The sequence below is a fragment of the Marinimicrobium koreense genome, from assembly GCF_003762925.1.
GTDB lineage: Bacteria > Pseudomonadota > Gammaproteobacteria > Pseudomonadales > Cellvibrionaceae > Marinimicrobium > Marinimicrobium koreense.
On sequence record NZ_RJUK01000001.1, the window covers coordinates 2,819,912 to 2,877,582 of the forward strand.

44 protein-coding genes (2 of these 44 running past the window's edge) are annotated in these 57,671 nt (G+C 58.4%); 10 read left to right on the forward strand and 34 right to left on the reverse strand.

The features are described from left to right. The 3 genes from EDC38_RS12190 to EDC38_RS12200 all read right to left on the reverse strand — a co-directional run. On the reverse strand, positions 1-1,954 hold the 5' portion of the coding sequence (locus EDC38_RS12190) for a HEAT repeat domain-containing protein (RefSeq protein ID WP_170162916.1). 1,538 nt of this gene lie to the left of the window's left edge; only the first 1,954 of its 3,492 coding nucleotides appear in the window; the start codon lies at positions 1,952-1,954; its stop codon lies beyond the left edge, outside the window. A 167-nt stretch (positions 1,955-2,121) separates the two neighbouring features. Beyond that, positions 2,122-2,889, reverse strand: coding sequence for a TlyA family RNA methyltransferase (locus EDC38_RS12195; RefSeq protein ID WP_123638742.1), 768 nt, complete (start codon positions 2,887-2,889; stop codon positions 2,122-2,124). Between the two features lies 1 nt (position 2,890). Continuing rightward, the gene (locus tag EDC38_RS12200; RefSeq protein WP_123638743.1) at positions 2,891-3,940 is read right to left on the reverse strand and encodes a metal-dependent hydrolase; all 1,050 of its coding nucleotides are present in this window, start codon (positions 3,938-3,940) and stop codon (positions 2,891-2,893) included. 340 nt (positions 3,941-4,280) lie between these two features. Between EDC38_RS12200 and EDC38_RS12205 the strand changes: the two genes are divergently transcribed. Beyond that, positions 4,281-5,966, forward strand: coding sequence for a glycosyl hydrolase family 18 protein (locus EDC38_RS12205; protein ID WP_123638744.1), 1,686 nt, complete (start codon positions 4,281-4,283; stop codon positions 5,964-5,966). Positions 5,967-6,011: 45 nt separating this feature from the next. Here EDC38_RS12205 and EDC38_RS12210 read toward each other — a convergent pair whose 3' ends face one another. The 4 genes from EDC38_RS12210 to EDC38_RS12225 all read right to left on the reverse strand — a co-directional run bounded on the left by EDC38_RS12210 (position 6,012) and on the right by EDC38_RS12225 (position 11,282). After that, entirely contained in the window at positions 6,012-7,301 is a 1,290-nt protein-coding gene (locus EDC38_RS12210) for a hypothetical protein (protein ID WP_123638745.1), read from the reverse strand. 92 nt (positions 7,302-7,393) lie between these two features. Next, positions 7,394-8,401 (reverse strand): GNAT family N-acetyltransferase, encoded by a 1,008-nt coding sequence (locus EDC38_RS12215; protein WP_123638746.1) that lies wholly within the window; start codon positions 8,399-8,401, stop codon positions 7,394-7,396. 94 nt (positions 8,402-8,495) lie between these two features. Further along, positions 8,496-10,325 carry a glutamine--fructose-6-phosphate transaminase (isomerizing) gene (gene glmS, locus EDC38_RS12220; RefSeq protein WP_123638747.1) on the reverse strand — a complete coding sequence of 610 codons (1,830 nt, stop codon included), beginning with the start codon at positions 10,323-10,325 and terminating at the stop codon, positions 8,496-8,498. A gap of 192 nt (positions 10,326-10,517) precedes the next feature. Beyond that, positions 10,518-11,282, reverse strand: a complete 765-nt coding sequence (locus EDC38_RS12225; protein ID WP_123638748.1) for a DeoR/GlpR family DNA-binding transcription regulator — start codon at positions 11,280-11,282, stop codon at positions 10,518-10,520. A gap of 191 nt (positions 11,283-11,473) precedes the next feature. On the opposite strand from EDC38_RS12225, the gene EDC38_RS12230 reads away from it, so the two are divergent. Then, positions 11,474-12,985, forward strand: coding sequence for a tryptophan halogenase family protein (locus EDC38_RS12230; protein ID WP_123638749.1), 1,512 nt, complete (start codon positions 11,474-11,476; stop codon positions 12,983-12,985). Between the two features lie 25 nt (positions 12,986-13,010). On the opposite strand, the gene EDC38_RS12235 is transcribed toward EDC38_RS12230, so the two are convergent. The 20 genes from EDC38_RS12235 to mnmG all read right to left on the reverse strand — a co-directional run bounded on the left by EDC38_RS12235 (position 13,011) and on the right by mnmG (position 37,209). Then, the gene (locus EDC38_RS12235; protein WP_123638750.1) at positions 13,011-14,516 is read right to left on the reverse strand and encodes a tryptophan halogenase family protein; all 1,506 of its coding nucleotides are present in this window, start codon (positions 14,514-14,516) and stop codon (positions 13,011-13,013) included. A 93-nt stretch (positions 14,517-14,609) separates the two neighbouring features. Further along, positions 14,610-17,675 (reverse strand): TonB-dependent receptor, encoded by a 3,066-nt coding sequence (locus EDC38_RS12240; RefSeq protein ID WP_123638751.1) that lies wholly within the window; start codon positions 17,673-17,675, stop codon positions 14,610-14,612. A gap of 141 nt (positions 17,676-17,816) precedes the next feature. Continuing rightward, the gene (locus EDC38_RS12245) at positions 17,817-20,390 is read right to left on the reverse strand and encodes a family 20 glycosylhydrolase (RefSeq protein ID WP_123638752.1); all 2,574 of its coding nucleotides are present in this window, start codon (positions 20,388-20,390) and stop codon (positions 17,817-17,819) included. Between the two features lie 124 nt (positions 20,391-20,514). Further along, the gene (locus EDC38_RS12250) at positions 20,515-21,045 is read right to left on the reverse strand and encodes a cytochrome b (RefSeq protein ID WP_123638753.1); all 531 of its coding nucleotides are present in this window, start codon (positions 21,043-21,045) and stop codon (positions 20,515-20,517) included. Next, on the reverse strand, positions 21,045-22,067 hold the full coding sequence (locus EDC38_RS12255) for a catalase family peroxidase (RefSeq protein WP_123638754.1): 1,023 nt from the start codon (positions 22,065-22,067) through the stop codon (positions 21,045-21,047). Before EDC38_RS12255 ends, EDC38_RS12250 begins: the two co-directional genes overlap by 1 nt. Before the next feature lie 139 nt (positions 22,068-22,206). Then, complete coding sequence (locus tag EDC38_RS12260) at positions 22,207-23,664, reverse strand: phospholipase D family protein (protein ID WP_123638755.1); 1,458 nt, start codon at positions 23,662-23,664, stop codon at positions 22,207-22,209. Between the two features lie 32 nt (positions 23,665-23,696). Then, positions 23,697-25,067 (reverse strand): bifunctional UDP-N-acetylglucosamine diphosphorylase/glucosamine-1-phosphate N-acetyltransferase GlmU, encoded by a 1,371-nt coding sequence (glmU, locus tag EDC38_RS12265; RefSeq protein ID WP_123638756.1) that lies wholly within the window; start codon positions 25,065-25,067, stop codon positions 23,697-23,699. A 127-nt stretch (positions 25,068-25,194) separates the two neighbouring features. Next, positions 25,195-25,626: a F0F1 ATP synthase subunit epsilon gene (locus EDC38_RS12270; protein ID WP_024461765.1), complete on the reverse strand. Its 432-nt coding sequence runs from the start codon at positions 25,624-25,626 to the stop codon at positions 25,195-25,197. A gap of 54 nt (positions 25,627-25,680) precedes the next feature. Beyond that, on the reverse strand, positions 25,681-27,066 hold the full coding sequence (atpD, locus tag EDC38_RS12275) for a F0F1 ATP synthase subunit beta (RefSeq protein ID WP_024461766.1): 1,386 nt from the start codon (positions 27,064-27,066) through the stop codon (positions 25,681-25,683). A 103-nt stretch (positions 27,067-27,169) separates the two neighbouring features. Further along, a complete protein-coding gene (gene atpG / locus EDC38_RS12280; protein WP_123638757.1) occupies positions 27,170-28,036 on the reverse strand; it encodes a F0F1 ATP synthase subunit gamma in 867 nt (288 codons plus the stop codon). Positions 28,037-28,088: 52 nt separating this feature from the next. Continuing rightward, entirely contained in the window at positions 28,089-29,633 is a 1,545-nt protein-coding gene (gene atpA / locus EDC38_RS12285) for a F0F1 ATP synthase subunit alpha (protein WP_024461768.1), read from the reverse strand. Between the two features lie 16 nt (positions 29,634-29,649). Then, positions 29,650-30,186 (reverse strand): F0F1 ATP synthase subunit delta, encoded by a 537-nt coding sequence (locus tag EDC38_RS12290; protein ID WP_024461769.1) that lies wholly within the window; start codon positions 30,184-30,186, stop codon positions 29,650-29,652. A 12-nt stretch (positions 30,187-30,198) separates the two neighbouring features. Beyond that, positions 30,199-30,669, reverse strand: a complete 471-nt coding sequence (locus EDC38_RS12295; protein ID WP_123638758.1) for a F0F1 ATP synthase subunit B — start codon at positions 30,667-30,669, stop codon at positions 30,199-30,201. A 96-nt stretch (positions 30,670-30,765) separates the two neighbouring features. Continuing rightward, on the reverse strand, positions 30,766-31,002 hold the full coding sequence (gene atpE, locus EDC38_RS12300; RefSeq protein ID WP_024461771.1) for a F0F1 ATP synthase subunit C: 237 nt from the start codon (positions 31,000-31,002) through the stop codon (positions 30,766-30,768). 48 nt (positions 31,003-31,050) lie between these two features. Further along, positions 31,051-31,983 carry a F0F1 ATP synthase subunit A gene (gene atpB / locus EDC38_RS12305; RefSeq protein ID WP_024461772.1) on the reverse strand — a complete coding sequence of 311 codons (933 nt, stop codon included), beginning with the start codon at positions 31,981-31,983 and terminating at the stop codon, positions 31,051-31,053. Positions 31,984-32,011: 28 nt separating this feature from the next. Further along, on the reverse strand, positions 32,012-32,359 hold the full coding sequence (locus EDC38_RS12310) for an ATP synthase subunit I (RefSeq protein ID WP_170162917.1): 348 nt from the start codon (positions 32,357-32,359) through the stop codon (positions 32,012-32,014). Between the two features lie 239 nt (positions 32,360-32,598). Then, a complete protein-coding gene (locus EDC38_RS12315) occupies positions 32,599-33,501 on the reverse strand; it encodes a ParB/RepB/Spo0J family partition protein (RefSeq protein ID WP_123638760.1) in 903 nt (300 codons plus the stop codon). 45 nt (positions 33,502-33,546) lie between these two features. Beyond that, on the reverse strand, positions 33,547-34,347 hold the full coding sequence (locus tag EDC38_RS12320; protein WP_024461775.1) for a ParA family protein: 801 nt from the start codon (positions 34,345-34,347) through the stop codon (positions 33,547-33,549). Between the two features lie 331 nt (positions 34,348-34,678). Then, positions 34,679-35,317 (reverse strand): 16S rRNA (guanine(527)-N(7))-methyltransferase RsmG, encoded by a 639-nt coding sequence (gene rsmG, locus EDC38_RS12325; protein ID WP_123638761.1) that lies wholly within the window; start codon positions 35,315-35,317, stop codon positions 34,679-34,681. Then, positions 35,314-37,209: a tRNA uridine-5-carboxymethylaminomethyl(34) synthesis enzyme MnmG gene (gene mnmG, locus EDC38_RS12330; protein ID WP_123638762.1), complete on the reverse strand. Its 1,896-nt coding sequence runs from the start codon at positions 37,207-37,209 to the stop codon at positions 35,314-35,316. The genes rsmG and mnmG overlap by 4 nt, the downstream gene beginning before the upstream one ends. Positions 37,210-37,906: 697 nt before the next feature. On the opposite strand from mnmG, the gene EDC38_RS12335 reads away from it, so the two are divergent. Then, positions 37,907-38,467 carry a DUF924 family protein gene (locus tag EDC38_RS12335; protein ID WP_123638763.1) on the forward strand — a complete coding sequence of 187 codons (561 nt, stop codon included), beginning with the start codon at positions 37,907-37,909 and terminating at the stop codon, positions 38,465-38,467. Between the two features lie 5 nt (positions 38,468-38,472). Here EDC38_RS12335 and mnmE read toward each other — a convergent pair whose 3' ends face one another. The 5 genes from mnmE to rpmH are packed head-to-tail and all read right to left on the reverse strand — an operon-like array spanning position 38,473 to position 42,347. Beyond that, positions 38,473-39,837 (reverse strand): tRNA uridine-5-carboxymethylaminomethyl(34) synthesis GTPase MnmE, encoded by a 1,365-nt coding sequence (gene mnmE, locus EDC38_RS12340; protein ID WP_170162918.1) that lies wholly within the window; start codon positions 39,835-39,837, stop codon positions 38,473-38,475. 11 nt (positions 39,838-39,848) lie between these two features. Next, on the reverse strand, positions 39,849-41,528 hold the full coding sequence (gene yidC, locus EDC38_RS12345) for a membrane protein insertase YidC (protein WP_123638764.1): 1,680 nt from the start codon (positions 41,526-41,528) through the stop codon (positions 39,849-39,851). A gap of 2 nt (positions 41,529-41,530) precedes the next feature. Beyond that, positions 41,531-41,779, reverse strand: coding sequence for a membrane protein insertion efficiency factor YidD (gene yidD, locus EDC38_RS12350; RefSeq protein ID WP_081666103.1), 249 nt, complete (start codon positions 41,777-41,779; stop codon positions 41,531-41,533). A 4-nt stretch (positions 41,780-41,783) separates the two neighbouring features. After that, entirely contained in the window at positions 41,784-42,167 is a 384-nt protein-coding gene (rnpA, locus tag EDC38_RS12355; protein ID WP_123638765.1) for a ribonuclease P protein component, read from the reverse strand. Between the two features lie 45 nt (positions 42,168-42,212). After that, positions 42,213-42,347, reverse strand: coding sequence for a 50S ribosomal protein L34 (gene rpmH / locus EDC38_RS12360; RefSeq protein WP_024461782.1), 135 nt, complete (start codon positions 42,345-42,347; stop codon positions 42,213-42,215). A gap of 397 nt (positions 42,348-42,744) precedes the next feature. Between rpmH and dnaA the strand changes: the two genes are divergently transcribed. From dnaA to gyrB, 4 genes are all read left to right on the forward strand, one after another. Beyond that, positions 42,745-44,265 carry a chromosomal replication initiator protein DnaA gene (gene dnaA, locus EDC38_RS12365; RefSeq protein WP_123638766.1) on the forward strand — a complete coding sequence of 507 codons (1,521 nt, stop codon included), beginning with the start codon at positions 42,745-42,747 and terminating at the stop codon, positions 44,263-44,265. Between the two features lie 61 nt (positions 44,266-44,326). After that, positions 44,327-45,430, forward strand: coding sequence for a DNA polymerase III subunit beta (gene dnaN, locus EDC38_RS12370; protein WP_123638767.1), 1,104 nt, complete (start codon positions 44,327-44,329; stop codon positions 45,428-45,430). Between the two features lie 22 nt (positions 45,431-45,452). Further along, on the forward strand, positions 45,453-46,562 hold the full coding sequence (gene recF, locus EDC38_RS12375) for a DNA replication/repair protein RecF (protein WP_123638768.1): 1,110 nt from the start codon (positions 45,453-45,455) through the stop codon (positions 46,560-46,562). A gap of 15 nt (positions 46,563-46,577) precedes the next feature. Next, entirely contained in the window at positions 46,578-48,998 is a 2,421-nt protein-coding gene (gyrB, locus tag EDC38_RS12380) for a DNA topoisomerase (ATP-hydrolyzing) subunit B (protein WP_123638769.1), read from the forward strand. Between the two features lie 84 nt (positions 48,999-49,082). On the opposite strand, the gene EDC38_RS12385 is transcribed toward gyrB, so the two are convergent. After that, a complete protein-coding gene (locus EDC38_RS12385; protein WP_123638770.1) occupies positions 49,083-50,366 on the reverse strand; it encodes a glucuronyl esterase domain-containing protein in 1,284 nt (427 codons plus the stop codon). 231 nt (positions 50,367-50,597) lie between these two features. Between EDC38_RS12385 and EDC38_RS12390 the strand changes: the two genes are divergently transcribed. Beyond that, positions 50,598-52,535 carry a sialate O-acetylesterase gene (locus EDC38_RS12390; protein WP_211331088.1) on the forward strand — a complete coding sequence of 646 codons (1,938 nt, stop codon included), beginning with the start codon at positions 50,598-50,600 and terminating at the stop codon, positions 52,533-52,535. Positions 52,536-52,552: 17 nt separating this feature from the next. Here the strand turns inward: EDC38_RS12390 and EDC38_RS12395 are convergent, their stop codons facing one another. After that, entirely contained in the window at positions 52,553-53,023 is a 471-nt protein-coding gene (locus EDC38_RS12395) for an Lrp/AsnC family transcriptional regulator (protein WP_123638771.1), read from the reverse strand. A 295-nt stretch (positions 53,024-53,318) separates the two neighbouring features. Here EDC38_RS12395 and leuA point away from each other — a divergent pair, with 295 nt between their 5' ends. Continuing rightward, complete coding sequence (gene leuA, locus EDC38_RS12400) at positions 53,319-54,986, forward strand: 2-isopropylmalate synthase (protein WP_123638772.1); 1,668 nt, start codon at positions 53,319-53,321, stop codon at positions 54,984-54,986. A 281-nt stretch (positions 54,987-55,267) separates the two neighbouring features. Further along, positions 55,268-57,671, forward strand: the 5' portion of a protein-coding gene (locus tag EDC38_RS12405) for a TonB-dependent receptor (RefSeq protein ID WP_123638773.1). The gene runs 368 nt beyond the window's last position; the window shows 2,404 of its 2,772 coding nt (coding positions 1-2,404); it begins with the start codon at positions 55,268-55,270; the stop codon falls past the right edge of the window.

The following is a 57,671-nucleotide window of genomic DNA, read 5'->3' on the forward strand; positions in this document are numbered from 1 at the left end:
ACTGATCCTGCGGGTTACCGATGCGACCGAGCGCCTGGGCGGCGAAGAACTGCACCCGGGCACTGTCATCGGTCAGTAGGGGCAAAAGGTCCGGACGGGCGTCGGCAAAGGCCACATCGCCCAACACTTTGGCCACCTGGGCACGAACTTCGGGATCGGTATCGCTCAGCAACGGCAGCAGCACGGCGGCACGGCTCGAGTCCTGACGGGTAAGCTGGCCAATGCCCCACAGGGCGTGGATACGGGCCAATTGATGATCGCTGTTCTGCGCGACCTCCAGCAGGCTGGCCTGATCGTCACGGGCCGCGAGAGCCAATTGGGCGCGCTGACGCACACGCATATCAGGGTGACTCAGGTGCTCTACCAGCTCATTCGCACCCAGTTCGGCGAAGTTTGCTTCCAGAAGTGCCTGGGTATTGTCCCGCTGAGCCTGATCGACCCCTTCGGTAACATCCATTTTCCAGATGCGGCCCTTGCCGTTGATGCCCCAACCTTCGATCCAGTCGCTCATGAACAGGGAGCCATCCGGACCAAAGTCCAGGCCGGTGGCCTGTACGCCGCGGAAGATGTTCTGGTCTGAAGCCAGTTCGAACGATGCACCTTTGGGTTCCAGGGTAAACGCGTTGATACCGGAGCGGGCCGCCGAGCCGACAAACTCCACCACGAAGAAATGGTTGTTCCAGCGCTCGCTCAACGCCGTGCCCGGGTTGTACACCATGCCGGTGGGGCCGGCGTGATAGGGGGCGATGGGAGGCAGAATGTGGGCGGACTGGTCTTCAAAGCGGGGTTTGAAGTAGTCCTCGTCCATCCACACCTTGTAGGTATTGTTTTTCGGGTCCTTGTATTTCCCCAGTTGCCAGTTGGTGCGCCAGCCGGTGTCGGAGCCGTCAATCAGGTAGACCACCCGCTCGTATTCACCCTCATGGTCGCCATCGTTATCGACGGTGATCAGGTTGCCGTATTTATCGAACGTAAACTCGTGGGTATTGCGCACGCCATGGGCAAACACTTCAAAGTTGCTGCCATCGGGTTCACTGCGGACAATCACCCCCCGATTTGGATGGGCGTACTCGTTGCCGTCAACGTCGGTGATATTGGCGCCAATGTCGCCGATTCCGTAGTAAATCCGGCCATCCGGCCCCAGGGTCACGCCGGACATGCCGTGGCCACTGAACCCCACATGCACGGCAAAACCGTCGGAGATGGCCTGCTTGGTATCGGCTCTCAGGTCGCCATCGGTGTCTTTGACCCGCCAGGCGTTCGGGGCAACTCCCAGGAACAGTTCATCCAGTTCGTTGTGATAGTAGATGCCGCCCAGCACATCGGTCACTTCGCTGTGGAAGTCCTTCAGGAAGCGCCGGCTTTCGTTGGCCCGGCCATCACCACTGGTGTCCTGCAGCAGAATGACCTCTTCTTTGACCACCGCCAGGTCGCGCCAGTCCCGCGAGCCGTCGTTGTTGCGGTCGTCCAGCCAGGCATTCTGCTCACTGTTTTCCGGGGCCAGCTCTTGTTTCAGAAACGCCCGCCGATCCTCGACGCTGGTCCAGGTCATGGAAGAGTGTTCCCAGTCCGGGTAGCGGCGGATATCAAACTCGGAGTTGTTGCTGCGGTTGGTCACCGCGGCCCACACCCGGCCCTGATAGTCCACACTGATCGCCACCGGGTCGGCCAGCAGTTTCTCCGACGCCCAGAGATCCACGCTCAGGCCATCAATCGGCTCAAGGTTCACCTGGCGCATCACCCGGTCGCGGGCGGAATCGGCTTCGGTATCACTCAGGGCAATCACTGCCGCATCGGTATCGCTGAGCGGAGCCACCGCTTCAGACTGAGCGGGCGAATGACGTTGTTCCGGAGTCGGGGAGGAGGTGTTGTCATCCGGCGCGCAGGCCACCAGCAACACGGAGAGGGACGCCGCAACCAGCGGGCGACCGAAAACGGGGTCTCGTTGTTTCATTGCCTTCTCACACATCTTTATGGTTTTGGATGATTCATGCAGCTTGGGCGACCGGTTGGGAGAGCCTGCTCAGAAGCCGCGTTTACTTAGGGTGGTACAGACCACGAGGGAGTATAGGGGAGCGCTGAGAAGATTTATACGTCTTATCAGCTAAAAAATGTTTATGTTTAAAACTCCCCGGGCGTTTTTGTCGCCGATATAAAGAACTCCCGATTACCTTCACCGCCCTTGATCGGGCTCGCAAACCAGGTGTTGACCGTCAGCCCCAGGGTGTCGCACTGGGCGCGAATTCGCTGCTCCACCTCGGCATAGAGACGATCGTCGCGGACAATTCCGCCTTTACCGATGCCCGCCTTGCCCACTTCAAATTGCGGCTTGACCAGGCTGAGCAGCTGCCCGCCCGGTTTAAGCAGCGCCGGCAACCCGGGCAGAATCAGCGTCTGGGAAATGAAAGACACGTCCATCACAATCAGATCAAAGCCCTCTGGCGCCTCCGCCAACAGGGTGTCTCTGGGCAGGTCCCGGGCATTGATGCCTTCAAAATACACCACCTTGGGGTGCGCTCTCAGAGCGGGCACCAGCTGGTCCCGGCCGACATCCACTCCGACCACCCTGGCGGCGCCGGCCTGCAACAGACAATCGGTAAATCCGCCAGTGGACTGGCCCACATCCAGTGCCACCCAGCCCTCGGGGTTCAGGCCCGACTGCGCCAGCGCGCCACGCAACTTCAAGCCGCCGCGGGAGGCGAACTGATCTTCATCCCCCGGCTCGACGTCCAGAACCTGATCTTCCGACACTTTGGCGCTGGCCTTGTTCAGTACCTGCCACTCGTTACCCACCCGGCAGCGGACCCGCCCGGCCTCGATCATCCGCTGGGCCTGGCTGCGGGTATCCGCCAACCCCCGGCTCACCAGAGCTTTATCCAGTCGTTCCACATTATTGCCTTTCGCTGGGAGGTTCTTGGGTAAGTGAAGACTCACCATCACCTGACTTCACTCGGGGCGGCGACAGGGGTTGCCCCTGGGCTCGGCGAACGATCCAGCGCAGGCCGGCGCCGATATCCGGGCGCTCCATCTGCAGTTGCGGCGGAACCGGTTGCCATTGCCCATCCACCCGCTCGGCCACCACAAAGTTGAAGCTGTAAAAGGGCTCTTGCCCCATGCGCAGGTCGGTAATCCGCGCCACTCCGTCCCGCGCGCTGACTTTGAAAAATCCCTTACTGAACCAGGCGATTCGCTGCACCCCCCAATCGTTCTGTAGGGATTCATACAGCGCCCGATCGCGCTCGAAGCGATCGAACGCAATGGCACGGTCGCCATCGGCCAGGGCATAGAAGCCCTCGTAATAGTGATCCGGCGCCATGACCAACACCCGCCAGAGCAGTGTGTTGAATGCACTGGGGGTCACCAGGACCCGCTCGACCGGCCAGTCCCGGTCCGCCAACTCGCGCTCGACTCGGGTTTCTACCCAACTCTGGGCCGCCATACTCCAGAGCAGATAGCCCGTGGTCAGCGCCAGTCCCCAGTGGTTCGCCCGGTGCCGACCGCCCAGCGCCAATAGCAGCCCGACCAGCAGTGGCAGCGTGTACAGGGGGTCGATGATAAACAGGCTGGCCACCCCGAACGGGTAGTCGGTAAATGGCTGACCGATCTGGGTCCCGTACACCGTCATGGTGTCGAGCAGCACATGGGTAATCAGAATCAGCCACAGCGCGGCCCACCACCTTCGGAAGCCTCCGGAGGGCATCCAGCGGGTGATCAACCAGGCAAACAACGGGGAGAGCAGCGACAGATAGAACAGTGAGTGGCTGGCGCCGCGGTGATAGGTGACATTGCGGATCGGATCGCCGTAGTCCACAAACGAATCCAGGTCCGGCAGGGTGCCGAAAAACGCGCCCACCAGTGCCGAGCGCCAGACCGGCACCCGCCGGCCCATTACCGCGACACCGACGGCGGAGCCGAGGGTCATTTGTGTCAGTGAATCCATCTTGGTCTGCGTGCCTCTCAGTTCGGCTGCCGGCGACAAGCATCGCATTTTACGCAACTGGCGACGGATTTGTACGCCAGCGCGGCTCAAAGCGACACCCGTCCGCCCCAAAACCGCAGGAAAGCGAGATCGAGATCGCATTTACGGCGAAACGGCTTTGACGGATCCGCTTCGAACGCCTACATTTAGACAACGTTGTCCAAACACCTTGGAGACAACGCCTCGCGGACCGCCAGGGAGGCGCATCCCACCGGGCAATTCGATGTCTCTCTGCCCTCAACCGGTCCAACGATGGCCCGGCCGCACATCCCTTGAACCATAACAATCTGGGAGTCTCTTCATGAAAATCCGTCTACTTTTGATTACCCTGGCCCTGGGCCTGGCGGCCACGCCAGCCCTGGCCTACGACTGCTCCTCGGTGCCGGACTATGCACCGGATGCGACCTATGACACCGGCGACCGCGCCCGCAACCTGGGCAATGCCTACGAATGCGAGGTCGGAGGCTGGTGCTCCACCGGCGGGGCCTATGCCCCCGGCGAAGGCTGGGCCTGGGACGAGGCCTGGAACCTGCTGGGTCAATGCGATGGCGACAGCTCCAGTTCCAGCAGTTCCTCGAGCAGCTCGCTCAGTTCCAGCAGCTCATCCTCCAGCAGCACCGCGACCGGCGAAGGCTGCGAGGGACTGGACAGCTGGAATTCCAGCAACGTCTACACCCAGGGTGATCGGGTTGAATACAACGTTGTCGAGTATCGCGCACGCTGGTGGACTCAGGGGGATAACCCCGAACAATCCGGCGATTGGGGCGTGTGGGAAAATCTGGGCGCCTGCGAACCGACCTCTTCCAGCAGCTCATCGGAATCCAGCAGCAGTTCCAGTTCGGAATCGAGCAGCAGCTCCTCCAGCAGTAGCACACCCGGCAATGGCGACGAGCTGGTCGTGGGCTATTTCACTCAGTGGGGCATTTACGATCGCAACTATCACGTGAAGAACATCCACACCAGCGGCTCCGCCGAGAAGCTCACGCATATCGTGTACGCTTTCGGCAACGTCCAGAACGGTCAGTGCGTCGTGGGTGACTCCTATGCGGACTACGACCGGGCCTACGGCGCCGAGGAAAGTGTGGACGGGGTGGCCGACACCTGGGAGCAGGGCGCACTGCGCGGTAACTTCGGTCAGCTCAAGCGGCTGAAAGAGATGTATCCGCACATCAAGGTGCTCTGGTCGTTTGGCGGCTGGACCTGGTCCGGCGGTTTTGGCGAGGCGGCGCAAAATCCGCAACAGTTCGCCCAATCCTGCCACGACCTGGTGTTCGACCCCCGCTGGGACGGCGTGTTTGACGGTATCGACATCGATTGGGAGTACCCCAACGAGTGCGGTCTGACCTGTGACAACAGCGGCTTTGATGCCTACCGCGAGTTGATGCAGGCACTGCGCAACGAGTTTGGTGACAAACTGGTGACCGCCGCCATCGGCGCGGGCGAAGCCAAACTGAACGCGGCCGATTACGGTGGCGCTGCCCAGTATCTGGACTTCTATATGCTGATGACCTACGACTACTTCGGTGCCTGGGAGGCCCAGGGGCCCACCGCGCCACACTCACCGCTGAACAGCTACAGCGGTATCCCGCAAGCCGGCTTCTACAGCGACAACAGCGTGCAGATTCTGAAGGGCCTGGGTGTGCCGGACGAAAAAATCCTGCTCGGCATCGGCTTCTATGGCCGGGGCTGGACGGGCGTCAGCCAGGCGGCCCCGGGTGGCTCCGCCAGCGGTGCGGCCAATGGTACCTATGAGAGTGGTATCGAGGATTACAAGGTTCTGAAAAACACCTGCCCGGCCAACGGTACGGTTGCCGGTACCGCCTACGCCCACTGCGGCGATGACTGGTGGAGCTACGACACCCCCGCGACCATTCAGGACAAGATGAACTATCTGAAACAGCAGGGGCTCGGTGGTGCTTTCTTCTGGGAGCTCAGTGGCGATACCGACGACGGTGAACTGATCGAGGCGATCGACACCGGACTGTAATTGCGTCGCCTACTTGTGAGCGTAGACAGCAGCCCCGGCTGCTGTCTACTTCTCCCTGAGGTAGGCCTCTTCGATATCGACATAATCAACCGGCTGAATGACATAACCCCCGTTCTGAAAACGCTGTAACTGCAACCGGTCTTCCCCGACCGAATGCACCACCCCCTCCAGCGTGCGCCCGTTGGTGAGTCGAAGTTCCACCGTGGCATTGGCAGCGTTGCGCAGCGCCTCCATGGTGATCCGACCTTCGTCGTCTTGCGCTTGCCCGGTATCACCAGACTGCTCCGCTTCACTATCCGAATCAACGGTCCGCTCCCGGCGCGCTTCCCGCCAGGCTTGGGCTTCGGCCTCGTCCATGGCCGACAGGTCCAGGCGCTTCATTGGGCCCTGGTTGACCGATAGCTGCATGGGCAGGTAATAGAGCATCAGCTCCGTTGACATGCCACTGAAGTCGTCAGCGTGCAGGCTGCCGCTGGGTTTGATCTGCACCCGGAACTGATCCGGGTTGGACAAAAATTCCCGATAACCATCAACCAGGGTCGGCCCGGCAGTCAATCCAAATTGGTGCCAGACATCCTGCCAGGCACTCAGGTGCTGAGCGAGAAACGCCTCCCTATCCAGACCGGTCTGTTCAGTGCAGAACGCCGACACACGCTGGGCATAGCCTTTATCCTGATAATCAATCACTACGCTCAGCAATTGGGCATTGGCCATGGCCATCGCAACAGCCGGCGCATGACGTGACGGCGCGCCAAGGGAAAAGTCCATCTCGACTCGGGTGTTGTTCATCTCCCGCATCAGGGTGTCGACGGTCAGGTTCAAGAGCTCGCCATCACCCACCAGGCGATAATCCACCCGGGTATCCATCACGAATTCGGAGTAGCCCATCTTCACAATGTCCAGTGCGCTGAAGGCCGTCCGATCACCACAACCGGCGGCGGCGAAGGAATCCGTGACCCCCAGATTACCGGATTCGGTCACACTGGACAGGGGGATACGGATGCCATCAAACGACACACCCAGGCGGGTGGGTAATAACTGCTCGCGAGCATCCATGGCCAGGCGATGGACCCCCATCAGCCCACCGGTATGCAGCGAAGCCCGATCGATGCTGACGGCGCTGGGCATACCGGGTACCCGGAGCAGAATGTCCTCGACCCGAATATCACCCGACAGACCAATGACCACCTCGCGATAGTCCAGATTGCCGCCCATCTGCCCCAACATGCGAGCGGCACTTTCCACCCGCTGCTCCACCTGCCGCTCGTAATAATAGTGACCACCAAGCGCCGCGATCGCGACGAGCAGCAGTATGGCTATGAGTATTCGCTTCATAATATTCCCTGCGTATAACACTTAATCAGTAAACAGACCCTGTACTCTAATCGAGCCCGCGCCCTTGTGTTGAGACACCCGTCACTGCGCGATCATAAAAAGTACCGGTGCAGCAGTAACCCGGCGCACACCGCCCAGAGTCCCAGACTGAACACCGGCAAGACAACCATGACACGCACAGTAACGGACTGCTTGCCGGTTTTACGATCGAGGTACGAGGGGATGGATGGCAACATCCCGGCCAAGGCGTCATCAAAGCGGCGCAGGTTCTTCTTGTGATGATTCAGGAACGCGAGCCCTGACTTCAACTTCAGATAGAACATGATGTTCACCACAAACCCGAACACCACCAGGACACTGACAATCCAATTATTGGTGGTGGTTGGATCCCGCTCCAGCAGGAAACCAAAGGCCGTGAGCAGCGCCGTCATAAAGGTGACCAACATACCCAACTTGGTCCAGTTCAGGTTGTCCTCATGCATGTAGAGGTTGACCGTTCCCTGTTCTTTTTCGATCAGATGCTGCACCAGTTCGGAGCGGTCCACCTGCGCCATACGAGTCTGAGGTCGGGTGCCGGTTTTGGAATAGAACCAGATGGACCGGGTGCGGGTCACGCCATCGTAGTCGGCCGGGGGGTGCAGATCCCACAAATGGCCGAAGCCCAGTTTGCGATGGTATTCAATCGACTTGGTGTTCAGAGGCTCGTTCACAACCGCCGCCAGCGCCAGCTCGGTATCCATCTCGTCAAAGAGCTTCTGGTACAGCGTCGACGCCGCGCCGCGCACCTTGCCGCTACTGCAGATCTGCTTGATCAGGGTAAATGGCTGAACCACAGAATAACGCAGGCAGGAATTGATCACCTCTTCGGGCTTGATCGATTCACTTTTATAAGCGAGCAGAAATCCACCCAGCTTGCCGTCCTCCTCGGCCACCCAGAAGTACTCGGCGCTGTCCACATACGCCTTGTAAACATCGAGGGAAAAGTTGGAAATCAGAAAACCGGTATTTTCGGGGTCTTTCAGATTCTCGAGCAGAAACCGCTCAGCCAGCGCATGCAGTGCCGGCACATCATCGTAGGTGGCCCTTCGTATTGTGATCATCCTGCTGTCTTCCTCTGCGTTATTGTTGGCGATCCGATCCACCAAGTTGGTACTCGATGGCTCGGATCGCCTCAGAATCTACAAAGACGACAGGTTACTCGACCGTCACACTCTTCGCCAGGTTGCGCGGCTGATCCACGTCGGTGCCCTTGATGATGGCCACGTAGTAGCTGAGCAATTGCAGGGGCAGGGTGTAGAGAATGGGCGCCAGCCAGGGGTGGCAGTGGGGGACGTTGATGACCCGCATGGTCTCGTCCGAGGCGAAGTTGGCTTCCACATCGGCGAACACATAGAGGATGCCCCCGCGGGCGCGGACTTCTTCCACGTTGGATTTGAGCTTCTCCAACAGTTCATTGTTCGGCGCGACCACGATGATGGGCATCTGCGCATCGATCAGCGCCAGGGGGCCGTGCTTGAGTTCGCCCGCGGCGTAGGCCTCGGCGTGGATGTAGGAAATTTCTTTGAGCTTGAGCGCACCTTCCATCGCAATCGGGTACTGATCGCCCCGACCGAGAAACAGGGCGTGGTGTTTATCGGCAAACTCTTCGGCCAGATCTTCAATGCGCTCGGCGAGCGACAGTGACTCTTCGAGCTTGGCCGGCAGACCTTTCAGGGCCTGCACCATGTCGGCCTGCTGTTCGGTACTCAGGCCATTGTATTTGCCCAGTGCCAACACCAGCATCGCCAGGCCCACCAGTTGGGTAGTGAAGGCTTTGGTGGAGGCCACACCGATTTCCGCCCCGGCGCGGGTCATAAAGGCCAGGTCGGATTCGCGCACCAGGGAGGAGCCCGCCACGTTGCAGATGGTCAGACTGCCGAGATAACCCAGCTCCTTGGCCAGGCGCAGAGCGGCGAGGGTGTCGGCGGTTTCGCCGGACTGGCTGATGGTGACCACCAGGCTGTCGGGCTGGACCACGGATTTGCGGTAGCGGAATTCACTGGCGATTTCCACATTGCAGGACACATTCGCGAGCGATTCCAGCCAGTAGCGGGCGACCATGGCGGAATGGTAGCTGGTGCCACAGGCGACGATCTGGACGTGCTTCACTTTCTTCAGCAGCTCGGCGGCCCCGTTGCCGAAAGTTTCGTCCAGCACACTCTCTTTGCCCAGACGGCCTTCGAGGGTGTTGGTGACCGCGTGGGGCTGCTCGTAAATTTCCTTGAGCATGAAGTGACGGTATTGGCCCTTGTCCCCGGCGTCGTAGCTGACGGTGGACTCATGCTCTTCGCGTTCGACGGCATTGCCGTCTTTATCAAAGATGCGCACGCTGGTGCGGGTGATTTCCGCCACGTCGCCTTCTTCCAGAAAGATAAACCGGCGAGTGACCGGCAACAAGGCGAGCTGGTCCGAGGCAATAAAGTTTTCCCCAATGCCCAGGCCGATCACCAACGGGCTTCCGGAGCGGGCAACGACGAGACGCTCGGCGTCGTTGGCGTCCATCAGTACAGTGCCGTAGGCGCCGTCGAGCTGTTTCACCGCCTTCTGCACCGCGCTCAGCAGATCGCCGGTCTCCAGACGGGTTTTGTGGACCAGGTGGGCAATGACCTCGGTGTCGGTCTGGGACTCAAACTGGTAACCCGCCGCCTCCAGCTCCTTTTTCAGGGCGGTGTGGTTTTCGATGATGCCGTTGTGCACGACGGCCAGTTGGTCGTTGGAGACGTGTGGGTGGGCGTTGCGCTCGCTCGGCTCACCGTGGGTGGCCCAGCGGGTGTGGGCAATACCGGTGCCGCCCGGGGTGGGGCTGGCGGCGACGGCGTCGGCGAGTTCTTTGACTTTGCCCAGCCGGCGCAGGCGTTTGAGTTCACCGTTGTTGACCACAGCCACACCGGCGGAGTCATAGCCCCGATACTCGAGGCGCCGAAGGCCTTCGACCAGAATATCCACTACATCCCGCTGCGCTACGGCGCCTACGATGCCACACATAATCTTTCTCCTTTGAGAATGAAACGTTCTTAACTAAATATTGGGGTAGGAGTTGGGTAAGGCCCTCATGGACACGCCGTGAACCCATCCATGGGGGCTCGGTTACCTGCCGTCCAGGCAGGTAACGGTCCATGAGGGCCTTACCCAACTCCTGTCACGTATTTCAATTCTTAAGACTTTCCTTTGTGGGCTTCAGGAAGCCCGGATAACATCGACTCCCAAGGCCTCCAAACGTTGTTTTGCCTCATCAGGGAAATCCGAATCCGTCACCAGATAGGCAATCCGCTCCCAGGGCAATTCAAGGTTGTGGATCTTCCGGCCCAATTTGTCCGACTCCGCCATCACGATGACTTCGCGCGCCACCTCGGCCATTACCTGGCTCAGGCTGTACAGCTCATTAAACGTGGTGGTCCCGCGTTCCAGGTCCAGGCCATCGGCGCCGATAAACAGCTGATCAAAGTTGTAGGAGCGCAGCACCTGCTCGGCCAGCTGCCCCTGAAAGCCTTCGGATTGTGGGTCCCAGGTACCGCCGGTCATCAGCAGGGTGGGTTCGTTTTCCAGCTCACGCAGGGCGTTGGCGATGTTCAGGGAGTTGGTCATCACCACCAGCCCCTGCTTGTGGGACAGCTCCGGCAGCAGGGCGGCGGTGGTGGTGCCGCTGTCGATGATGATGCGATTGTGGTCCAGAATCAGGTCCGCTGCGGCCTTGGCCATGGATTGCTTTCGTTCCGAAACTTTTTCGGTGCCCGGGTCGACGATCATTTCCTGGGGCAGGGGCACGGCGCCGCCGTAGCGGCGCAGCAGCAGGCCGTTGTCCTCCAGGGCCGCCAGATCCTTGCGGACCGTCACCTCGGAGGTACCGAAATGCTGAGCCAAGTGCTCGACACTCACCTCACCCGCCTGGGTGAGCATGTCGATAATGGCGCGGCGGCGCTGCTGGGTGTTGCGTTTGTTCATCCTGGACGCTCTTGATAAAACTTTTGAAACGAAAGGTATTTTAGTACAACGAAAGTTATATGCAAGACATCTTTCGGAGCGGAATTCTCCCTCCTGACCGATATCGGGCCACACCACCCATAAAGACAACGTTGTTTCAGAGTTGGGGCGTCTGTGTCTATAATGCAGACTGACTTCAGACGGGGAGCACCATGGACAATTCAGCGGTCAATCAGGTCGTCATTCTCGGAGGAGGCACCGCGGGCTGGATGGCGGCCGCGAGCCTGGCACGTTACTTCGAGGGTCGACAGGCCCAGATCACTCTGGTGGAGTCGGCGGATATCGGTACCGTGGGCGTGGGGGAGGCGACTATCCCCAGTATCCGGGACTTCAATGCCTCGCTCGGCGTTGATGAGCGGGATTTCATCCGTGCCACCGATGCCACGTTCAAGCTGGGCATCGAGTTCTGTGATTGGCGGGCCCCCGGCTCGGCGTTCTTTCATCCTTTTGCCGACTTTGGTCAGCCTCTGAATGGCGTGGCATTTCATCATTACCTCAACCGATTGCAAGGCGAGGAGGCCGGCCAGTCACTCGAGGATTATTGCTTTGCGGTGCAACTTGCCCGCCGAGGCCGTTTCGCTCAGCCCCACGAGCAACCCCCCACCCCATTGGCCGATTACGGCTACGCCTATCATTTCGATGCGGGGCGCTATGCCAATTTTCTGCGCCAGTACGCTGAAGCCCGGGGCGTTATTCGCCGGGAAGGGAAAGTGACGCGGGTGGAGCAGAACCCGGACAACGGATTTATCACCGCATTGCACCTGGACGACGGGGCGCGCGCTGAAGGTCAGCTGTTTGTCGACTGCTCCGGGTTCCGGGGGGTGCTCATTGAGCAGACCCTGCAGGCCGGTCATGAAGACTGGCGGCAGTGGTTGCCCTGCGACAGTGCGATTGCGGTGCCCGGTGCGGCGATGCCGGAGCCGACCCCCTACACCCGCTGCACCGCGCTTGATGCGGGGTGGCAGTGGCGTATTCCCCTCCAGTCCCGCACTGGCAACGGGTATGTGTACAGCCAGGCGTTTGTCTCGGATGAGCAGGCCAAACAGACACTTTTGAAGCAAATGGCCGAATCACCTCTCAAGGACCCAAAGACATTCCGCTTTGTTGCGGGCCCCCGGAAATCCATCTGGGAAAAGAACTGTTTTGCACTGGGGTTGGCGTCCGGTTTTCTTGAACCTCTGGAAAGCACCAGTATCTCCCTGATTCAGACCGGTATTGCCAAACTGCTGCGCCTGTTCCCGGAATCGGGTTTCCATGAAGTCGACCGGGCCGAGGCCAACCGCCAGCACCACCACGAATTTGAACGTATCCGCGATTTTCTGGTACTGCACTACAAAACCACACAGCGATCCGATACCGCATTCTGGCGGCACTGCCAGACCATGCCGATACCGGATTCTCTGGCCCATAAGCTCAAGTTGTTCAGGCATCGCGGTGAGCTGGTCCAGATGGAGCCGGAGGCATTTGAACACGACAGCTGGCTGGCCATTTATTCCGGTATGGGCGTACAGCCGAATCACTACGATATTCGGGCCAATAAAATACCAGAGACCGCGCTGACCGACGAACTGGGCAGAATGCGTGCGATGATAGCGCAGGCGGCGGAGCAGGCGCCTTCACACAGCGCATTTATCCGTCAACACGAATTGGATCGTCAACCTTGAGGATCAGAGAAGATCCAGGCTTGGGTCAGCCGGTGCGGTTCAGCGATTGCAGATAATCGTTGTGGGTTTGCGCCTGGGCGACCGCGTCGGCCACTGACTGACGCATTGCTATCAGAGCGTCCTTCAGGTACTGAAAGTCGAGACGATCCACTCCCGGGTGATAACGCTCGGGCAACAACCCCAGTCCGGAATAAATCGCCAACCAGCTCGCGGGGCCAAAAATTTCAGCGCGATAGCGAAGCAGCTCACCTTGCGCCCGGAATGCCTCCACCTTCTCCCGCAGGGTGTCCGGTATTGGCATGGCGCGGCAACGCTCCCAGAAGGGTGAATCCGTTCGACCGTTCAGTTTGTAATGCAGGATGATGAAGTCCCTGACCCGTTCGTACTCCAGTGCGGTGTCTTCATTGAAACGGTCTATGTCGGCCTGTGTGTACCAGGGCTTTTGAAATGCCCGACGAATCTTGTGGATGGCGGTTTCCACCAAGGCAATACTGGTGCTTTCCAGAGGCTCCAGAAAACCCGCTGACAGACCGACCGCTATACAATTCCGGTTCCAGGCACGCCGACGTCGACCGGCCGTGAATCGAAAGGGTTTAGGGTCGTTCAAAAGCGGACCGTCTATATGATCAACCAGCGTTGAAGTGGCCTCGTCATCGCTAACCTGGTCGCTGCAGTATACATAGCCGTTTCCCTGTCGCGTTTGCAAAGGAATTCGCCACTGCCATCCGGCAGTCTGGGCGCGGCTGACCGTGTAGGGTGGTGCCTCACCGAACCGTTCACTTTGAACCGCCACGGCCCGATCACAGTGCAACCATTCACTCCAGTCGCAGTAACCGGTGTTCAGGGTCTGCTCGATCAACAGCGCACGGAAGCCGGAACAGTCGATAAACAGGTCCCCACCGACAAGGTTACCCGAATCCAGGTACAGGGCCTCGATATTGCCGGTTTCGGGATGCTGTTTGACCGACTCGATTCTGGCGTCCAGCCTCTCTACGCCATGACGCTCGGCGTAATCCCTCATCAGGCGTCCGAAGGCCGCCGCATCAAAATGCAGCGCCCAATCAAATACCGACAATTCGGATGGAGGTTGGAGAGAAGGAGGCGTAAAGCGGTGGTGGCGAGCCAACTGCAACCCCAGAGAGTAATCCGCCAACTCAGAGGTATCACCGCGCTGACGAAGCTTCAGCCAATAGTGGTGAAAATCGATGCCGTTGGCTTTTTGTCCGAACACACCAAAAGGGTGAATGAAGTCACTACCGGGTTCTCGCCACTGTTCAAACTGAATGCCGAGTTTGACGGTGGCTTGCGTCGCGCGCATCACCTCTTTATCGGTCATGCCAAGATCCGCATAAAACTGGCGCAAGGTTGGAATGGTTGCCTCCCCGACACCCACGGTTCCAATATCCGAGGATTCCACCAGGGTTATTCGGATGTCCGTTTTACGGAAGTGCCGGGCCAGACGGGCCGCCGTCATCCAGCCAGCCGTACCCCCACCGACAATAACCAGTTGCTTGAGTGTATGCCGGATCACCGAAACCTCCTCAACGGAAAAAACCGCCACGATCACTCGCGGCGGCGCAACGATCGGGCCTCCATGCCCTTACTGAGTCAGATGACGCCCAACTTAAAATGTGTAACGCGCACCCAGAGCCCAGCGAGCCTCGTAGATATTCTGGAAGGCTTTCTGGTCTTCGAATTCCAGGTAGGTCTGCTGGAATTCCTCGGTGATATTGGAACCATTCACGTACAACGCCAACTCATCGGTCACATCCCAGGTCACGTTCAGGTCGAGCTGACCGTAATCATCCTGGTACAGCGCCTGCTCGGCCAACGCCGGGCCGCCGACACTGATCAGGCGGGGCGAGCGGAAGTTGTAGGCCAGGCGGGCTGACAGATAGTTGTTTTCAAACCAGCCGACAATGTTGTAAGTGTCCTCGGAGTTATTGACGAACGGCAGTTCTTTGCCTTCTACACCAACCGCGTCTTGCGAACTCTCAGACAAAGTATAGTTGACATCAAAGCCGAAGTTTTCGAGTGCACCGCCGGTGAAATCACCAAAGGCCACTTTTGCGGCAAGCTCCAGACCATTGACCTTACCACCCGTGCCCTGAACCGGCGCGGTGAACTCCCAGGGACCGCGGCGAATGCCATCGGCATCGGGCTCATCAATCACCACGGTACCGCTCTGGACAAAACTGTCAATTTCAATCTGGAACAGGGTTGCGCTCAGCACCGAGGCATCACCGGCATACCATTCCGCTGACAGGTCGTAGTTTTTGGCCCGTGTCGGATCCAGCTCCGGGTTACCACTCAGAGAACCACCGGTCACTCGCATGCACTGGCAGTCGTCATTGAATACTCGTCCGACACTCTTCGCACCACCCCAGGTCAATAGATCCAGCGGTTGCATCGTCTCGCCATAACCCAAGCGGAACTTGAGGGTATCGGTGGCATCCCAGGCGACGTTCAGGCTGGGCAGGACGTCAGTGTAACTGCGGCGGGTGACGACATCGCCAATATCATAGCTAACCCCCGAGTGCGGCACACCGCCACCAACTTCGTTCTGAACCACGGTCAGATCGGTTTCAACGACTTTGACACCCAAGTTACCCGTGATGTCATCGCCCACAGCGAAGTTGGCCTGTGCGAAATAACTGAATTCATCCAGACCGACACTATAGGACTGACCTGGCTGAGGGAACCGAACCTGTTCACCGAAAACACTCTCCTGATACGCCAGAGTATCGTCGAGTGCTCGGGGATCCACGGCCCAGACACCGGGTACACCAGAAACCGGACCCAGGTCATCTACCCAGACAACGTCGTTGTACTGATCGATCGCGATCGGGGGAATCAGGGTGTAATTTTCGAAGACCTGATTGCCATCGTCGTCCAGTACCGGGTCGCCGTTCTCGTCAACCAGGAACTCACCCTGCTGTTTATCCGGGTCACATTCACTGGTACCGGCGAACTGGTCCACCGCCTTCCACTGGGCCTGACATCCGGTATCATCAAACTCCGCGAAGTAGGAGAACACTTCGTGTTCCACTTTTCGTTCGCTTTGACGCAGACCGAAATCAACACTGGTGATGAAAGGACTGTCGGAGAACTCATAGTTCCAGCGGGTGCTGAAGGTGTTCATTTCACCTTCATCATTGGTGTTGTTTTCCGAAGACATGGCGCCCACATGATAGGCTCGTGGATCCGCCATATAGTCGGCAACACTCATTTCCCCAAGGCCGCCACTGACGGTCTGGTCAAAGCCGGTGAATACCGGATGCTCGCCCGATGCATCGTAGCCAATCAGGAAGTCGGTATCCTCAATGCTGTTGGGGGAGTACTGAACAAAGCAGCCACCATCTTCACCGACCGCGGTGCCAGGCACGGCGTTGTCCCCAGTACAGTCACCCGCCGGTCGCAGGCCACCAGGTCCGGTGACCAGTGTGCCCTGATCGATGCTCATCAGGTCACCTTCCACATAACCGTGGCGCATCTTCGCCTCGGCAGTGGCTCGCGTAACCCGGACCTGACCGGTCAGTGCGCCTCCGTTATCAAAATTCAATTCAGCGCTGCTGTTGTTGGACTCTTCCTCGTTGTAGTTCACCTGACTGAACGACTGCAACCGGTAGGGTCTGGCTTCAAAAGCGTTTACCGTGCCCCACTCCTGGCCGTTGTAATCGAAGCGGTCGCGAACCAGACTGCCTTCCTGAGCAAACGCGTAGTTATTGAAGGTCTGCCAGCGGTTGTTGTGAGACATGCCGGCCCGGCGGTTCCAGCGATCCTGCTTGCTGTAAAAGTGATCAACCACCAGCTCAACCCCTTCGGACAGTTGAGCCTGGAAGGACAGGTTCAGTCCGTCGCGTTGGCGTTCTTCAACCTTGTTGAACGCAGCAAAACCCTGGGGTACCACATGGTAAATATCCTGATTCACCGGTGGTGCGCCCCAAGTGTAATTGTTGTTCGCCGCACCGATACCGCCGTTTTCAGAGGTATCAAAGTAACCGTTGTAGTCAGTCGCCAGGTTCTTCTCGGTGGTCACCGCGCTGACCAGAAAGCCAACGTTGTCATTGTTCCACCCAATCAGACCGCTGACCGTGGGATCGGTCTCCTCGCTGATGGAGCCGCGATCCACTTCGACCGACGCCGATGCGGTAAAGCCGTTATCAAGATCAAACGGGCGGCGGGTTTTCAGATCCACGGTGCCGGAAATACCCAGGGTGCTCAGGGTTGCCAGCGGGGATTTGTAAACATCAGCGCCGGAGAACAGCTGGGAGGGCAAGTCACCAAAGTCGGCGCCGGAGGAGTCGATGGTGGTGGCACTCAGAAAGGTTTCGCCGTTGAGCGAGGTGGCGACATTGGCCAGCCCGCGAATCTGGACCGGACCACCTTCACCGGCGGTGCGCTCCACCTGAATACCGGGAATCCGCTGGAGGGAGTCGGCGATGGTGACATCCGGCAGCTTGCCGATATCTTCGGCGGAAATGGCATCTACGACCGAGGCCGCATCGCGTTTGGTGTTCACCGCGTTGAGCTGGGAGGCGTACACGCCGGTGACCACAATTTCTTCCAGCATGGGCTCATCCTGAGCCTGCACCAATGCGGGTGCGATCAGCAGTGATGAAATGCTGGATGCGAGCAGGGTTTTTCTGAACCCCCTGGGTTTATTGAATGCTTTGCTGCGAGTTTCCATGACGACCTCCTAACGGATCTTATGTTGTTTTGATGGACGTTGTTGGTACTACTGTTTTCTAGCCTATGCTCTTTTTACGCCCGATGGGACAACGTTGTCAAACACTTTTTTGTAAAAAGTTGTTCCGGTACCACCCGCCGGTCAATCCAGGCGGGTCGAACGACTGGCGTTGTTGTCCAGACGGGTGCGCAACATCACCGGTGCCTGCTCGGCCGATACCGGCGCCTGGAAGGCTTGCCAGTCCAGGCTATTGGTGCTGACTTCGACCGTCAGGCCGGGCAGGGCGGTGTTCACCTGCAATTGGCCGTTTTCCCACCGAGCACCCGGAGGGGCCAGATACGCCTGGACACCGGCTTCGGCGAGGCGCGGTAATTCGCGTTCCGCCAGGGTTCGGGCGAACACCGCAAATTCCCGGGCGCGAGCCTCGGCACTGGAAGAGTCCCCTTCCCATTCGGCTCTGTGCCAAGCGCGCTCGGCCAAGGCGAGCAGGCGGGGGTAGACCATGCGCTCGAGCTGCTCCGGGGTACGGATGGTTTCGGTCCAGACCTGGCCCTGAATGCCGAGGATGTTGTCCGGTTGTTTCAGGGGCGGCAGGGCGCGCCCCACTAGCGCCTCGAGGTTGTCGATGGGCGCGCCATTGCGGGTGGTGTCGGCGTTGGCGTAGAGGTGTTCGGGCATGTATCCGAACACTTTGCGGGTATCGGTGTACCGGGTGGCCCAGTAGTAGCCACGCTCTTCGGGGTGTGCCTCGTATGGATGATCGAAATAGAGGTGAGTACCGTGGGAGAGCACCACCTCATAGCCGGCGTTCGCCAGGCGGTAGGCCCGGTCGGCCACACCCCATTCCCAGATGTTATCCCAGGCGTTGGCGATGACCCGATCGTTGTCAAACTGGCTCCGATTGAAAGGGTTATTCGCGTCATACATCAGACCGTCTTCCCAGCCGGCGAGGGCCAGGCCCCGCTTTTTCGCCAGCGCGGCAACGCGGCTGACAAAGTAGGGCTTCAGATCTGCAACACCGGCAATGCCTTCGCGTTCGGCAATCAGATCCCGACAGGCCGGGGAGGCAGTCCAGGAGCCTTTGCCCACCTCATCGCCTCCCATATGGAAGATGTTCAGCTTGAGTCCGGCATCACGGTACATCTGCTGCAGCTCGTACATCACCTTGTCCACAAAGGCATAGCTGGAGTCCAGGCAGACGTCGATGGAGTTGTCGGTGTAGTTCTGCACGGTCATGTAGTCCGAGGTGTCCTCGGGGTGAGACAGCAGGTACTGACGGGCGGCCTCCGGTTGCTCCGTGGCCATCAAACGGCGGTAACGGGCGTCCATGGACTTGATGGCCGCCCGGGCATGACCGGGCATATCGATTTCGGGGATAACTTCAATGTGCCTTGCGGCGGCGTACTCGAGAATCTCAATAAAATCGTCCCGGGTGTAATAGCCATTGCCACTACCACTTTTATGCGGCCCGGTGCCCAGTTGGGTGAGCAGACAGTCGGTCTCTTCCGGATCAAAGCAGCGTTCACCTCCCACCTCGGTCAATTCGGGCAGGCCGGGGATTTCCAGGCGCCAGCCTTCGTCCTCGGTCAGGTGCAAATGCAGCTTGTTGAGTTTGTAGCGGCCCATCTGTTCGATCAGGCGCAGGGTCACGGCCTGGCCGTGGAAGTTGCGGCCCATGTCGTAGTGCATCCCCCGCCAACCGGCGCGGGGCGCATCGAGCACGGTGAGATTGGGCAGGGTGACCGAATCGCTGTCCATGGTCGCCGGCAAGAGTTTCAATAAACTCTGAAGACCGTAGAAGGCACCGGCATTGTCCCGACCGGTAATGCGGATCTGGTCGTCGTCGATTTCCAGCCGGTAGCTTTCCGCCTGTTCCGGCAGATCGGTATCCTCAGACGCCACCCTCAGGCTGATTCTGGGGCCCGAGACCGACTCATGGTCCGCCGCACGCGGGAATTCAGCATCGAACAGCGTCGAGAGCTGCTCCGCCAGGTAGTCAGCCTCTGAGCTCAGACGACCGGCGTAGTGAATGGTCCAGTCCGGCGAGAGAGTCGCGCTGCCCCAATGGGTTTCCAGTGACAGCGGCTTGGGAATGATGCGCTGGCGCACCGCCTGATCGGACACCCGCTGCGAGTGGATGGCCCGGTTGCGTTCGTAGCGGCGCTCGGCGGTGGCAATCGGCACCTGATCCTGGGCCGAGCGACGCTGCTGGGCCTCCCGGTCGAATACATCGACAAAGCGGCTCATGTCTTCGGTGTCGGTATTGGCAAACACCACGGGTTCGCTACCCGGGCGATGAATAAAGGCGCGGGGCATAAAATCGGTATAGGCCGCCATGGCCGAGGAGGGTTCATAGAACAGCTCCAGGGACTCTCCCGGGGCGAGGCCCGGGAAGTCCTCGGTCGGCGCAACCCGGTGTAAATCCCCCTGGACATGGGTCAAATGCAGGCCGGACACGGTGGTGTCACTCACCCGACGCACCGAGTGGAAATACAACCGCCAGTCACCGGTGCCCTCCGGCAGTGCCACGTCGGAACGGTTGTGCAGCCGGATTCGCGCTTCCGGGCCATCTTCTCCGATGTTGCTGACCACGGCAAAACGCCATTCGGTCTGGGCCGCAAATGCCTTCAATTGGGCGTCGCTGAGTGGTTGGGCAAGGCTGCCCACACTGGCAAAAAGCGCGACTGACAGGAGCAGGACGGTACGTACTATCATTATTGATCTCCACTTGGGGCATGGTCCAAGGTGGAGCATAGCTTACAACGGACAACGTTGTCTAATCGTTTAACACATTCAACCGATTACCGGGCTCAAATACTGAACATTAGAAGCGGTTGCCCTAACGGCCGATCATGGACCGCAATACCCCATCCCGCCGGATGAGGCCATGTTGGAGGGCGGCGCCAATATGCAGGAAGATCAGTGTCATAAAGCCCCAGGCAAACCATCCATGTAGGGTCCGCAGTAACCCGTAGGTTGCCAGGTCGGTTTCGATCAACGCGGGCAGGGTAAATCCCTCAAAAAAGGTGATCGGCCGTCCAGCGGCGTTTTGCATCAGGTACCCGCTCACCGGCAGGGCAAACATCGCGGCGTAAAGGGCCACATGGCTGGACTTCGCGGCCCACACCTGCCAACTGGGTAAAGACCCGGGCAAGGCGGGGGTGCGGCTGCCCAGGCGCACGATCAATCGGATCACAGCCAGAACCAGGGCCAACAGACCGAAGGATTTGTGCAAGAGCAATAACGTCGGCTGCCAGGGTTCCAGGCTGCGTACCAACGTCAGGCCCGCCAACAACATGGCAAACAACAACAGAGCCATTGCCCAGTGGAGCAGCCGGGCCGCGCCGGTATAGTGAGTAGGCCGATCCATTAGTGTGATGCCTCGTTAGCGTGTTGCCAGGTTTCATAGGCTCGCCGCCGATAAGATTCAGCGTAAGCGGCAGAGCGAGCCCGGAGAATTTTGTCCGCCGTGGGTACTATCCCGGTGGGCAGAACCAGCGGGTCGAAGTTGATGTCGTTGCACTGGCCGGAGGATTGTGGCTGTGCGTCGGTAATCATCAACTGACCGGCGGTATGCGCCTGCCGGTCCTCGGGCCAGGGGATGGTGGGATCGGCTTCGTCGTCCGACGGCTGGGCGAACGAAAATATCAGATCAAACACGACCGGGCCCGATGCCAGCCGGTGGAAGAACTCATTTTGTAGCGCATCTTCACCCTCAAGGGTCGATACGTCAGGCATTTCCGACAAACCATGGGGTTGGGCGCGCCAGCGCACGGCCTGTCGATGCCCCTCTTCATCCACCAGATAAAAGGCATTGATACTGTGGTAGGTTTCGGCCGCGAAGCTACCGGTCGGTTCGTACTCGGACGCCCAGGCGCGGAAGGCGGCACTTTCCGGGTGCGCCGCAAAAAACGCCTGAATGGTTCCATCCCCCAGCGCCTGTAGTTGCCGATAGAAATCCTGCGGGTTGCGCACCGCCATGACCGGAGGCGTGTTCATCGCCGTTCGCCACACCTGCCCGTCCGCGCCTTCAAGACTGATGGCCAGGCTGCGTACAGGCGCCTTGAGGTCGGGCGCCGAGGGATTGTTGCCGGCAATGGAAATCCGCCCATTGAACGGGGTACGGCCGCTGGCGAGCAGATCGGCCTGGGTAAAAGGAGCCAGGGCGCCAGAGCTGACCCACTCTCCGGTAATGCAAAAGCCTTTTGCATGGGCTCGACGAAACCCATGATGAATTTTGTCGCCTTGCTGAAGGTCCACAAATTGCCCCGCATCCACCCGCTTACCGGGTAACCCGAAAGCGGCCAGGTAAAACAGCGCCCCAAGGACCGTCATAATCAGTAAGACCGCGGCGTACCGGCCCAGCATGGATGAGAAGGGAGGAAGAGACATCTATCTGGCACCACCTTTGTAAGCCCTCATTGTCCAGGCTTCGCCAGGCAGAGGAATTGGGTTCCGGGAAATATACGAAAGCCTATGCTAAAAAGGCCACTGACATCCCAACTATCGTCGATTGATTCGGTGCGCCGGCTTAAAAGGTACTCAGCCCCGAAGCCTCCATGGTTCGGTACAGTAGTCGGGGCCACAGACTTTCATCGGCGTAGGCAGCGTAATCCAGGCTGTACTGCTTTCCGGATCGGTTATGCCAGCGGTCGTCAAACCATTGCGCGGCTGCGGTTAACGGCTCAGAGTCGGAAGATCCCCGCAGTACAACGCTGGTTTCGAGATTCAGGTCGTGCAGGTTGCGGCGAGTGAAATTGGTGGAGCCCAACAACATCCGTGCCCGACTTCGGCTATCTTGATGCATCAGCCATTTGGAGTGGCATTGCTCTCCGTGTGTGTCACACCACCGTACCTGTACTCCGGCGTTGACCAGCTCGTGGGCGACGGGGCGGTTGGGCACGCCATTTTTTTCGCGCCCGAAGGCGTCTTTGTTGGGGTCGAGCAACACCCGCACCTTAACGCCGCGCTGTGCGGCCTCCTGCAGAGCCCGAACCAGGTGTCGGTCCGATAAATAGAACATTGCCAGGTCCAACCGCTCCCCCGCGGCTGCGCCATTGATGATGTCCAGAGCGGCTCGCTCGACGGCACGCTCGGTCACCACCTGGACCGACAGGGCAGAACCGGCGACTTCACCCTCAGGTCGATCCAGGGACGGCCTGGGCTCGGGTCCGCCAGAGAAGGTAAGAACGGCGGCTTCACTGTCGAGCAGGTCCCACGCCGCCGGACCACCGAAGCGCAACGCGACATTGCCGTGGGCGCTGCTTCCATCGTGGGGGTTGGCCGATGTGACCAGGGCCGTCAGCTCGTTGTCCTGATCGGCGATAATCAGTTTTCGATGGTTGGCTTTGAAGTTGATCAACGCCAGGTAACTGCGTAGAGACACCCGACCCTCCCCAAAGGGATTGGGTAGCGTATCCGTTGCGGTGTTTCCCCAGGGTTGAATAAAGGGGCGCCAGAATGCGGAGTAGAGGGGATTGCTGTCGCGCAGCCTGGTGAGGTCGGTCAGGGTCACCGAGATACCGGCGGTTTCCAACCGTTGGAAGTGAGAGGAGGGCAGGCCACCGTACAAGGTATTCAGGGGATCACTGATCACCAGAATCTGAATCTCTGGGTGACGGCGTTTTTGGGCGATAAGCCGGTCGGTCAGCTCGTCAGACAGCGCCCGGTGAGTGTCGCTCAACTGCCCCTGGTAGGCATTGAACAGAAACATGTCCACAAGAATGAACCGTTCTGCCTGAGCGACCAGACGAAATACCTCGTCAAAAATGCGCTGCTCGGTCTGTCGTTCACCCTGTTTATCGATATAGGTCCGATCGGCCAGAAACTGGACCCGCGTCGCCCCTCGGGCGGGCGCTTCCATGCTGATGCCCTCGGGAAGCGGCCTGAAAGCGCCGTACAGGCCCACCGTCAGAACCACAATCAACAGCAGCCCGAAAATGCTGCGAAGTGGGTGACGAATGATCGCCCCCGGTACCCATTTAGCCATTGATATTGCGTCCTTTCCGGTGACTCTTTGAGTCAGTCTTTTTTACTCGGTCTCTGCCAGCCCTGAATGTTACGCTGGCGGCCGCGGGCAATCGCCAGTTCCTCATCGGGAACGTCTTTGGTGATGATCGACCCCGCACCCACCGTTGTGTTCTTGCCCAACTTGACCGGCGCCACCAGCGCGCTGTTGGAACCGATAAAAGCATTGTCCCCGATTTCCGTGAGGAATTTGTTGACCCCGTCGTAGTTACAGGTAATCGTTCCGGCGCCGACATTCACACAGGAACCGACCTTGCTGTCGCCGATGTAGCTCAGATGGTTGACCTTACTGCCTTCGCCTATGGTCGCTTTCTTGATTTCCACAAAGTTGCCGACCTTGGCGCCATCGGCCAGTAAGGTGCCCGGGCGCAGACGCGCAAAGGGCCCGATGGCGCAATGGCTGGATACCCGTGCGCCCTCAATCACCGAGTTGGCTTTGACTTCAGTGCCCGCGCCGATCACGCAGTCTTTCAGGTAGCAGTTGGGTTCAAGGTGCACGCCATCTTCCAGCATGACCTCGCCTTCAAACACGCAGTTCACATCAATGACCACATCCCGCCCGACAGTCAGCCGGCCACGGCAGTCAAATCGAGCCGGGTCCATCAGGGTGACCCCTTTGACCATCAACTCTTCCGCCTGACGACTCTGGTAGTAACGTTCGAGGGCCGCCTGCTGCTGACGATTGTTGATGCCTTCCACCTCTTCCGGTGTGTCCGGCTGAGCCACATGAATGCCCAGGCCACTTTGGCGCGCCATGGCAATAATGTCGGTCAGGTAGTACTCACCCTGGGCGTTATCGTTACTCAGTGCCGGCAGCCACTCGCGCAGGTGTTTGGCTTTAGCAGCCATGATCCCGGTGTTGATTTCAGTGATCCGGCGCTGCTCGTCGTTGGCGTCTTTGTATTCAACAATGGCCTCGACCTGGCCGGCGGCATCGCGCAGGATACGTCCGTAGGCTCCCGGGTCGGGAAGATTCACGGTCAGCAGGCCGATGGTGGTGTCGGTCACCGCCAGGGCCAGCTTTTCCAACGTCGTTGCCTGAGTCAGCGGCACATCACCGTAGAGAATCAGTACCGTCGCGTCGTCACGGAAGTGGGGCAGAGCCTGGAGCACCGCGTGGCCGGTGCCCAGCTGTTCGGTCTGGGCCACAAAGCGGATATCGTCGGCCGCCATGCGGGCCTCGACCTGTTCGGCGCCATGGCCCACCACCACCAGGATCTGATCACTGCCCAGTGCCCGGGCGCTGTCGATCACATGCTGCACCAGGGGGCGGCCGCCCACGGGATGAAGCACCTTGGGCAGGTTCGAGCGCATCCGGGTGCCTTTACCGGCAGCGAGAATGACGATATCAAGGGGGGTGGTCATGCGGCGACTCCTTCAACAAACCGTTGATCAGGACAAATTAGGGGGAACAATCGTAGTGTGACGGACGTAAAAAAAGGGCGGCCGATCAGCCACCCTTTTCTGTTGCCAATGCCATGCACGGCGAGGCCTACTTGTTGCTGCCCAACTTCTTGCGAATGGACTGCAGAGTACGCAACTGAGCGGCGGCTTCCGCCAACTGCACCGCGGCCTTGGAGTAGTCGATCTCGCCAGACTGGTTGGTGAGCTCTTTCTGGGCGGTTTCTTTGGCTTCCTGGGCGGCTGCTTCATCCATATCATCAGCGCGCAGGGCGGTATCCGCCAACACGGTGACGTGGTAAGGCTGCACTTCCAGATAACCACCGGAAACGTAGTAAATCTCTTCCTCACCATTGTCCTTGACGATGCGCACCGGGCCCGGCTCAAGGCCGGTCAGCAAAGGAGCGTGACCATAGGTCACACCCAGGTCACCCAGGGTACCGGTGGCCACGATCATCTTCACCAACCCGGAGAAGATTTCCCGCTCTGCACTGACAATATCGCAGTGAACTGTCATAGCCATATTTCTGCCTCTAACGCTTCAGGGCCAGTGGCCCGGCAGTGCCGGGCCGGCGGGTTACTTTTTCTTGGCCTTGTTGGCTTTCTCGATGGCTTCTTCAATGGTACCAACCATGTAGAACGCCTGTTCCGGCAGATCATCGTACTCGCCGTCAAGAATGCCTTTAAAGCTGCGAATGGTGTCCTTGAGGGACACGTAAACGCCCGGAGAACCGGTGAATACTTCGGCCACGTGGAACGGCTGGGACAGGAAACGCTCGATTTTACGGGCCCGGGATACGGTCAGCTTGTCTTCTTCTGACAGCTCATCCATACCCAGAATAGCGATGATGTCCTTCAGCTCTTTATAGCGCTGCAGTACGGTCTGAACACCGCGAGCCACTTCATAGTGCTCCTGACCAATGATCAGCGGGTCCAGCTGACGAGAGGTGGAGTCCAGCGGATCAATGGCCGGGTAGATACCTTTAGAGGCAATGTCACGGCTCAATACTACGGTCGAATCCAGGTGAGCAAACGTAGTCGCCGGAGACGGGTCAGTCAGGTCATCCGCGGGTACATATACGGCCTGCACCGAGGTAATGGAGCCGGTCTTGGTGGAGGTAATACGCTCCTGCAGAACACCCATCTCTTCAGCCAGGGTCGGCTGATAACCTACCGCGGACGGCATACGACCCAGCAGCGCCGATACTTCGGTACCCGCCAGGGTGTAACGGTAGATGTTATCGATGAACAGCAGAACGTCCTTACCTTCGTCGCGGAACTTCTCCGCCATGGTCAGACCGGTCAGAGCAACACGCAGACGGTTACCCGGTGGCTCGTTCATCTGGCCGTAAACCATCGCTACCTTGTCTACAACCTTGGAGTCGGTCATTTCGTGGTAGAAGTCGTTACCTTCACGGGTACGCTCACCGACACCGGCGAATACCGACAGACCAGAGTGCTCTTTAGCGATGTTGTTGATCAGTTCCATCATGTTCACGGTCTTGCCCACACCGGCACCACCGAACAGACCAACCTTACCACCCTTGGCGAACGGGCATACCAGGTCGATCACCTTGATGCCGGTTTCCAGCAGCTCGTTGGACGCGGCCAGTTCTTCGTACGCCGGGGCATCGCGGTGAATCTGCATGCGCTCGTCTTCACCGATGGGGCCGGCTTCATCAATCGGATCGCCCAGGACGTTCATGATACGACCCAGGGTTTTGGTGCCCACCGGAACCTTGATCGGCTCCTTGGTGTTGCTCACATCCAGACCACGACGCAGACCTTCAGAGGAGCCCAGGGCAATGGTGCGTACCACGCCGTCGCCCAGTTGCTGCTGCACTTCCAGAGTCAGGTCTTGCTCGGTGACTTTCAGTGCATCATAGATTTGCGGCACGGCATCGCGCGGGAATTCCACGTCGATCACGGCGCCGATAATTTGTACGATACGTCCGCTACTCATTTCCGGTTCCTCTTGGTTTCAGATCCGGCCGACTGTCAGTGAATGACGAGGGCAGCCTGAGACTGAAGGTTTTAACTCAAAAAAGGGTTCTCAGCTCTGGGCCTTAAGAGGCCACGGCGGCGGCACCGCCCACAATTTCCGACAGCTCCTGGGTAATCGCGGCCTGACGGGCTTTGTTGTACACCAGTTGCAGGTCACTGATCAGGTCACCGGCGTTGTCGGTGGCGCTCTTCATGGCCACCATACGCGCGGCCTGCTCACAGGCGCCGTTTTCAACCACTGCCTGATACACCTGAGACTCGATATAACGAATCAGCAGACCGTCGAGCAGTTGCTCGGCGTCCGGCTCGTACAGGTAATCCCAGTGGTGCTGAAGCTTTTGGTCTTCTTCGGCCACCAGTGGCAACAACTGCTGAACTTCAGGTTGCTGAGTCATGGTGTTGATGAATTCGTTACCGACCAGGTAAAGCTTGTCGATCTTGCCTTCGCCAAACGCGTCCAGCATGACCTTGACGCTGCCAATCAGGGAAGCGACGGTCGGCGCCTCACCCAGATCGCGTGCGCTGGCTACCACATTGCCGCCGTGGCTGTTGAAAAACGCACCGGCTTTGGCACCCAGCAAGCAAAGATCCACTGCGACACCCTGGTCGGACCAGGACTTCATGGACTTGAGTGCGGCCTTGAACACGTTGACGTTCAGGCCACCACACAGACCGCGGTCACTGGAGACAATGATGTAGCCCACCCGTTTGACTTCGCGCTCTTCCATGTAGCGGTTTTTGTATTCGGGGTTGGCGTTGGCCAGGTGACCGACCACGGCACGCATGCGCTGGGCATAGGGCTTGCCCCGCTCCATACGCTCCTGAGCTTTACGCATCTTACTCGCGGCGACCATTTCCATCGCGCTGGTAATTTTCTGCGTGCTTTTAATGCTCGAAATCTGCGTCCGAATCTCTTTTGCGCCTGCCATACTCAAAGGCCCTCAAGCGTGAATGAAGCGGTGCCTTTCGGCACCGCCGGTCTTACCAGGTCTGGGTGGATTTGAACTTGTCCACCAGGGCTTTCATCTTGCCTTGCAGCTCATCGTTCCAGTTGCCGGTTTCGTTGATTTCTTTCAACAGGTCGGCACCTTCACTTTCAGCGTAGGAGAGCAGGGCACTTTCAAAGTCCAGAACCTTGTTTACTTCCACGTCTTGCAGATAGCCTTCGTTGGCGCAGAACAGAACCAGCGCCATCTGGGCGATGCTCATCGGCGAGTACTGATTCTGCTTCATCAGCTCGGTCACGCGCTCACCGTGCTCCAACTGAGCCTTGGTGGCTTCATCCAGATCAGAGGCAAACTGGGAGAAAGCCGCCAGTTCGCGGTACTGAGCCAGAGCGGTACGAATACCACCGGACAGTTTTTTGATCACTTTGGTCTGTGCGGAACCACCTACACGGGATACCGAGATACCGGCGTTCATCGCCGGACGGATGCCCGAGTTGAACATGGAGGTTTCCAGGAAGATCTGACCATCGGTAATGGAGATCACGTTCGTGGGTACGAACGCCGATACGTCACCGGCCTGGGTTTCAATGATCGGCAGCGCGGTCAGAGAGCCGGTTTTGCCTTTCACTTCACCATTGGTGAACTTCTCGACGTAATCGGCACTGACTCGGGCAGCGCGCTCGAGCAGACGCGAGTGCAGGTAGAACACGTCACCCGGGTAGGCTTCACGGCCCGGCGGACGACGCAGCAGCAGGGAGATCTGGCGATAGGCCCAGGCCTGCTTGGTCAGATCATCATAGATGATCAGTGCGTCCTGACCGCGGTCGCGGTAGTACTCACCAATGGTACAACCGGCGAAGGCCGCCAGGTACTGCATGGCCGCCGGATCCGATGCGGTGGCAGCCACAACAACGGTATGATCCATGGCGCCGTGCTCTTCCAGCTTGCGAACCACAGAAGCAATGGAGGAGGCTTTCTGGCCGATGGCCACGTAGATACACTTAATACCGGAGTCTTTCTGGTTGATGATGGCGTCTACCGCAATGGCGGATTTACCGATCTGACGGTCACCAATGATCAACTCACGCTGACCGCGACCGATCGGCACCATGGAGTCAACCGCTTTCAGACCCAGTTGAACCGGCTGGTCAACAGACTGACGCCAGATAACACCGGGAGCCACCTTTTCAATGGCGTCGGTTTCTTTGGTGTCAACCGGACCCTTACCATCGATCGGGTTACCCAGTGCATCGATGACGCGGCCTTCCAGCTCGGGGCCTACCGGCACCTCCAGAATACGTCCGGTGCACTTACAGGTCTGGCCTTCGGCCACACCCAGGTAGTCGCCCAGAATTACCGCACCGACGGAGTCGCGCTCCAGGTTCAGTGCCATACCGAAACGACCGCCTTCAAATTCGATCATCTCGCCGTACATCACGTCCATCAGGCCGTGAATACGCACGATGCCGTCGGACACGGAAACCACCGTGCCCTGGTTGCGGGCTTCGGCGGACACATCGAGTTTGTCGATGCGCTGCTTGATAATGTCGCTAATCTCGGATGGATTCAGCTGCTGCATGCTTTTTTCCTCAATCCTACGAATTGATTGCTTTGGCGAGTTTTTCTAACCGACCGCGCATCGAGCCGTCGATGACCAAATCACCTGCTTTAACGATAACGCCCGCCAGAAGCTGTTCGTCGACCTGGGCCCGGACGCTGATTTTGCGCTTGAGCTTGTCGCTGAGAGCCTGAGCCAGTTTTTCCTGCTCGGCATCCGCCAGGGTGAAGGCGGTGGTCAGCTCGACATCCACCGACTGCTCTTGGGCGTGCTTGAACGCCTCGAACAGTTGCTGAATTTCCGGCAACAAAATCAGACGCTTGTTCTGGGCCAGAAGCTGAACGTAGTTGCGCACTGGCTGGCTCAGTTCGTCACCGCAGGCCTCGATCAGAACGTCGGCCTGTTGTTGGGCCGACAGTGACGGTGACGCGATACGATCGGCCATGGTGCCGTATTGGCTGGCGCCGGCCAGAGTCGCCAGTTGCTGGGCCCAACCGCTCAGATCCTGTGCTTCCAGCGCGTATTGAAACGCCGCTTTGGCATAGGGTCGGGCGAGGGTAGTCAGTTCAGCCACAGTTCACCTCACTTAAAGATTGGCAGCCAGTTTGTCGATCATGGACTTGTGCTTGGATTCGTCAATTTCCGCTTCCAGCACTTTCTGTGCACCGAGCAGAGCCAACTGGGACACTTGCCCACGCAGCTTCTCTTTGGCACGGTTCACTTCCTGCTCCACTTCGGCTTCAGCTGCCGACCGGATACGCTCGGCTTCTACCCGAGCCTGGTCTTTGGCTTCTTCAACAAGCTTGGCGGCGCGCTTATTGGCGGACTCGACGATACCGGCCGCTTCCTGTTTGGCTTCGCGCAGGGTCTTGGCGGCTTTTTCTTTCGCCAGTTCCAGATCCTTGTCGGCGCGATCCGCGGCGGCCAGGCCATCCGCAATGCGCTTCTGACGCTCGACCATTGCGTCGGTGATGAACGGCCACACGTACTTCATGCAGAAGAGCACGAAGAAAATAAACGCGATGGACTGTCCGATTAGGGTCAAATTAATGTTCACGCCGATAACCTCTGTTCCAGTAACGCTTTTGGCTTTAACCGTGTGCGCTCACAACGGTGATGCACACGGATCGGGTTTCTGGGAGTTCGCGAGGTCTTACGCCAGGCCCGGTACGGTAACGAACAGGATGTACATGGCGATACCTACACCAATCATCGGAACGGCGTCCAACAGACCGGCGATCAGGAACATTTTGCCCTGCAGCATCGGAGCCAGTTCCGGCTGACGAGCTGAACCTTCCAGCAGCTTACCGCCCAACAGAGCGAAGCCGATAGCGGTACCCAGTGCGCCCAGGCCAATCAACAGTGCAACAGCAATCAGTGCCATACCCATGGTAGTTCTCCTCAGTTTTAAAAAAAGATAAGTGAGTTGTTCAAAACGTTAGTGCGTAAACTGGTCTTCGTCTTCCACATGGTGCGCCATGGCCATGTACACGATGGTCAACACCATGAATACGAAGGCCTGCAGAGTAATCACCAGAATGTGGAACACCGCCCAACCCCACTGCAGGAAGCCGCCGAAAATACCGATGATCAGGCCGGCGGAATACATGGTGGCGATCAGGATAAAAATCATTTCACCCGCATAGAGGTTGCCGAACAGTCGCAGGCCCAGAGAAATCGGCTTGGCGATCAGGGCAATGGACTCCAGGGCAAAGTTGATTGGAATCAGCAGCAGGTTCACATACCACTTGTCGGTATGGAAGGGGTGCAGGGTCAACTCTTTAACAAACCCCATAAAGCCTTTTTTGACGATACTGAAGCCGATCATCAGGAGGAATACGGTAAAGCCCATGGACAGGGTGATGTTCGGATCGGTGGTGGGCACGATCTTGAAGTAGAAGTGACTGTCGCCGGCGATCCACATCGCCAGGGAGGGAATCCAGTCCACCGGTACCAGGTCCATCAGGTTCATCAGGAACACCCAAACAAAAATGGTCAGGGCGAGCGGGGCGATCATGGCGTTTTTATGCTGGAAGCCGTCTTTGACGGTTTTGTCGATGAACTCGATGATGATTTCAACAAAGTTCAGCAGACCGGTGGGAACCCCCGCGTGGGCCTTTTTGGCTGCCCAGCGGAAAACGCCGATAAACAACAGACCGAGACCAATGGACCAGGCCATGGAGTCGAGGTGAATGGCATTGAATCCCATGGCAGACATGGCTTCGGAACATTTGGCCACCGTCCAGCCGGTGGTTTCCTGCACCTGATAGCCGTCACAGTAGGAGCCTTCCGGCAGTTTGCCATAGGTCCAGTTGGTCAGGTGGTGCTGAATATACTCGGTAGTTGTGGGAGTGTACTCTTCCGCTGCCATCCAAATAGTCTCTTTGTGTGAGTTCAACCTAGCCCTGGTGACGCGCCAGGGTGCGGGCGGTGACCAGACTGGCGCCCAGGTGTGCACCGGCAAATGCGATAAAAAATGCCGCCAGATGAATCTCTTTCACCTGCATGAACACAGCCGCAAACAGTGCCGCCGTGAGTAAAAACTTGATGGTTTCCGCCCGGTAAATGGCTTGCACCGCGGCTCCAGACTGCCGGGCACCGCCCAAGCGGCGAAAACTGTACCAGGCAAAACAGGCGCCGGGGAGGGCGCTGACCGCAATTCCCCAGAGCACTGACAGGCCCAGTCGGATCTCAAACAGCCAAATGCCCCCCGCTGCGATGAACAGCAGCAGCCAGAACAACAACAAGCGCGAAAGAACCGGAGGCCGGGCAATCGACTGTGGTCGGCGCTGTCGTGATGGCGTGGCGTTTATCAAAAGCTCGTCTGTTCGACCTGAGTGTCCAGCCCAGACGCCAAGCGACCGGGCCGCAGCATTATAGGGATAAAGCCCCCCCGCTTCAACCTGAGTCGGAAGCATTTACAACGCCGCTAATTATCGGATAATTCTCACTTTTTGCCGTTTTGACCGATTACTCAAAAAACTCGCTATTTGATGTGAGCGAGAATGCCGTCGAGCTCGTCCAGATTGTTGTAATTGATTACCAGCTTGCCTTTGCCCTTGGCCGTGTGTTGAATGGCCACACCGGCGCCCAATGTCTCCGAAAGCTGCTCCTCCAGGCGGCGAATATCCGCCGAGGGTGCGGCCGGTTTTACCGTATTCTTGTGCTTCTGCTCCTGAAGATTGCGTACCAGGGTCTCGGTTTGCCGGACCGATAGGGCCTTGCCGACCACCTGACGGGCCGCCACCCGCTGATCTTCGGGCTCCAGAGTGAGCAGGGCCCGGGCGTGGCCCATTTCCAGGTCGCCATGCTCGAGCATGGTTTTGACTTCCTCGGTCAGGGCAATCAGGCGCAACAGGTTGGTCACCGTGGTGCGGGATTTGCCTACCGCCTGGGCCACTTCGCCCTGGGTCAGCTCAAATTCTTCCTGCAGCCGCTTGAGGGCCATGGCCTCTTCGATCGGGTTGAGATCTTCGCGCTGAATGTTTTCGATCAGCGCCATGGCAATGGCCGCTTCATCGGGCACATCCCGGATGACCGCGGGAATCTTGTCCAGACCCGCCAGTTGAGTGGCCCGCCAGCGACGTTCACCGGCGATGATTTCGTATTTTTCCGGGGCAACAAGCCGGACCACGATCGGCTGCATCACGCCCTGGGCTTTGATGGAGTCCGCCAGCTCTTCCAGTGCCTCGGGGTGCATGTCGCGACGGGGCTGGTAGCGCCCGCGCTGAATCATTTCCACCGGAATGTGGGCGAGCCGACCATCGGCCAGTGCTTCCTCGACGGCCTGGGGCGAATCCGGAGTGGGTGTATCCGCCGGAGCCGGCGTCACGCCCGCCCCCAGAAGGGCATCCAAGCCTTTGCCTAAGCCTTTGCGTTTTCCCGCCATTACCTTGCCCTGCTGATGGTTTGCTGTAATTCAGTGATGATTGCTTCAGGAGTGCGCTGCGTGAGCAGCGGCCTTCTCGTCGTTTTCGTTGCGCCGGATGATTTCCCCCGCCAGGGCCAGGTAGGCGATTGCCCCCTTGGACTGGCGGTCGTAGCTGAGCACCGGCTGCCCGTAACTGGGCGCTTCGGCCAGACGCACGTTGCGCGGAATGCAGGTCCGGTAGAGCCGATCGCCAAAGTGCTGGGAGAGCTGGGCGGAAACGTCGTTGGTCAGGCTGTTGCGCGGGTCGTACATGGTGCGCAGCAGGCCTTCGATTTTCAGGTTGGGGTTGAGCAGTTCCTGAATTCGGCCAATGGTGTTCATCAGGGCCGAGAGCCCCTCGAGCGCGTAGTATTCACACTGCATGGGAATGATCACGCCATCGCAGGCGGTCAGGGCGTTGACCGTGAGCATGTTGAGCGAGGGCGGGCAGTCGATGATGATGTAGTCGAATTCGTCTTTGATCGGTTGCAGGCCGTCCCACAGGAGGCGTTCTTTGCCGTCCAGGGAGAGCATTTCCACTTCGGCGGCGGTGAGGTCGCCGTTGGCGGGCAGGAGTTTGAACTGTCCGGATTCGGAGGTCTGCAGGCATTCGCGGGCGTCGGCCCGGCGGGTGAGTACGTCGTAAACGGTCAGTTCCAGTTCGCTTTTGTCCACACCACTGCCCATGGTGGCGTTGCCCTGGGGGTCCAGGTCCACCAGCAGGACGCGTTTTTTCGTCGCCACCAGGGAGGCGGCCAGGTTGACGCAGGTGGTGGTTTTGCCCACCCCGCCTTTCTGGTTGGCTACCGCGTAGATTCGGGTCAAAGCGTTATCCTTTGGATTATTCGAGAAACAGGATCAAAGCCGGGTATTGTGTGGCAAGCGGCCCTCGGGGACAAGTCCGGATTGTTTTTGATGGTGGGCGCATCACGTCCGGGCCGCTGCGGGGTAACCCCTTTCAAGACACGCCGTACATACATCCCTGTAGGCTCGAATCGCCGGTCCCCGGCTCCACGGTCTTGAAAGGGGTTACCCCGCACCGCCCCTCAGTGGTGTGGATCCGGCTGCAAACTGGCGGCAAATGACATCCGGTCGCGTAGGGCGGGTAAGCGAAGCGCACCCGCCGTAACAGAAATTGATGCCTCCTCCCCGACGATTATCGCCGCTTCAACTCTAACAAATGCCGCTCTCCTTCGTTTCCCGGCACCCGCAATCGGTGGCTCTCCATCAGTTCTACGCTACTTTCCACCTCAGCAAGCTCAGCCTCTGGATACACCCCTTTCATGGCCATAAACAGGCCTCCTGACGAAAGTAAGTGCTCACACCCGGACACCATGTCCGCCAGGCTGGCAAAGGCGCGGCTGATCACGATGTCGAACGGTTGGTCGGGCCGGAACTGTTCGACACGGCGGTTTTCCACGCTGACGTTATTGAGTTTGAGCAGGGTTTTGATGTGGAACAGGAACCGGGTTTTCTTGCCGTTGCTGTCGAGCAGGGTGATCTGGCAATCGGGTAGGGCGATGGCCAGGGGGATGCCGGGCAGGCCGCCGCCGGTACCCACGTCGATCAGCCGCCGGGGGGTTCTGGCCTGCACATGGGCCAGTACGCTCAGGCTGTCGAGCAGGTGCCGGTCGAGCATGGCGTCGATGTCGCGTACTGCGGACAGGTTGTAGGCCCGGTTCCACTTGTGGAACTCCTGCAGGTAAGTCAGCAGTTGCTCCGTCTGGTGTTCGGTAATGGTCAGGCCCAGCTCGGCAATGCCCGCCGTCAGCCGGGCCTTCAGGGGTTCGCTCATGAGGCTTGGGAGGTCTCCCGCTGCAGCAGGCCGCGCTTTTTCAGGTGAATCAGCAGCAGCGACACCGCCGCCGGGGTCACGCCCGGTATGCGCGAGGCCCGGGCCAGGGTTTCTGGACGGGCGGCACTCAGTTTCTGCTTCACTTCGTTGGACAGGCCCTCGACCTTGTCGAAATCGAATTCGGTCGGAATCAGGGTCTGTTCGTGGGCGCGCAGGCGATTGATTTCGTCCTGTTGGCGATCGATGTAGCCCGAGTACTTGGCATCGATTTCTACCTGTAGCGCAACGCGCTCATCCGTCACAGGTTCGCCTTTCAGGCCCGCCACGTCGGGGTAGTTAAGCTGCGGGCGCTTGAGCAATTCAAACAGGCTGTATTCCCGGTTGAGCGGGGCGTCAATTTTGCTTTCCAGTGCCTTGGCGGCCTCGGAACCGGCCTGAACCCAGGTGGTTTTCAGGCGCTCCTGCTCCTGGGCAATACCATCGCGCTGGCGGCAGAATTGCGCCCAGTGGTCGTCGTCAATCAGGCCCATGGCCCGCGCCTGTTCGGTCAGACGCAGGTCGGCGTTGTCTTCGCGCAGCAGCAGGCGATATTCCGCCCGGCTGGTGAACATCCGGTAGGGCTCCTGGGTGCCCATGGTGATCAGGTCGTCCACCAGTACGCCGATGTAGGCCTCATCGCGGCGCGGGCACCAGGCGTCGAGATCCCGGGCGCGGCGGGCGGCGTTGATGCCGGCGAGCAGACCCTGGGCACCGGCTTCTTCGTAGCCGGTGGTACCGTTGATCTGGCCGGCAAAATACAGGCCGGAAATGGCCCGGGTTTCCAGGCTGTAATTCAGGTCCTGGGGATTGAAGTAATCGTATTCAATCGCGTAGCCCGGGCGGGTGATGTGGGCATTTTCGAAGCCTTTGATCGAACGCACCAGCTCCAGCTGCACATCGAACGGCAGACTGGTGGAAATGCCATTGGGGTAGAGTTCCTGGGTGTTCAGCTCCTCGGGCTCGATAAACACCTGATGCGAGGATTTGTCCGCAAACCGGTGAATCTTGTCTTCGATCGACGGGCAATAACGCGGGCCAATGCCCTCGATAACCCCGGAATACATGGGGGAGCGGTCCAGCCCGCCGCGGATGACGTCGTGGGTGCGCTCGTTGGTATGGGTGATCCAGCAGCACACCTGCTGTGGGTGCCAATCCCGCGAACCGCGGGCGGACATGACCGGTCTGGGCTCGTCGCCCCACTGCTCCTGAAGCTCACTGAAATCCACACTTTTGGCATCAATGCGCGGCGGGGTGCCGGTTTTCAGGCGATCGACGCGCAGCGGCAGTTCCCGCAGGCGGGCCGCGAGGGTCTGGGCCGGCGGATCGCCGGCCCGACCGCCGGCGTGGTTTTCCAGACCGATGTGGATCTTGCCGCCGAGAAAGGTTCCGGTGGTGAGTACCACGGTGGGAGCCATGAATTTCAGCCCCATCTGGGTGACCACACCTTCGACGGTATCGCCATTGACGATCAGGTCATCCGCCGCCTGCTGAAAAATACTCAGATTCGGCTGGTTTTCGAGCTGGTTGCGGATGGCGCTTTTGTACAGCGCCCGATCCGCCTGGGCACGGGTCGCGCGCACCGCGGGCCCTTTGCGTGAGTTCAACACCCGGAACTGGATACCGGCACGGTCGGTCGCCATGGCCATGGCGCCACCCAGGGCGTCGATTTCTTTCACCAGATGGCTTTTGCCAATCCCACCAATGGCCGGGTTGCAGGACATCTGCCCCAGGGTGTCGACGTTATGGGTGAGCAGGAGGGTTTTACAGCCCATGCGAGCGGCCGCCAGACAGGCTTCGGTGCCGGCGTGACCGCCGCCGATGACGATGACGTCAAAGCGCTCGGGGTAAATCATAGCTGGAGGCCTCCGGGGCCGTACCGGTGAAAAAGGGCGAGCATTATAGGGCCTGAATCGGATTTGTACAAAAGTTGTTCAGTTTCTAAACAAAGTCAAATTAATCAGTTATACAAATAAGTATTAAGTAAATAAGTTAATAGATAAGTTAGTTAAGTATTTAATGCTGTTACTACTAATGGTGACCCAGAAATCTGTGTAGAAGTCTAAAAACTGTTTATCAGACAATGACTTAGCGTAATAGTAACCCACGGGACAAAGCGCGGGTAAGGGGCTGACAAGCTGACCGCAAGCTGGTGACGAAAAGCCGAGTTATACAGAAAATCGGCAAAGCTCGACTTATCCCCAATTTCATCGCCAGCTTTTACCCCCAGACGTTCACAGGGTTATCCCCAACAATAGAATGAATTCACGGAAAATCAATCGGTTATGGGTGAAACCTGTGAACAAGTGTGGATAACCGTCGTAAGTTTGTGGCTTTAAGTCGACTCGGGCTGTGGGTAACTCTTGTCCACAGGTGTGAATAACTCGCAAGAAAGGCGAACAGGCCCTAGGGGATTGATTACCGCCGAAGGCTGCTATTAAATAAATTCAGTGCCGAAAAATCAGAATCACTCGAAAAACAGAGCAGGTTGAACGTTGGATTCCTCCTTTCGGCACCACCTGATTAACATTCATTTGCTCCCAGGGATATGCCATGCCTTCAATCAATGCGCGCGCGGACGCCGAGACGGTGTACCAATTCTGGTTTCAGGAGCTGACGCCTAGTCAGTGGTTTAAGAAAGATTCAGCGTTGGATCAGGCGATTGGTGCGAGGTTTGGACACGTGTTGGATCAGGCCAAGTGTGGTGAGCTATGGAGTTGGCGGGACACTCCGGAAGGGCGTCTGGCGGAAGTGATTGTGCTCGATCAGTTCTCCCGCAATATCTATCGGGATCGTCCGGAGGCGTTCGCTCAGGACGCCCTGGCGCTGGTGTTAGCCCAGGAGGCGGTGCGGCAGGGGGCGGACCAGGCGCTGGAGCCGCAGGCCAGGGCCTTCTTATATATGCCTTATATGCACAGTGAATCGGCGGTGATTCATCAGCAGGCGCTGACCCTGTTCGATCTGCCGGGATTGGAGAACAACCTCAAGTTCGAGATTCGCCACTGGGAAATCATCGAGCGATTCGGACGTTATCCCCATCGCAATGACATACTCGGGCGGGAGAGCACGGAGGAGGAACGAAGATTTCTGCAGGAGCCAGGCTCGTCGTTCTGACCGGGTTATTTACCGATACAGAAGGAGGAGAAGATACGCCCGAGCAGATCATCGGGGGTGAACTGACCGGTGATTTCGCTCAGGCACTCCTGGGCCTGGCGCAGGTCCTCGGCAAGCAGTTCCCCGGCGGCGTGAAGTTGCAGTTGCTCCCAGCCGTTTTCCAGAGCGGTTCGCGCTCTTTCCAGGGCGTCCAGGTGACGGCGGCGGGCGGTAAAGGTGCTCTCGCCCGCATTTTCGAAGCCCATGACGCTTTTCAGGTGCTGTTTGAGCTCTTCCACACCAGCACCGCTGGCGGCACTGATGGCCAGGCAGACGGGGTGCTCCTGGCGCCGTCCTTCCGGCTCGCCGGTGAGGTCGATTTTATTGCGAATCAACGTCAGTTTGCCGGGGTCGGGTAGCTGCTGGACAAACTCCGGCCACAGGGCGGCCGGATCAGTGACCTCAGTGCTCTGACTGTCCACCAGCAGCAGGATCCGGTCAGCTCTATGAATTTCCTGCCAGGCCCGCTCCACCCCAATTTTCTCCACCTCATCCGGCGTGTCCCTCAGACCCGCGGTGTCGATGATATGCAGGGGCATGCCGTCGATGTGGATATGCTCGCGCAGGACGTCCCGGGTGGTGCCCTCGATGTGGGTGACAATGGCACTGTCGCGCCCCGACAGGGCATTGAGCAGGCTGGATTTACCCGCGTTGGGTTTGCCTGCAATCACCACATTCATCCCGTCGCGCAATAGCGTGCCCTGACGGGCCTGGGCGAACACGGCGTCCAGCCGCTGGCGAATGTCGGCAAGGTCTCCGGCCACTTTGCCATCGCTGAGAAAGTCGATTTCTTCCTCGGGAAAGTCAATGGCGGCCTCCACGTAGATACGCAGGGCGATCAGGGCTTCCACCAACTCATTGACCTTGTGTGAGAAAGCGCCTTGGAGCGAGTGCAGGGCACTGCGGGCGGCCTGCTCGCTGGAGGCGTCAATCAGGTCCGCAATGGCCTCGGCCTGGGCGAGGTCCAGCTTGTCGTTGAGGAAGGCGCGCTCGGAAAACTCCCCGGGACGGGCCAGTCGGGCACCCCGCTCGCAGGCGCTGCGCAACAGCCAGTCGAGAATAACCGGGCCGCCGTGGCCTTGAAGCTCGACAACGTCTTCTCCGGTAAAGGAGTGGGGTCCCGGGAAAAACAGGGCAATGCCCTGATCCAGGGCTTCACCTTGGGTATTCAGAAACGGAAGGTAATGTGCGTGACGGGGTTTGAGGGGCTGCGCGGTGATCTGTTCGCCGATCGCCCGGGCTTGGGGGCCCGACAGGCGGATAATACCGACACCACCGCGACCCGTGGCGGTGGCGATGGCGGCGATGGTGTCGGTGGGCGTCAGACTCACGAGTTTGCTTTTTACCCCTCGCGTTCAATCTGACGGGTAATAATGTACTGCTGGGTAATGGACAGGGTGTTGTTGGTTACCCAGTACAGTACCAGACCCGCCGGGAAGAACAGGAACAGGAAGGTGAACACAATGGGCATCAGCTGCATGATCTTCGCCTGAGTCGGGTCCGGCGGTGTCGGGTTCAGCTTGAACTGAATGAACATGGTCAGGCCCATGAGCAAAGGCAGCACATAGTAGGGGTCCTTGACCGACAAATCCTGAATCCACAGGAAGAAGGGCGCGTGGCGCAGCTCGACACTTTCCATCAATACCCAGTACAGCGCCAGGAACACCGGCATCTGAATCAGAATGGGCAGACAACCCCCCAGCGGGTTCACTTTTTCCTTTTTATAGAGCTTCATCAGCTCCTGGGACATTTTCTGGCGGTCATCCCCATAACGCTCTTTCAGCTCGGCCATTTTCGGGCTCAGCTTGCGCATCTTCGCCATGGACCTATAGCTGGTGGCGCTTAGCTTGAAGAATGCTGCTTTAATAATAATTGTCAAAGCAATAATTGCTAAACCCCAGTTGTTCAGGAAACCGTGCAACCAGTCCAAAACCGTGAACAGTGGCTTGGCGATCCACCAGAGCCAACCGTAGTCGACGGTCAGGTCCAGGTAGGGGGAAATCTGTTCCAGTTTTTGAGTGTCTTTGGGGCCAGTGTAGAACTCGGCAGAGATCTGTCCCTGACTGCCAGGTGCGACTTCCGTGCTCGGGCTGGTAAAGCCGAGCAGGTACATGTTGCGATTACCTAACTGACGGAGATGGTAGTTGTGGGTCTGGCCGGCATCCGGTACCCAGGCACTGACAAAGTAGTGTTGCACCATGGCCACCCAGCCACCTTCTTTCTGGGTTTTGAAGGTCTGTTCGCTCAGGTCTTCAAAATCCAGTTTCTTGTACTTTTCATCGTCCGTGGTGATGGCGGCACCGAGGTAGGGGTTCAGGGCGAAGAGTCCACCCGGTCCGGCGCCGGCGGATGAGTTATCGCGTTTGATCTGGCCGTACAGATTGGCCTGCCAGGGTTCGGCGCTCTGGTTGTCGATCAGGTAATCGAGTTTGACCAGGTATTCACCGCGTTCGAAGGTATAGCGTTTGGTGATGGTCACATCACCCTGTTGATAGGTCAGATCCACCTGAAGTTGATCGTCGCCCTCGGCCAGTTGGTACTGTTGCTGGCTGGACTGAAAGACCGGGCGTTCGCCGTCCCGGGTATCGGTGGCATTGCGCCCGACCAATCCGCTCTGGGCAACATAGGTCTGAGCTGGAGTGTTGTTGAGCAGGACATAAGGGTTGTCCGGCTGGTTCAGTTCAGCGTAATGCTGACGCAGGGCCGAGTACACCAGGTCACCGCCGCGCGGATCGATGTTGACGATCAGGGTGTCGGTCTCGACACGAATGGGTTGGCGGGCGGTGTTCGACTGACTTGGTACCTCGGCATCGTCGGCCGAATCCCCCGGGGCTGAAGGCAGCTCGCTGGCGGTATCGGTTGCATCTGGAATGCCGCTGTCGTTGTCATTGGAAGCGGTCTGCTCCGAGCGGGTCTGGCTGGAGGTTTCCGCGAGGTTTTCCTGAAAGTCGTTGTAGCGTATGACCAGAGTGAACACGACGGCGCACATGGCCGTGATTAACAGGGTTTTTTGCCAATCCATCTTTATTTACTGCCATCAGTAGGGTGTGAGTGATTGGGGTGGGCCGGAACAGGATCCTCGCCCCCTGGATGCCAAGGGTGGCATTTTAATAGTCGGCGAACGGTTAGATAACCCCCGCGAAGGAATCCGTGACGTGCGATCGCCTCTTCAGCGTAGTGGGAGCAGCTTGGATAGAAACGGCACTGATTGCCCACCCAGGGACTGAGCAGGTAACGGTAGAGCCAAATCAGTCGAAGTGCCAGCCAACGCATGGGGTCAACCTGTCGATTCGGGGGCGGAAGCCGCCAGTGCTTTGCGGGCAATGCGCAACCACTGTCGGTCCAGTTGATCGATTAGGGTGCGGTTATCCAGACTGTCCATGCCCTTTCGCGCCAATACAATAACATCAATACCGGAAAAGTTCGGTGGTTGGCGACGAAAAGTTTCCCGAATAAGACGTTTCATCCGATTGCGTTCGGTGGCGTTGCGGATGTGTTTTTTGGCGATGATCAACCCGAGGCGAGCAGCGGTGTGCTTATTGGGTCGTGCCAATATCAGGAAATGCTTGTGGGAGGCGCGAAACGGGGCGTCCGCGAAAACCGCTTTAAAGTCGTCAGAGGTAAGCAGCCGATGTGCTTTGGGAAAAGCCTGGGAAGCCACTTAACTCTGACAACTATAAACGGTGCAGCGCAAAGGCGGGCACGCTTATACGGCCAGAGCCTTGCGACCTTTGGCACGACGACGAGCCAGTACAGCGCGACCGTTTTTGGTGGCCATGCGAGCACGGAAACCGTGGGTGCGCTTACGCTTCAGTACGCTGGGCTGAAATGTTCTTTTCATGGAAGTAACCTGCCGTTCGAATTCCTGGTAAACCCGCACCAGGCGGGAAAAGAGGCGCGATTTTATAGAAAATCGGGGCTAAAGGCAACGGATTGATGGGGGTTTCTCGGTATTTCTGCCGAAATAAAGCAGGATGCGCCGTTATTCCCGGTTATGCGGTGCTTGTCAATAGGATAATAACAGGTTATCCACAGTTCATGGTTAAAAAATGACCGGTTTTTGAGGCTGTATCTGTGGGTAAAGGTAGAACGGTTGCTCAGATAACTTATTGAAAAGACACTGTTAATAACAAAAATTATGCGGAAAAAAAGATTCCCGGACTGTGGATAACTACTTTTATAGAGAGTACACTAGCATCCGTTTTTTTGGATAATAATGCACCGGGGGGGAAGCGGTTTTGCCGGAATCTGTTTGGAAACTTTGCGCGTCGAGTCTACAGGACGAGCTGCCTCCCCAGCAGTTCAATACCTGGATACGGCCGCTGCAGATAGATTCCGATGCGGAATCCGGGCAACTCAGGCTGTTGGCGCCCAACCGGTTCGTGTGCGACTGGGTCAACGAGAAGTTTCTGCACCGAATTCGCGAGCTGGTTGAGGATTTTCAATCGGACCAACCCCTCAGTGTTGAGGTGGGTATCGGTTCCCGCCCCGGGGGCGTCGGGACGCGACGCCCGGTCAATCAATCCTCGACCAGGCCGGTGTACCCGCAGGGGCAACCCGGTACCGGAGCCTCCTTTGGTGAATCCCTGGGAGCGGAACCGTCGGGTTTTGGTCGAATGGGTGGATCCGCACCCAGTGAAGCGCCGGCGGGGCAGAGGCCCGAGGCCCCACCGGTGGCCGAGCCCGCCCCTCAACCATCGGTCAATAATACGGTTGAGGTGGAAGGGGCACTCAAGCACAACAACAACCTCAACCGGACGTTCAACTTCACCAGCTTTGTCGAAGGTAAGTCGAACCAATTAGGGTTGGCCGCAGCACGACAGGTGGCCGAGAACCCCGGCGGTTCCTATAACCCCCTCTTTATATATGGTGGTGTCGGCCTGGGTAAGACCCACTTGATGCAGGCAGTGGGTAATGCGTTGGTCGACAAGAATCCCAATGCCAAGGTGATTTACCTGCACTCGGAGCGGTTTGTGGCCGATATGGTCAAGGCGCTGCAGCTCAATGCCATCAATGACTTCAAGCGCTATTATCGTTCTGTCGATGCACTGTTGATTGACGATATCCAGTTTTTTGCCGGCAAAGAACGGTCTCAGGAGGAGTTCTTTCATACCTTCAACTCGCTGCTTGAAGGTGGCCAGCAGATCATTTTGACCTGCGATCGCTATCCGAAGGAAATCAATGGCCTGGAAGAGCGGCTGAAAAGTCGGTTCGGCTGGGGGCTGACGGTGGCAGTGGAGCCTCCGGAGCTGGAAACCCGGGTGGCGATTCTGATGAAGAAGGCCGATCAGAGCCACATCGATTTACCCCACGAAGCGGCGTTTTTTATTGCCCAGCGCATTCGCTCCAATGTGCGTGAGCTGGAAGGCGCTTTGAAGCGGGTAGTGGCGAACGCTCAGTTCACCGGGCGGCCTATTGATGTGGATCTGGTGCGCGAAGCGCTGAAGGATCTGCTCGCCTTGCAGGATAAGCAGGTGGGCATAGATAATATCCAACGGGTGGTGGGTGAGTACTACAAGATCAAGCTGAACGATCTGCTGTCCAAGCGACGCAGCCGCTCTGTGGCTCGCCCGCGCCAGGTGGCCATGGCCCTGGCGAAGGAGCTGACCAACCATAGCCTGCCGGAAATTGGCGAGGCGTTTGGGGGGCGGGACCATACCACCGTCTTGCACGCCTGTCGCAAAATAAAACAGATGCAGGAAGAGGATGCGGATATCCGGGAGGATATGAAGAATCTGCTGCGCTCCCTGACGACTTGATTGTTCATCGTGAATCCCTGATTCAGGAAAACGCCTAACAGGAATAACAGGAAGAGACCCAATGAAATTTGTCGTGTCCCGCGAAGCTTTGTTGAAGCCCCTGCAACTGGTCGGAGGGGTGGTAGAGCGCCGTCAAACGCTGCCGGTGTTGTCCAATGTGTTGATGGTGATTGACGGTGAACAGTTGTCCCTGACCGGCACCGACCTGGAAGTGGAAATCGTCGCTCGGGTGCCGCTTGAGGCTCCTGCCGATGCCGGCGAAGTCACGGTTCCCGCGCGCAAATTGGTCGATATCTGCCGCTCTCTGCCGGAAGGTGCCAACATTGAGTTCGCACAGGATGAGCAGCGAATGGTGGTAAAGAGCGGCCGCAGCCGGTTTACCCTGTCAACGCTCCCGGCCAGTGATTTCCCCAATGTGGAGGACGGCCCCAGCGATCTGCAGTTTGCCTGCCCCCAGCGGGAGATCAAGCGGTTGATCGAGCGCACGGCGTTTGCCATGGCACAACAGGATGTCCGCTATTATCTGAATGGCATGCTGTGGGAGGTCAAAGAGGGTCAGTTGCGGGCCGTGGCCACCGATGGTCACCGCATGGCGATGTGCACTCGCCCGGTGCCGGTGAGTGTTGAAGATACCATTCAGGCGATTCTGCCCCGTAAGGGTGTGTTGGAACTCTCCCGTCTGGTGGATGATATCGACGATACTGTGGACGTCACCTTGAGCGCCAACCATATCCGGGTGGCGACCGGCGATTACACCTTTACGTCAAAGCTGGTGGACGGCAAGTTTCCCGATTACGAGCGCGTGCTGCCCCGCGGTGGTGACAAGGTGGTGTTCGGGCCCCGGTCCGAGCTCAAGCAGGCCTTTGGTCGCACCGCCATTCTGTCCAACGAGAAGTACCGCGGTGTACGCTTGTTGCTCGACGATGGGGTAATGACCATTGTGGCCAATAACCCCGAGCAGGAAGAAGCGGAAGAGCAGGTGGCGGTGGATTACAGCGGCGACTCCCTAGAGATGGGGTTCAACGTGAGCTACCTGCAGGATGTGGCCAATGTCATTTCCGCGGATCACATCAAGATGACCTTGTCCGATGCCAACAGCAGTGCGCTGCTCGAGGAGCCCGAGGATGGAGATTCGCTTTACGTCGTAATGCCGATGCGCCTCTGATAGAGGCGTCTCGGCGCCCTTTATGTCTGTATCCCGCCTGAGTATCCAATCTTTGCGAAATCTGGAGAGCGTGAGCCTGACTCCCTCTCCACGCACCAACCTCATTTATGGTCAAAACGGCTCCGGTAAAACCAGCGTACTGGAGGCGGTTCATACCCTGGCCCTTGGCCGCTCGTTCAGAAGTCACAAGCACAAGCCGCTGATTCAGTGGGGCAGGGAGCAATTTACGGTGTTCGCCGAGATTCAGCACCAGGGAAGCCGCATCCCGGTGGGCTTGCAGCGCGCGTTGACCGGAGAGGTCAACTTCAAGGTAAATGGCCGGGCGGTGGGCTCTCTGGCGGAATTGGCCGCGGTGCTTCCCCTGCAGGTCATTGATGCCCATACCTTTCTGCTTTTGGAGGGAAGTCCCAAGGTCCGTCGGCAGTTTATGGATTGGTTGGTGTTCCACGTGGAACCTTCGTTCTTTCCCGCCTGGAAGGCCGCACAGCGCTGTCTGAAACAACGCAATAGCCTGTTGCGACGTGATAGAATAGAAACCAGTGAGTTGAGCGTTTGGGACCGTGAGCTGTCCAATCTCACTCAACAGATCCACGAGTGCCGTGAGAAAACCATTGAGCGATTCCGACCGGTTTTTCTCAGGTTGCTTGAAGAGTTTATTCGCATCCCCGGCGTCAGCCTGTCCTATCAGAGAGGGTGGGATAAAAACCGCTCCTACCAGGAAGTGCTTGCGGATAACTTCGAACGGGACCGCCACATGGGGTATACCCAATCCGGCAGTCATCGGGCTGATCTTCGAATCAATGTCGAAGGGCAACCGGCTGGGGATATTCTGTCTCGAGGTCAGCAGAAGCTGGTGGTTTGTGCGCTGAAAATCGCACAGGGCTACGTCTACGCCCAGGAAACCGGCGGTCGGTGTATTTATCTCGTTGATGATCTGCCAGCAGAACTCGATGGGGAGCACCGGGCTACGTTGGTGGACTGGCTCGATAAGCTCGAGACTCAAGTATTTATTACCGGTGTTGATAAGCCGTCTCTTTTGGCGGATTGGCAAGACCGGCCAGACGCTATAACCAGAGTGTTCCACGTGGAACAGGGGACTGTCACCGCGGACGTGAATACCGAACAGCAGTGAAATCGGAGCTAGTTTATGTCAGAAGAGAAAAATTACGACTCGTCCAGTATTAAGGTCCTGAAGGGCCTGGACGCGGTCCGCAAACGGCCCGGTATGTACATCGGCGACACGGACGATGGTTCCGGCCTGCACCATATGGTGTTTGAGATCGTGGATAACTCCATTGACGAGGCCCTTGCCGGTCACTGTTCGGAAATTCGCGTTGTCATCCATCCGGATGAGACGGTGTCCGTCTCCGATAACGGTCGCGGTATTCCCACCGAGATGCACGAAGAAGGTGTATCGGCCGCAGAGGTCATCATGACCGTCCTCCACGCAGGCGGTAAGTTCGATGACAACACCTATAAAGTGTCTGGTGGCCTGCACGGCGTGGGGGTTTCGGTGGTTAACGCCCTGTCCGAAGAGCTGAAGCTGACCATTCGCCGTGGCGGTAAGGTCCATGAGCAGGTGTACAAGCACGGCGTTCCTCAGTCGCCCCTGGCGATCGTGGGTGAAACCGATAGTTCGGGCACCGAACTGCACTTCAAACCGTCGGCGGAAACCTTTACCAATATCAAGTTTGAGTATGAACTGCTGGCCAAGCGCCTGCGGGAACTGTCGTTCCTGAACTCCGGTGTTCGTATTGTTCTGAAGGATGAGCGCTCCGGGAAGGAGGAGGTTTACCAGTATGAAGGCGGTCTGAGAGCCTTCGTTGAGCACCTGAACGCCAACAAAACCCCAATCAACAAGACTGTCCACATTGTCTCCGCTGAGCGAGAAGACGGTATTGGGGTGGAAATCGCCCTGCAGTGGAACGATTCCTTCCAGGAAAACCTGTTCTGCTACACAAATAACATTCCCCAGCGCGACGGCGGCACCCACCTGGCGGGCTTCCGCGCGGCACTGACCCGTACCCTGAATGCCTATATTGAGCGCGAGGGCCTGTCCGCGAAAGCGAAGGTATCCACTACCGGCGACGATGCCCGGGAAGGCCTGACCGCGATCATTTCTGTGAAGGTCCCGGACCCGAAATTTTCCTCCCAGACCAAGGACAAGCTGGTGTCCTCCGAGGTGAAAACCGCCGTTGAGCAGGAAATGAACCAGATCTTTGGTGAGTATCTGCTGGAAAACCCGAACGAAGCCAAGGCGGTCGTGAGCAAGATGATCGACGCCGCCCGCGCCCGTGAGGCGGCCCGTAAGGCCCGGGAAATGACCCGTCGCAAAGGTGCTCTGGACATTGCCGGCCTCCCCGGCAAGCTGGCGGACTGTCAGGAGAAAGACCCGGCACTGTCTGAAGTCTACCTGGTGGAGGGTGACTCCGCCGGTGGTTCCGCCAAGCAGGGCAGGGCGCGCAAGACCCAGGCGATTCTCCCCCTGAAAGGTAAGATCCTGAACGTTGAGAAGGCCCGGTTTGATAAAATGCTCTCCAGCGCCGAAGTGGGCACGCTCATTACCGCTCTGGGTTGCGGTATCGGCAAGCAGGAGTTCGATCCGGACAAGCTGCGCTACCACCGCATCATCATAATGACGGACGCCGACGTGGATGGTTCCCACATCCGCACCCTGTTGCTGACCTTCTTCTTCCGTCAGATGCGCGAGCTGATTGAGCGGGGCCACGTCTACATCGCCCAGCCACCGCTGTATAAAATCAGCAAGGGCAAGTTCGAGCAGTATCTGAAGGATGAAGCGGCGCTGACCGCATTTTTGACCCAGTCCGCCCTGGAGGGCTCCAGCCTGCACGTCAACGCCGATGCCCCGGGCATCAGTGGTGAAGGGCTGGAGAAGCTGGTTTACGAATACCGCTCGGTCATGGACACCATTGAGCGGTTGTCCCGCCTGTATCCGCGCGAAATTCTGGAACAAATGGTGTACCTGCCGTCCCTGACGCCGGAGCACCTGACCGACCAGGGGCATATCCAGCAGTGGTGCGATCAGTTGCTGGCCCGTCTGAGCCTGGATACCCGCGATGGCAGCCAGCGGTATCTGATTACTGTGCGCGAAGACACCGAGCGTCACCTGTTCCTGCCGCAAATCGAGATCATTGCCCACGGTCTGTCGCACCACTACCCGTTCACCCACGAGTTCTTCCACTCCGGTGAATACAAGGCGATCATGTCCCTGGGGGAGAAGTTGGTTACCCTGATCGAGGACGGCGCCTATATCCAGCGCGGCGAAAAGACCCAGGCCATCAGCAGCTTTGATCAAGGTCTGGAGTGGTTGATGAAGGAGTCCCGCAAGGGCTACAACGTCCAGCGCTATAAGGGGCTGGGTGAAATGAACCCCGAACAGCTGTGGGATACCACCATGAACCCGGAAACGCGGCGTATGCTGCGGGTAACGGTGCAGGATGCCATTGCCGCCGATCAAATCTTTACCACCCTGATGGGCGACCATGTGGAGCCGCGCCGGGAGTTCATTGAATCCAATGCACTGGCCGTGGCGAACCTGGACGTCTAGGAATCAGCCACAATTCCTGGTGATTGCCATAATAAAACGGCGGGTAGAGTCTCTACCCGCCGTTTTATTAGAGCCATCAATAATTTAATCCGGACTCTCTGACAAGTCAGGCGTGGTCCATTCAACCCAAGGCGCTACAGCGTCCTCTTCCGCGAGGGTAGAGCGGAAGATACCAGTGGTTCCGGGCCTGTCGAGGAGAAAGCGATTTACAAACCCCTCCAGAAGGTCGCGTTGATGATCGGGGAGGGCACAGTGACGATGACCGCCGTTCTCCGAGTAGGCTATATTGGCTTCGACGCCCAGGGCACGATAGATCTCCCTCGCGGCTGAGGTTCCTATATAGGCCGGAATGGGGCCCAACCAGTCGATGTCGTTATCCAGCACCAGTAGGCCGCGCGGTGCTACCAACCCCATGAGCTGGTGGTGATCGAAGGGGAGGCGGGTGACCTTGTTGTTCCCAAACTCACTGCCGAAACCGGCCCGAAACCAGGGCTGTTCACCGGCGGCATGACTCAGGGTCTGAACGTTAACACCTTCCTCCGCCATGGCCTGTGCCACTCGCCAGGCGACCGCACCTCCGGCGCCGGATTCCTGGGGAATAGTCAGTGCGACCCGCTCATCCAGTGCTCCGGCCAATAAGGCGCCCTTGCCATTACGAGAGCAGCCGGTAACGGCCAAGCGGTTCGCCGCTATCAATCCCTCATCCGATTCCTGTAGCACGTCGATCAGTCGGCTCACGCCCCAGGCCCAGGCGGTCATTGAACTGGCACTGTGGTCCTTGCCGTACAGGTCGTAAAACAGACCATTTCCTCGTGAATTCGCGCCACTCTGGGCGCCCAGCTCATTGTTGTCTACACTGATAATCGCCACGCCTTTGTCGGACAATAACTCGCTGTCCAGCGTAGCCGGCCCGAGGGTGATGATGGCCGGGTAGGGCGCCTGGCCAGCGTTGGGAAGCGTCACCGGGGCGTTGAATTCTATTGTTTTGCCTTGATGGTGGACAGTCACAGTAACGGATTTCGCGGAAACCCGGCCACTAACCCGCTCCGGCTTACCGGGTTTGATTCCCGATTCATACTGCTGTACCTGCTGCAGGGTTTCCTGGCGACGGCAGCGCCACTGGTCCCGCTCGGTAATGCGGTGTCCGTCCAACCCCAGAAACGGATCGGGTAAGGTCTTGATGACCGCCAGGTTGGAGGCGTCGGGAAGTGTAGGTACAGGGCAGCCTTCGCCTGAGTTTTCGGTAGTGACAGGGCGACGCTCACTGGAGCTTTGCATCGTTCCACCGCCCGCACAGGCATTGAGAAGGCTGAACGAGAGTGTCAGGGTGGCGAGGCTGGAAACCATCGACTTTATTTTATGATTCATCAACACATCCTATTGTTATCCCCAAAGGGTTCTAGGGAGTGAGTAAATTCGCTCCGCTTATTATTGTCAATATGAATATAAAGTTATCCAAAAGGTTACTACGGCACTTCTTCACGCTGAGGGTTTTGAGGTGGAGTATGAGCACAGGATTGTTATAATCAGTACGACTATAACAGCCTGGTTCCTGACGTGTGCCGGCGCCACCTTTAATTCAAAGAGAGTTTAATAACGATGAAATACCGGGTTGGAGCATTGATGATGGGGGCGGCGCTCAGTTGTGCCGCCGTTCAGGCCGAAGTCACCCTGCCGCGCTTGATCAGCGATGGCATGGTACTTCAACGAGACACGGAAATCCGGGTATGGGGTTGGGCCGATCCGGACGAGGCAGTAAGTGTTCACTTTCAGGGTTTCACGTGGCAAACCGTGACCGCCGATGACGGGCGCTGGCAGCTGACCTTGCCAGAAATGAAAGCCGGCGGCCCCTATGAGCTGACGGTTAAAGGTGAGAACACCCTTACCCTGGAGAATGTTCTGGTGGGGGACGTGTGGCTCGCCTCCGGTCAGTCCAATATGGAGCTGACCATGGCCCGGACCAAACCGCTGTACGCGGAGGAAATGGCCGAAGCGAATTATCCCGAGATCCGCTTTTTTGAAGTCCCTGACCGCTATCAATTCAAGCACCCCGAGCCGGACCTGGACGGTGGTGAATGGCTGTCGGTGACTCCCGAAACCCTGCCGGGTATTTCCGCGGTGGGGTATTTTTTCGCCAAGGACCTGCATCAGCAATACGACGTGCCGGTGGGTGTGATCAATGCCGCCCTGGGGGGATCACCGTCGGAAGCCTGGTTGAGTGAATCTGCCCTGAAAGCCTTCCCGCACCACCTGGAAGAGGCCAAGCGCTGGCGGGATGATGACTTGATTGAGCAGGTGAGCTCGGCGGATAACGCTCGGGGTCAACAGTGGCGTGAGCGTCGGGACGAACTGGACCCCGGCTTCAAGAACGGCGAGGCCCTCTGGGCCAAGCCGGAGGTTGATGACAGCGACTGGGAAACGGTGACACTGCCCGGTTTCTGGGGTGAGGAGGACAAGGCCAACGGTGTCTGGTGGCTGCGCAAAACCATCACTCTGCCGGAAGACTGGGCCGGTAAAGCGGCCTTTCTGGAAGTGGGCCGCCTGGTGGACGCCGATGTGACCTACCTGAATGGCGAGCGCGTCGGACAAACCGGCTACCAATACCCGCCGCGCTGGTACGAGGTGTCCGAAGGCCTGCTCAAGGCGGGTGAAAACGTATTGACCGTGCGCCTGACCAGTGAGAATGGTCGACCGGGTTTTGTGGAAGACAAGCCCTATGAGCTGCGCCGGGAGGATGAAGTCGTCGATCTGACCGGTGAGTGGAAGGTCAAGCAGGGTGCGCAATTGGACAACCTGGATCCGCCCACCTTCATCCGCTGGAAACCCATGGGGTTGTACAACGGCATGATTGCACCGCTGACCGATTACGCCATCAAGGGTGTCATCTGGTACCAGGGCGAATCCAATGTCGGTCGCGAGGCGGAGTACAACGAATCCTTCCTGGCGGTGATCAACGAGTGGCGTCGCCAGTGGGCGCAGCCCGATCAACCGTTTATTTTTGTGCAACTGGCCAACTACCTGGAAACCCGGGATGAGCCGGTGGACAGTGACTGGGCCCGCCTGCGCGAAGCGCAACTGAACACCTTGCGTGTCCCCCACACCGGTATGGCGGTGGCCATCGACGTCGGCGAGTGGAACGATATTCATCCGCTGGATAAGCAGACCGTGGGCGAGCGGCTGGCCCTGGCCGCCCAAGCGGTGGCTTATGATGAAGACCTGGTGGCCTTTGGTCCGATCTATACCGGGATGGAAGTGGATGGACGCCAGGTCCGCCTGAGCTTTGAGCATACCGGCTCGGGGCTGGCCTCCTGCAACGGTAAACCCTTGGCCGAATTTGCCATCGCCGGCGAAGACCGCGATTTTGTCTGGGCCGATGCGCGCATCGAAGGCGATTCCGTGGTGGTACAGAGCGCTGAAGTTCGCCGGCCGACGGCGGTACGCTATGCCTGGGCGGACAACCCGGATCAGGCCAACCTGTGCAATCGCGAGGGCCTGCCGGCGACTCCCTTCCGGACGGACGACTGGCCTCGGAAGTGATTGCTCACTATCGGTAATCAGTCGACGGGGAGGGCGGTGCTGTTAATCGGACTTTTCAATACGAAGGACGAATGCACACCGCTCACCCCCTCGATCCGGGTCAGCTTCTGCAACAGAAACTGCTGATAGGCATCCATATCCCGCACAATCACCTTGAGCAGGTAGTCGGCAGACTGGCCGGTGATCAGGTGACATTCGAGCACTTCCGGATAAGTCGCAATCGTATCTTCAAAGGCGCTGAACCGGTCCGGGGTGTGCTTGTCCATGCTGATTTCAATAAACGCCATCAGGTTCAGCCCCAGCTTGCGGGCGTTCAACAGCGCCACATAGCCATCGATCAGTCCGTCTTCCTCCATCTGTTTCACCCGGCGCAGGCAGGGGGAGGGTGAAAGGCTGATGGCTTCGGCCAGTTCCTGGTTGGTAATCCGCCCCCGATGCTGCAGGGTGTCGAGGATCATGTGGTCGTAACGATCGAGTTTAGTGGTCATGGGGATACAATATTCTGATTACGGTTAAATTGTTGGCATAAATTGCCAATACCGGCGTTATCTGAGTCATCTTAGCAATTTATTGGCGGCCTGTAAGCCATATACTATCCCCAATGCCTGATAACGGATGAGCGGCGGGCCACAAGCCCACCCCGGGGATGTCTCTCACTGCTACCCGCAGCGTTCTGCTCCCCACTGAACAGCCTACCCGGCTGAACGTCACCGCTCTCCTCGGGCAACCTTTTAAACCCATGTTTGTGCCTTAAACCGAAGTTTGCGCCAATGGAGCCGAGCCATGATTGCCAACCCCGCCAAGAAATACCGTCGTTTCGAGCCCATTCAGCTCCCGGACCGTCAGTGGCCCAACAAGGTCATTGATCAGGCGCCGATCTGGATGAGCACCGACCTGCGCGATGGCAATCAGGCCCTGATCGATCCGATGAATGTGGACACCAAGTTGCGCCTGTTCAAAGCCCTGGTGTCGATCGGCTTCAAGGAAATTGAAGTGGGCTTTCCGTCGGCCTCCGACACCGATTTCAACTTTGTACGTCGCCTGATCGAGGAAGATCACATTCCCGATGACGTCACTGTCGAGGTGCTCACCCAGGCGCGCCAGGATCTGATCGCCCGCACCGTGGAATCGCTCAAAGGCGCGCGCCGGGCCATCGTGCATATGTACAACCCCGTGGCGCCAGCGTTCCGCCGGATCGTCTACAAGACCGACAAGGCCGGTGTCAAAGAGATTGCCGAGCGCGGCACCCGCTGGGTGAAAGAGCTCACCGAAGCTCAACCGGGCACCGAATGGGTGTACCAGTATTCGCCGGAAGTGTTCTCCAGCACCGAAGTGGAGTTCGCCAAAGAGGTGTGCGATGCGGTCTCGGCCATCTGGCAGCCGACACCCGAACGCAAGATGATTTTCAACCTGCCGGCGACCGTGGAAATGTCCACGCCCAACACTTACGCCGACCAGATCGAGTGGATGCACCGCAACCTCAACAATCGCGAGAGCATCATTCTGAGTGTGCACCCGCACAACGATCGGGGTACCGCCGTGGCGGCCGCCGAGCTGGCGGTGATGGCCGGGGCTGACCGGGTGGAAGGTTGTCTGTTCGGCAACGGCGAACGCACCGGTAATGTGGACCTGGTGACTTTGGCCATGAACCTCTACTCCCAGGGCATTCACCCGGGCCTGGATTTCACCGACATTGATCAGATCCGCCAGTTGGCCGAAGAGTGCACCCAGCTTCCGGTTCATCCGCGCCATCCCTATGCGGGTGAGTTGGTGTTCACCGCCTTTTCCGGCTCACACCAGGATGCAATCAAGAAGGGCTTTGCGGTGCAGGACCCGGAGGGCTATTGGGAAGTCCCTTATCTGCCTATTGACCCGGCCGACCTCAACCGCAGCTACGATGCCGTGGTGCGGGTGAACAGTCAGTCCGGCAAGGGCGGTGTCAGCTTCCTGCTTCAGCAGCAGGCAGGCTATGAATTGCCCCGTCGTCTGCAGATCGAGTTCAGCGGCGTGGTCCAGAAAGTCAGTGACACCTCGGGCAAAGAGGTGGCCAGTGGCGATATCTACAAGCTGTTTGATCAGGAGTACCTGCAGGTCAACGCGCCTTATGTGTACACCAGCAGTCGGGTCAGTGATGGCGAAGACGGCGTGGTGAACACCCTGATCCTGGGCAAGTTCCAGGGCCAGGAAGTGGAGTTGACCGGTACCGGCAATGGCCCGATTGATGCCGCCGCCAAGGCCCTCGGTGAGCACGCGGGTCAGACCATTACGGTAGTGGACTACCACGAGCACGGCCTGGGCGCCGGCTCCGATGTGGCGGCAGTATGCTATGTCGAAGTGAAAGTGGGCGACCACAAGCCCGTGTTTGGCGTCGGGCAGGACAAGAACATTGTCGCGGCCGCCATCAAAGCGCTGATCAATGGTGTGAACCGGGATCTGGGAATGAGCGCCTAAGATCGATCGGCGTTCTTCTTACACCACTAGCAACACCCGTAAAGCCAGGTTGAAATAACGGCCTGGCTTTTTTATGCCTTTGGCATTTATAAAATGCTGTTACATGCGCCAAAATGCCTTAGTAGCCGTGTTTTGTGACTTAACTCAAGTAAAGTCGTCTATTTTGCGTCGAACCCTTTACCCCATGTAACACCTGTGCCATTATTTGATTGCGCAACCATTGAGTTGCCATTCCAATACAAGAACCCTGTTCTAACAATAAACATTGAGGGAGTTTGAGAATGAAAGTATTCCACCTGAGCCCGCTCGCCCTGGCGCTCGCTGCTGCTGCCATGCCCGCTGCCCACGCCCAAGACGAAGGTGCTGGCGCCCTGGAAGAGGTGGTGGTCACCGGCTTCCGCCAGAGTCTGGAACGCGCGCTGGACATCAAACGCGATTCCGCCAACAACGTCGAAACCATTGTCGCTGAAGACATGGGTAAAATGCCTGACCTCAACCTGGCCGAGTCCCTGCAACGGGTCCCCGGTGTGGCCATCACCCGCGAAGGCGGTGAAGGTCGCAGCATCACCGTGCGCGGCCTGAGCCCGGATTTCACCCGCAGTACCCTGAACGGCATGGAAGTCCCCGGCAGCGCCGGCGGCCTGGACTCCTCCGGCGGCGTCAACCGCGGCCGCTCCATGGACTTCAACATCTTCGCCTCGGAACTGTTCAACCGCATCGACATTCACAAGTCGCCCAAGGCGTCGGTGGAAGAGGGCGGTCTGGCCAGTACCGTGGAGCTGTTTACCGCCAAGCCATTTGATAACCCCGGCCTGAACGCCAGCGTCAGCGGCCAGTTCACCGTAGATAACGTCGCCGACGAGGCCGACCCGCGATTCGCCGCGCTGGTGAGCAACACCTTTATGGACGACACCGTCGGGGTGCTGTTCTCGGTGGCTCACTCCACCCGCACCGTGCGTCAGGAAGGTTTCGGCACTGTGCGCTATACATCGCCGTTTGCCAACGGCCAGAGCTGGGCGGATACCAGTGGTACCACCATCAACGGCACGCCCGACCCGGATACCAACCACCCCGAATACACTCAAGGTGACGATCCGCTCGACTACATGTGGACCCCGCGCCTGCCCCGGATGGACTACTTTGGCAACACCCAGGATCGCACCGGTGTGACCGCCGCGTTCCAGTTCCGCCCCAATGATCGCCTGGAATTGGGTCTGGACATCGTCGGTTCCGAGCTGTCGAACGACCGCGAGTCCTACAACTACTTCGCCCAGTTCCGGAACACCTTCGATGAAATCACACCCACCAGTGTGACCCTGGATGCCGCCGGCCGTCAGATCGTGGCCGGTACCTTCCAGAACGTGACCCCGCGTTCGGAAAGCCGCGGCCAATTCTCGGAAACCACTTTCCTGCAGACCGTGTTCTCCGGTAAGTACGATCTGAGCGATCGCACCGAACTGAGCTTCATGCTGGGTAACGCCAACTCCGAACACGATGAAGAACAGTACCGCTTCAACCTGACCGCCTCGGAAGGTCACGACTTCACCTTCGATTTCGGTGCGGATTCCGACATTGCGGAAATGAGCTACGGGTTCGATATTCTGGAACCGTCGAACTACTTCTTCTCCGGCCCGACGCTGCGCAAAGACGTGGTGGATCGTGACAACACCACTTTCCGTCTGGATCTGGAAACCGAGCAGGGCGGCGCCGTGTTCAAAACCGGTTTTATCTACAACGACCGGGAAGTGGACTCACTGCGCTACAACCCGACCGAAGGCACCATCGATGCACCGGATGAAGTGACCTCGGATCTGGCCACCTCACTGACCGGTATCGGTATCGATGACTTTGCCAGCGGCCTGGATGCCCCCGGCGGCTTCCCGCGCGACTTCCTGATCGCCCACTTCGACAACACCATTGAAGCCTACGGTGCGGGCCAATTCACCCCGGTACCGGTGGACGCCTCCTCCTGGAACGTACAGGAAGAGACCATGGGCCTGTACGGTGAAGTGGACTTTGAAACCAGCGTGTTTGATCGTCCGCTGCGGGTGAACAGCGGCCTCCGTATCGCACGGACCTTCATGACCTCGAGCGGTGCTACCGAAGATCCGGTCACCGGTGAGGCGATCCTGCTGTCCGAGGACAACGCCTACACCGACGTGTTGCCCTCGACCAACATCGTGTGGGAAATTGAAGAAGACCTGCTGCTGCGCGCCAACATCTCCCGCAACATCACCCGCCCGGGACTGGGCAGCCTGTCACCCACCGTGACCGGTGTGACGCCGATCAACGGCAACATCAGCCGGGGTAATCCGAACCTCGACCCGATGCGCGCCAGCGCCGTGGATCTGGGCCTGGAGTGGTACTTCGACAGCGAAGCGCTGCTGGCGGTGACCCTGTTCCACAAAGACATCGAAAGCTTCATCAGCGGTGACGAAGTGGAAGGACCGCTCACCCCGGAGCTGCGCCAGATCGTGTCCAACTACCCGGCCTACGACCCGGACTCTCCGCTGTTTGAGCCCAACGCGGTGGATATCAACGGATCGGCCTGGTTTACCTCCCAGCCGGTCAACGGCGATGGCGCCCAGCTCGATGGGGTGGAGATCGCGTATCAGCAGCCGTTCACCTTCCTGCCGGCACCGTTCGACAACCTGGGTATGATTGCCAACTACACCTATGTGAGTT

Excerpts from the sequence above, each read along its gene's own strand:
- leuA (WP_123638772.1), top strand. The coding sequence starts at position 53,319 with ATGATTGCCAACCCCGCCAAGAAATACCGTCGTTTCGAGCCCATTCAG.
- glmS (WP_123638747.1), bottom strand. The coding sequence starts at position 10,325 with ATGTGTGGCATCGTAGGCGCCGTAGCGCAGCGGGATGTAGTGGATATT.
- rsmG (WP_123638761.1), bottom strand. The coding sequence starts at position 35,317 with ATGAGCGAACCCCTGAAGGCCCGGCTGACGGCGGGCATTGCCGAGCTG.
- EDC38_RS12270 (WP_024461765.1), bottom strand. The coding sequence starts at position 25,626 with ATGGCTATGACAGTTCACTGCGATATTGTCAGTGCAGAGCGGGAAATC.
- EDC38_RS12225 (WP_123638748.1), bottom strand. The coding sequence starts at position 11,282 with ATGAACAAACGCAACACCCAGCAGCGCCGCCGCGCCATTATCGACATG.
- EDC38_RS12230 (WP_123638749.1), top strand. The coding sequence starts at position 11,474 with ATGGACAATTCAGCGGTCAATCAGGTCGTCATTCTCGGAGGAGGCACC.
- atpB (WP_024461772.1), bottom strand. The coding sequence starts at position 31,983 with ATGGCAGCGGAAGAGTACACTCCCACAACTACCGAGTATATTCAGCAC.
- mnmG (WP_123638762.1), bottom strand. The coding sequence starts at position 37,209 with ATGATTTACCCCGAGCGCTTTGACGTCATCGTCATCGGCGGCGGTCAC.
- EDC38_RS12395 (WP_123638771.1), bottom strand. The coding sequence starts at position 53,023 with ATGACCACTAAACTCGATCGTTACGACCACATGATCCTCGACACCCTG.
- atpE (WP_024461771.1), bottom strand. The coding sequence starts at position 31,002 with ATGGGTATGGCACTGATTGCTGTTGCACTGTTGATTGGCCTGGGCGCA.
- yidC (WP_123638764.1), bottom strand. The coding sequence starts at position 41,528 with ATGGATTGGCAAAAAACCCTGTTAATCACGGCCATGTGCGCCGTCGTG.
- atpG (WP_123638757.1), bottom strand. The coding sequence starts at position 28,036 with ATGGCAGGCGCAAAAGAGATTCGGACGCAGATTTCGAGCATTAAAAGC.
- glmU (WP_123638756.1), bottom strand. The coding sequence starts at position 25,067 with ATGACCACCCCCCTTGATATCGTCATTCTCGCTGCCGGTAAAGGCACC.
- atpA (WP_024461768.1), bottom strand. The coding sequence starts at position 29,633 with ATGCAGCAGCTGAATCCATCCGAGATTAGCGACATTATCAAGCAGCGC.
- EDC38_RS12205 (WP_123638744.1), top strand. The coding sequence starts at position 4,281 with ATGAAAATCCGTCTACTTTTGATTACCCTGGCCCTGGGCCTGGCGGCC.
- atpD (WP_024461766.1), bottom strand. The coding sequence starts at position 27,066 with ATGAGTAGCGGACGTATCGTACAAATTATCGGCGCCGTGATCGACGTG.
- EDC38_RS12260 (WP_123638755.1), bottom strand. The coding sequence starts at position 23,664 with ATGGCTAAATGGGTACCGGGGGCGATCATTCGTCACCCACTTCGCAGC.
- dnaN (WP_123638767.1), top strand. The coding sequence starts at position 44,327 with ATGAAATTTGTCGTGTCCCGCGAAGCTTTGTTGAAGCCCCTGCAACTG.
- recF (WP_123638768.1), top strand. The coding sequence starts at position 45,453 with ATGTCTGTATCCCGCCTGAGTATCCAATCTTTGCGAAATCTGGAGAGC.
- EDC38_RS12245 (WP_123638752.1), bottom strand. The coding sequence starts at position 20,390 with ATGATAGTACGTACCGTCCTGCTCCTGTCAGTCGCGCTTTTTGCCAGT.
- EDC38_RS12250 (WP_123638753.1), bottom strand. The coding sequence starts at position 21,045 with ATGGATCGGCCTACTCACTATACCGGCGCGGCCCGGCTGCTCCACTGG.
- EDC38_RS12385 (WP_123638770.1), bottom strand. The coding sequence starts at position 50,366 with ATGAATCATAAAATAAAGTCGATGGTTTCCAGCCTCGCCACCCTGACA.
- EDC38_RS12200 (WP_123638743.1), bottom strand. The coding sequence starts at position 3,940 with ATGGATTCACTGACACAAATGACCCTCGGCTCCGCCGTCGGTGTCGCG.
- EDC38_RS12255 (WP_123638754.1), bottom strand. The coding sequence starts at position 22,067 with ATGTCTCTTCCTCCCTTCTCATCCATGCTGGGCCGGTACGCCGCGGTC.
- rpmH (WP_024461782.1), bottom strand. The coding sequence starts at position 42,347 with ATGAAAAGAACATTTCAGCCCAGCGTACTGAAGCGTAAGCGCACCCAC.
- EDC38_RS12315 (WP_123638760.1), bottom strand. The coding sequence starts at position 33,501 with ATGGCGGGAAAACGCAAAGGCTTAGGCAAAGGCTTGGATGCCCTTCTG.
- yidD (WP_081666103.1), bottom strand. The coding sequence starts at position 41,779 with ATGCGTTGGCTGGCACTTCGACTGATTTGGCTCTACCGTTACCTGCTC.
- EDC38_RS12335 (WP_123638763.1), top strand. The coding sequence starts at position 37,907 with ATGCCTTCAATCAATGCGCGCGCGGACGCCGAGACGGTGTACCAATTC.
- EDC38_RS12240 (WP_123638751.1), bottom strand. The coding sequence starts at position 17,675 with ATGGAAACTCGCAGCAAAGCATTCAATAAACCCAGGGGGTTCAGAAAA.
- gyrB (WP_123638769.1), top strand. The coding sequence starts at position 46,578 with ATGTCAGAAGAGAAAAATTACGACTCGTCCAGTATTAAGGTCCTGAAG.
- EDC38_RS12390 (WP_211331088.1), top strand. The coding sequence starts at position 50,598 with ATGAAATACCGGGTTGGAGCATTGATGATGGGGGCGGCGCTCAGTTGT.
- EDC38_RS12215 (WP_123638746.1), bottom strand. The coding sequence starts at position 8,401 with ATGATCACAATACGAAGGGCCACCTACGATGATGTGCCGGCACTGCAT.
- EDC38_RS12210 (WP_123638745.1), bottom strand. The coding sequence starts at position 7,301 with ATGAAGCGAATACTCATAGCCATACTGCTGCTCGTCGCGATCGCGGCG.